Annotated in this window: 49 protein-coding genes, 1 tRNA gene and 5 pseudogenes; 30 read left to right on the top strand and 25 right to left on the bottom strand. The window is 64.0% G+C overall.

The window, feature by feature from the left end; translation table 11 throughout:
* Positions 1-113: 113 nt before the first annotated feature.
* Complete coding sequence (locus PE067_RS11500) at positions 114-551, top strand: helix-turn-helix domain-containing protein (RefSeq protein ID WP_276189490.1); 438 nt, start codon at positions 114-116, stop codon at positions 549-551.
* Between the two features lie 38 nt (positions 552-589).
* Here PE067_RS11500 and PE067_RS11495 read toward each other — a convergent pair.
* Both PE067_RS11495 and PE067_RS11490 read right to left on the bottom strand, forming a co-directional pair.
* A pseudogene (locus tag PE067_RS11495) lies at positions 590-1,435 on the bottom strand (IS110 family transposase); the annotation flags it as partial.
* Positions 1,436-1,535: 100 nt separating this feature from the next.
* Positions 1,536-1,634 (bottom strand): annotated as a pseudogene (locus tag PE067_RS11490) (transposase); the annotation flags it as partial.
* 195 nt (positions 1,635-1,829) lie between these two features.
* Here PE067_RS11490 and PE067_RS11485 point away from each other — a divergent pair.
* The 4 genes from PE067_RS11485 to PE067_RS11470 all read left to right on the top strand — a co-directional run bounded on the left by PE067_RS11485 (position 1,830) and on the right by PE067_RS11470 (position 5,800).
* On the top strand, positions 1,830-2,792 hold the full coding sequence (locus tag PE067_RS11485) for a tripartite tricarboxylate transporter substrate-binding protein (protein WP_276189489.1): 963 nt from the start codon (positions 1,830-1,832) through the stop codon (positions 2,790-2,792).
* A 54-nt stretch (positions 2,793-2,846) separates the two neighbouring features.
* Positions 2,847-3,317, top strand: a complete 471-nt coding sequence (locus PE067_RS11480; RefSeq protein ID WP_276189488.1) for a tripartite tricarboxylate transporter TctB family protein — start codon at positions 2,847-2,849, stop codon at positions 3,315-3,317.
* A gap of 9 nt (positions 3,318-3,326) precedes the next feature.
* Positions 3,327-4,826 (top strand): tripartite tricarboxylate transporter permease, encoded by a 1,500-nt coding sequence (locus PE067_RS11475; protein ID WP_276189487.1) that lies wholly within the window; start codon positions 3,327-3,329, stop codon positions 4,824-4,826.
* A 101-nt stretch (positions 4,827-4,927) separates the two neighbouring features.
* A complete protein-coding gene (locus PE067_RS11470) occupies positions 4,928-5,800 on the top strand; it encodes a GntR family transcriptional regulator (RefSeq protein ID WP_276189486.1) in 873 nt (290 codons plus the stop codon).
* A gap of 15 nt (positions 5,801-5,815) precedes the next feature.
* Here PE067_RS11470 and acnA (PE067_RS11465) read toward each other — a convergent pair whose 3' ends face one another.
* Positions 5,816-8,437 (bottom strand): aconitate hydratase AcnA, encoded by a 2,622-nt coding sequence (gene acnA / locus PE067_RS11465; RefSeq protein WP_276189485.1) that lies wholly within the window; start codon positions 8,435-8,437, stop codon positions 5,816-5,818.
* Positions 8,438-8,452: 15 nt separating this feature from the next.
* Positions 8,453-9,790, bottom strand: coding sequence for an MFS transporter (locus PE067_RS11460; RefSeq protein WP_276189484.1), 1,338 nt, complete (start codon positions 9,788-9,790; stop codon positions 8,453-8,455).
* Between the two features lie 143 nt (positions 9,791-9,933).
* On the opposite strand from PE067_RS11460, the gene PE067_RS11455 reads away from it, so the two are divergent.
* Entirely contained in the window at positions 9,934-10,980 is a 1,047-nt protein-coding gene (locus PE067_RS11455) for a beta-propeller fold lactonase family protein (protein ID WP_276189483.1), read from the top strand.
* 121 nt (positions 10,981-11,101) lie between these two features.
* Here the strand turns inward: PE067_RS11455 and PE067_RS11450 are convergent, their stop codons facing one another.
* Together PE067_RS11450 and PE067_RS11445 are read right to left on the bottom strand one after the other, a co-directional pair.
* A complete protein-coding gene (locus tag PE067_RS11450; protein ID WP_276189482.1) occupies positions 11,102-12,247 on the bottom strand; it encodes a PrpF domain-containing protein in 1,146 nt (381 codons plus the stop codon).
* A gap of 62 nt (positions 12,248-12,309) precedes the next feature.
* Positions 12,310-13,200, bottom strand: coding sequence for a GntR family transcriptional regulator (locus PE067_RS11445; protein WP_276189481.1), 891 nt, complete (start codon positions 13,198-13,200; stop codon positions 12,310-12,312).
* A 141-nt stretch (positions 13,201-13,341) separates the two neighbouring features.
* Here PE067_RS11445 and PE067_RS11440 point away from each other — a divergent pair, with 141 nt between their 5' ends.
* The 6 genes from PE067_RS11440 to PE067_RS11415 all read left to right on the top strand — a co-directional run bounded on the left by PE067_RS11440 (position 13,342) and on the right by PE067_RS11415 (position 21,848).
* Positions 13,342-14,403, top strand: coding sequence for an extracellular solute-binding protein (locus PE067_RS11440; protein ID WP_276189480.1), 1,062 nt, complete (start codon positions 13,342-13,344; stop codon positions 14,401-14,403).
* 4 nt (positions 14,404-14,407) lie between these two features.
* Positions 14,408-16,075, top strand: a complete 1,668-nt coding sequence (locus PE067_RS11435; protein WP_276189479.1) for an iron ABC transporter permease — start codon at positions 14,408-14,410, stop codon at positions 16,073-16,075.
* Complete coding sequence (locus tag PE067_RS11430; protein WP_276189478.1) at positions 16,068-17,123, top strand: ABC transporter ATP-binding protein; 1,056 nt, start codon at positions 16,068-16,070, stop codon at positions 17,121-17,123. The genes PE067_RS11435 and PE067_RS11430 overlap by 8 nt, the downstream gene beginning before the upstream one ends.
* Positions 17,111-19,747 (top strand): aconitate hydratase AcnA, encoded by a 2,637-nt coding sequence (gene acnA / locus PE067_RS11425; protein ID WP_276189477.1) that lies wholly within the window; start codon positions 17,111-17,113, stop codon positions 19,745-19,747. The genes PE067_RS11430 and acnA (PE067_RS11425) overlap by 13 nt, the downstream gene beginning before the upstream one ends.
* A gap of 24 nt (positions 19,748-19,771) precedes the next feature.
* Complete coding sequence (locus PE067_RS11420) at positions 19,772-20,509, top strand: transporter substrate-binding domain-containing protein (RefSeq protein WP_276189476.1); 738 nt, start codon at positions 19,772-19,774, stop codon at positions 20,507-20,509.
* A 121-nt stretch (positions 20,510-20,630) separates the two neighbouring features.
* Entirely contained in the window at positions 20,631-21,848 is a 1,218-nt protein-coding gene (locus PE067_RS11415; protein ID WP_276189475.1) for a PrpF domain-containing protein, read from the top strand.
* 15 nt (positions 21,849-21,863) lie between these two features.
* On the opposite strand, the gene PE067_RS11410 is transcribed toward PE067_RS11415, so the two are convergent.
* Positions 21,864-22,781, bottom strand: a complete 918-nt coding sequence (locus tag PE067_RS11410; protein ID WP_276189474.1) for a GntR family transcriptional regulator — start codon at positions 22,779-22,781, stop codon at positions 21,864-21,866.
* A gap of 205 nt (positions 22,782-22,986) precedes the next feature.
* Between PE067_RS11410 and PE067_RS11405 the strand changes: the two genes are divergently transcribed.
* The 12 genes and pseudogenes from PE067_RS11405 (at position 22,987) to PE067_RS11350 (ending at position 34,389) form a co-directional block, all read left to right on the top strand.
* Positions 22,987-24,045 carry an isocitrate/isopropylmalate dehydrogenase family protein gene (locus tag PE067_RS11405; protein WP_276189473.1) on the top strand — a complete coding sequence of 353 codons (1,059 nt, stop codon included), beginning with the start codon at positions 22,987-22,989 and terminating at the stop codon, positions 24,043-24,045.
* Between the two features lie 44 nt (positions 24,046-24,089).
* Positions 24,090-25,061, top strand: coding sequence for a tripartite tricarboxylate transporter substrate-binding protein (locus tag PE067_RS11400; RefSeq protein WP_276189472.1), 972 nt, complete (start codon positions 24,090-24,092; stop codon positions 25,059-25,061).
* Positions 25,062-25,084: 23 nt separating this feature from the next.
* Positions 25,085-25,582: a tripartite tricarboxylate transporter TctB family protein gene (locus PE067_RS11395; RefSeq protein ID WP_276189471.1), complete on the top strand. Its 498-nt coding sequence runs from the start codon at positions 25,085-25,087 to the stop codon at positions 25,580-25,582.
* A 13-nt stretch (positions 25,583-25,595) separates the two neighbouring features.
* A complete protein-coding gene (locus tag PE067_RS11390) occupies positions 25,596-27,080 on the top strand; it encodes a tripartite tricarboxylate transporter permease (protein ID WP_276189470.1) in 1,485 nt (494 codons plus the stop codon).
* The gene (locus tag PE067_RS11385) at positions 27,077-28,138 is read left to right on the top strand and encodes an Ldh family oxidoreductase (RefSeq protein WP_276189469.1); all 1,062 of its coding nucleotides are present in this window, start codon (positions 27,077-27,079) and stop codon (positions 28,136-28,138) included. Before PE067_RS11390 ends, PE067_RS11385 begins: the two co-directional genes overlap by 4 nt.
* Positions 28,135-28,881, top strand: a pseudogene (locus PE067_RS11380) (TIM barrel protein). The gene PE067_RS11385 and the pseudogene PE067_RS11380 overlap by 4 nt, the downstream one beginning before the upstream one ends.
* Before the next feature lie 43 nt (positions 28,882-28,924).
* The gene (locus tag PE067_RS11375; protein ID WP_276189468.1) at positions 28,925-30,301 is read left to right on the top strand and encodes an NAD-dependent succinate-semialdehyde dehydrogenase; all 1,377 of its coding nucleotides are present in this window, start codon (positions 28,925-28,927) and stop codon (positions 30,299-30,301) included.
* 8 nt (positions 30,302-30,309) lie between these two features.
* A complete protein-coding gene (locus PE067_RS11370; RefSeq protein WP_276189467.1) occupies positions 30,310-30,717 on the top strand; it encodes a cupin domain-containing protein in 408 nt (135 codons plus the stop codon).
* 56 nt (positions 30,718-30,773) lie between these two features.
* Entirely contained in the window at positions 30,774-31,073 is a 300-nt protein-coding gene (locus PE067_RS11365; protein ID WP_276189466.1) for an antibiotic biosynthesis monooxygenase, read from the top strand.
* 7 nt (positions 31,074-31,080) lie between these two features.
* A pseudogene (locus PE067_RS11360) lies at positions 31,081-32,150 on the top strand (AbrB family transcriptional regulator).
* Entirely contained in the window at positions 32,147-33,013 is an 867-nt protein-coding gene (locus PE067_RS11355) for an amidohydrolase family protein (protein ID WP_276189465.1), read from the top strand. Before PE067_RS11360 ends, PE067_RS11355 begins: the two are co-directional and overlap by 4 nt.
* A gap of 38 nt (positions 33,014-33,051) precedes the next feature.
* A complete protein-coding gene (locus tag PE067_RS11350; protein WP_276189464.1) occupies positions 33,052-34,389 on the top strand; it encodes a 2-hydroxycarboxylate transporter family protein in 1,338 nt (445 codons plus the stop codon).
* 684 nt (positions 34,390-35,073) lie between these two features.
* Here PE067_RS11350 and PE067_RS11345 read toward each other — a convergent pair.
* From PE067_RS11345 to PE067_RS11305, 9 genes and pseudogenes are all read right to left on the bottom strand, one after another.
* On the bottom strand, positions 35,074-35,214 hold the full coding sequence (locus PE067_RS11345; protein WP_276189463.1) for a hypothetical protein: 141 nt from the start codon (positions 35,212-35,214) through the stop codon (positions 35,074-35,076).
* Positions 35,215-35,216: 2 nt separating this feature from the next.
* Positions 35,217-35,369, bottom strand: a pseudogene (locus PE067_RS11340) (IS256 family transposase); the annotation flags it as partial.
* Between the two features lie 364 nt (positions 35,370-35,733).
* On the bottom strand, positions 35,734-36,672 hold the full coding sequence (locus tag PE067_RS11335) for a hypothetical protein (RefSeq protein WP_276189462.1): 939 nt from the start codon (positions 36,670-36,672) through the stop codon (positions 35,734-35,736).
* Positions 36,669-36,872: a hypothetical protein gene (locus PE067_RS11330; protein WP_276189461.1), complete on the bottom strand. Its 204-nt coding sequence runs from the start codon at positions 36,870-36,872 to the stop codon at positions 36,669-36,671. Before PE067_RS11330 ends, PE067_RS11335 begins: the two co-directional genes overlap by 4 nt.
* Entirely contained in the window at positions 36,865-37,272 is a 408-nt protein-coding gene (locus PE067_RS11325; protein WP_276189460.1) for a hypothetical protein, read from the bottom strand. The genes PE067_RS11330 and PE067_RS11325 overlap by 8 nt, the downstream gene beginning before the upstream one ends.
* A 1-nt stretch (position 37,273) precedes the next feature.
* Positions 37,274-38,092: a phosphoesterase gene (locus PE067_RS11320; RefSeq protein WP_276189459.1), complete on the bottom strand. Its 819-nt coding sequence runs from the start codon at positions 38,090-38,092 to the stop codon at positions 37,274-37,276.
* A 1-nt stretch (position 38,093) separates the two neighbouring features.
* On the bottom strand, positions 38,094-38,567 hold the full coding sequence (locus PE067_RS11315) for a DUF6634 family protein (protein ID WP_346429682.1): 474 nt from the start codon (positions 38,565-38,567) through the stop codon (positions 38,094-38,096).
* Positions 38,568-38,657: 90 nt separating this feature from the next.
* Positions 38,658-39,692: an AAA family ATPase gene (locus PE067_RS11310; protein WP_276189457.1), complete on the bottom strand. Its 1,035-nt coding sequence runs from the start codon at positions 39,690-39,692 to the stop codon at positions 38,658-38,660.
* Between the two features lie 151 nt (positions 39,693-39,843).
* Positions 39,844-40,758 carry a metallophosphoesterase gene (locus tag PE067_RS11305; protein ID WP_276189456.1) on the bottom strand — a complete coding sequence of 305 codons (915 nt, stop codon included), beginning with the start codon at positions 40,756-40,758 and terminating at the stop codon, positions 39,844-39,846.
* A 1,182-nt stretch (positions 40,759-41,940) separates the two neighbouring features.
* On the opposite strand from PE067_RS11305, the gene PE067_RS11300 reads away from it, so the two are divergent.
* Complete coding sequence (locus tag PE067_RS11300) at positions 41,941-43,779, top strand: TniQ family protein (RefSeq protein ID WP_276189455.1); 1,839 nt, start codon at positions 41,941-41,943, stop codon at positions 43,777-43,779.
* 114 nt (positions 43,780-43,893) lie between these two features.
* On the opposite strand, the gene PE067_RS11295 is transcribed toward PE067_RS11300, so the two are convergent.
* A tRNA-Arg gene (locus tag PE067_RS11295) sits at positions 43,894-43,970 on the bottom strand.
* 97 nt (positions 43,971-44,067) lie between these two features.
* Here PE067_RS11295 and PE067_RS11290 point away from each other — a divergent pair.
* Entirely contained in the window at positions 44,068-45,087 is a 1,020-nt protein-coding gene (locus PE067_RS11290) for a LacI family DNA-binding transcriptional regulator (protein ID WP_276189454.1), read from the top strand.
* Between the two features lie 177 nt (positions 45,088-45,264).
* Here PE067_RS11290 and map read toward each other — a convergent pair whose 3' ends face one another.
* On the bottom strand, positions 45,265-46,068 hold the full coding sequence (gene map / locus PE067_RS11285; RefSeq protein WP_276189453.1) for a type I methionyl aminopeptidase: 804 nt from the start codon (positions 46,066-46,068) through the stop codon (positions 45,265-45,267).
* Positions 46,069-46,177: 109 nt separating this feature from the next.
* Here map and PE067_RS11280 point away from each other — a divergent pair, with 109 nt between their 5' ends.
* Positions 46,178-46,918 (top strand): molybdopterin-binding protein, encoded by a 741-nt coding sequence (locus PE067_RS11280; RefSeq protein WP_276189452.1) that lies wholly within the window; start codon positions 46,178-46,180, stop codon positions 46,916-46,918.
* Between the two features lie 52 nt (positions 46,919-46,970).
* On the opposite strand, the gene PE067_RS11275 is transcribed toward PE067_RS11280, so the two are convergent.
* The gene (locus PE067_RS11275; RefSeq protein ID WP_276189451.1) at positions 46,971-47,441 is read right to left on the bottom strand and encodes a hypothetical protein; all 471 of its coding nucleotides are present in this window, start codon (positions 47,439-47,441) and stop codon (positions 46,971-46,973) included.
* Between PE067_RS11275 and PE067_RS11270 the strand changes: the two genes are divergently transcribed.
* A complete protein-coding gene (locus PE067_RS11270; RefSeq protein ID WP_276189450.1) occupies positions 47,435-47,635 on the top strand; it encodes a GNAT family N-acetyltransferase in 201 nt (66 codons plus the stop codon). The two genes, PE067_RS11275 and PE067_RS11270, sit on opposite strands and share 7 nt — an antisense overlap.
* Positions 47,636-47,638: 3 nt before the next feature.
* Here the strand turns inward: PE067_RS11270 and PE067_RS11265 are convergent, their stop codons facing one another.
* The 4 genes from PE067_RS11265 to cls all read right to left on the bottom strand — a co-directional run bounded on the left by PE067_RS11265 (position 47,639) and on the right by cls (position 50,628).
* Positions 47,639-48,028: a hypothetical protein gene (locus tag PE067_RS11265; protein ID WP_276189449.1), complete on the bottom strand. Its 390-nt coding sequence runs from the start codon at positions 48,026-48,028 to the stop codon at positions 47,639-47,641.
* 14 nt (positions 48,029-48,042) lie between these two features.
* Entirely contained in the window at positions 48,043-48,828 is a 786-nt protein-coding gene (locus PE067_RS11260) for a DUF6478 family protein (protein ID WP_276189448.1), read from the bottom strand.
* A gap of 113 nt (positions 48,829-48,941) precedes the next feature.
* Positions 48,942-49,280, bottom strand: coding sequence for a 4a-hydroxytetrahydrobiopterin dehydratase (locus tag PE067_RS11255; RefSeq protein WP_276189447.1), 339 nt, complete (start codon positions 49,278-49,280; stop codon positions 48,942-48,944).
* Between the two features lie 10 nt (positions 49,281-49,290).
* Positions 49,291-50,628: a cardiolipin synthase gene (cls, locus tag PE067_RS11250; RefSeq protein WP_276189446.1), complete on the bottom strand. Its 1,338-nt coding sequence runs from the start codon at positions 50,626-50,628 to the stop codon at positions 49,291-49,293.
* 182 nt (positions 50,629-50,810) lie between these two features.
* On the opposite strand from cls, the gene accD reads away from it, so the two are divergent.
* Together accD and PE067_RS11240 are read left to right on the top strand one after the other, a co-directional pair.
* The gene (gene accD / locus PE067_RS11245; RefSeq protein ID WP_276189445.1) at positions 50,811-51,746 is read left to right on the top strand and encodes an acetyl-CoA carboxylase, carboxyltransferase subunit beta; all 936 of its coding nucleotides are present in this window, start codon (positions 50,811-50,813) and stop codon (positions 51,744-51,746) included.
* Between the two features lie 4 nt (positions 51,747-51,750).
* A complete protein-coding gene (locus PE067_RS11240; protein WP_276189444.1) occupies positions 51,751-53,019 on the top strand; it encodes a bifunctional folylpolyglutamate synthase/dihydrofolate synthase in 1,269 nt (422 codons plus the stop codon).
* Positions 53,020-53,142: 123 nt separating this feature from the next.
* Here the strand turns inward: PE067_RS11240 and PE067_RS11235 are convergent, their stop codons facing one another.
* On the bottom strand, positions 53,143-55,596 hold the full coding sequence (locus PE067_RS11235; protein ID WP_276189443.1) for a TonB-dependent siderophore receptor: 2,454 nt from the start codon (positions 55,594-55,596) through the stop codon (positions 53,143-53,145).
* A gap of 89 nt (positions 55,597-55,685) precedes the next feature.
* Positions 55,686-56,423, bottom strand: coding sequence for a FecR domain-containing protein (locus tag PE067_RS11230; protein WP_276189442.1), 738 nt, complete (start codon positions 56,421-56,423; stop codon positions 55,686-55,688).
* Positions 56,424-56,486 lie beyond the last annotated feature (63 nt).

Here is a 56,486-nt window from a genome sequence, read left to right as displayed (position 1 = left end):
GTCCGATTTGCTCTGTCTGAAGGCTGTGATTCCGCCTGCTTCACGGTTCTGTCATCTTGTCTGAAACGCTGTGAAAAGGCACTCTACGAATTCAAGTTAACTTTAGGTCAAGCATGAAGTTTCTCGATATTGGGGAGGTTTCCGAAAGCTCGGGGATACGCCCCTCGGCCCTGCGCTATTACGAGGAAATCGGCTTGATTTCGTCGATCTCCCGGCATGGGCTGCGGCGGCAATTTCCACCAGAGGTGCTGTTGCAGCTCAAGCTCGTCGCAATGGGAAAGGCGGCAGGCTTCTCACTGGAAGATATTTCCAGAATGTTCGGTCAAAACGGAGCGCCGAACCTGCCGCGTGCCGTGCTGCATGAAAAAGCGGACGATCTCGACCGGCAGATTCGGCAGCTGATGGCGTTACGCGACACCTTGCGCCATGTTGCCGATTGTCCGGCCCCGTCGCACATGGAATGCCCGACCTTCAGGCGGCTTGTGGACGTTGCCGGAAAACGCGGCAGCATACGAGGCAGGAGAGGCAGAGCGAAAAGTAGACATTTATAGTGTCGTCTCGCCCATCGCGAACCCCACTATTGCGGCTTACCAGCGCGGGTGATGCCACCGCGCCGTATCGTCTTGCCAGTCGAGTATTCGCTCGGCACGAGCCCGAGATAGGCCATCAGCTTCACCGGTGTCTTGAACCGCCGCACATCGCCGATCTCGGCCATGAAGGTCACGGCGCTGATCAGCGCGACGCCCCGCAGCGCTTGAGGCGCGCTCACAGCTGGTGCCAAGGTCCAGTCCGGCACCAAAGCCTCGATGTGCTCCGTGAGCCGCTCAGCCGCTCCGAGGCATTGCGTTCCGCCAGGAGCATTTCCTGCAACGCAATCTGGTGCGCGGGATGGTCGAATGTCAGGGTCTGCAGCCAGCGCCGATATCGCATCGTCCAAGGCTTGGAGCGATGATAGATCCGCCCGTGACGCAGCACGAAGGCCGAGACGAGCTGGCGCTTGTGGCGCTGGTCCTCTGCGGCGCTTTCCCGGGCCCGGACCAGATCGCGCATCGCCTCATGTGTCTCGTCGGGGAGCCAAACGGGGGGCAATTCTCCGGCACGCAGAAGGCGCGCGAGGCGCGTGGCATCAAGTCGATCTGTCTTGACCCGCTCTCCCGCCCTGACTGGGATCAGGGACGGCGCAACCACGCAGCAGGCGCAGCCGGCGGCGCGTATCTGGCGGTAAAGACCGTAGCCCGTCGGCCCAGCCTCATAGCAGGCCGAGACGTCACCGCGTCCGGAAAGCTTCTTCAGCAGTTTGTCGATGCTGGCGGGTGTGTTCTCGAATGTGCCCAGACTCAGCACCTCATCCCCGCGCTCCACCCGCAATTGCAACCGCGAGCTTGTCTTTTGACACATCAATTCCAACGTAGATCGTTCCATGGGTGTTCCGCATGTCTTTCTCCATCGCAAACGGACGACACCTGCCGCCCCGCGATCAGAATACAGGCTGATCCGCTTGGGCCGGGCCGGTGAAAAAGACATGCGGTCTTACGCTTCTTCAGCTTGGCGTTCTCGTCTTTGAGCGCCTTCAGCCGCTTCGCTTCCGACACCGTCATGCTACCGAATTTGGCCCTCCAGTTGTAGAAGGTGGCGCCGTGTCATCTGTGCGGTTCCTGCTTGTGAGCCTTGCGCCGGATTTCGGTATCAGTGCGTCGTCGAGCGACAGGGCAGAGATGTGGTGAACAACGCCTCTGCGAGCTGTGCCAGAAAACTTAATATTGCTGTATGTAATTATTTAATGCAATATGACGGAATGCCCCTGACAGGGTGATTCTTGGGAGGAAATCATGAACAAATTTGTCTCCGGGCTGGGCGCAGCCTGGCTGGCGGCGCTTGTCGCCGCCGCTCCGGCCAGTGCGCAGGATCTGGAACTGGCCATCACGGCACCGGCCGGTGCAGGCGGAGGATGGGACTCCGCCGCACGTTCGCTGCAAGAGGTGATGATGGCGACCGGGAACGCGAAAAGCGTCCAGGTCATCAACGTCCCCGGCGCCGGCGGCACGGTGGGGCTGGCGCAATTCGTGCAGGGCGCGGATGGCAAGAGTGACCAACTGCTGGTGGGCGGTATCACCATGGTTGGCGCGATCATCACCAATGACGCGCCCTATGACCTGACGAATGTCACCCCGATTGCACGGCTGACGGGCGATCCGCTGGTGGTCGCGGTTCCGGCATCGTCACCCTATCAAACCATGGCCGATCTGGTCGCGGGCATCCAGAAGGATGTCGAACACACGATCTGGGCCGGTGGCTCGGCCGGTGGCGCTGACCACATTCTGGCTGCGCTGGTGACCCAGGCGGCGGGGGTCGATCCTGCCAAGGTGAACTATGTCGCTTATTCCGGCGGTGGTGAATCCCTTGCGGCGATGCTGGGTGGTCAGGTTACGGCAGGCGTTTCGGGCTATGGCGAGTGGCAGGGACAGATCAGATCCGGCGATCTTCGCGCTTTGGCGATTTCATATCCGGAGCCGATCGAGGGTATCGCCGCACAACCGCTCAAGGCGCAGGGCTATGACATTGAGCTGGTCAACTGGCGCGGCGTCTTTGCCGGACCGAATGTCTCTGACGATGCAAAGGCAAAGCTTGAAGAGGCTGTAGCCAAGACCGTTGCCTCGCCTGAATGGAAAGAGCTGATCAACGCGCGCGGCTGGTCCGACTATTATGCGCCGTCGGCTGAGTTCACCGACTTCATCGCCTCGGAAACCGACCGGGTCGGATCGATCCTGAAATCCATCGGGCTTGCCGACTAAGCGCCTTGCGGGAGGGGGCGCACCTCTCCCGCCTGTCCAGCCAAGGGGAAATCCATGACCTCGACGCAAGATGCCGGGCTGCACCGGCCTACGCTGATCATCGGCCTGGCGCTTTTCGCGCTGGCAATGATCACCTTTCACGACGCCTGGAACATGAAGATTCGCGCAAGCTACGGCATGGGGGCCGATGCCGCGTCCTATTTCGTGGCCGGGTTCCTGGGGCTTCTGGCGATCGGGCACCTGATCGCAGCCTTCCGCCCACAGCCGGAGGCAGATGCCGCGGACTGGGCAGGGGTCATCTGGGTCAGTCTGGGCCTCGCAGGACTGACCCTGTCAGTCTGGCTTGGCGGCGGCTTTATCCTCGGTTCCACGCTGCTTTTCGTGCTGACGGCGCGGGCGTTCGGCCGTAAGGCGATACTGACCGACCTGCTGATCGGATTGGCTCTGGGGTTGGGGATATTCCTGCTTTTCAACAAGCTGCTGACGCTGGCGCTGCCGGCGGGGCCGCTGGAACGTCTGTTCTAGGAGGGCGCGATGGACTCGATCCTTTACCTGCTGGGCGGCTTTGCCACTGCGCTCGAACCAATGAACCTTACCTTTGCGGCTATTGGCGTGATGCTGGGCACGGCGGTCGGCGTGCTGCCGGGCATCGGTCCGGCACTGACCGTCGCGCTGCTGCTGCCGATCACCTTCAAGCTGGATCCCGGCGGCTCATTGATCATGTTCGCGGGGATTTACTACGGCGGCATGTATGGCGGCTCGACCACCGCGATCCTGCTCAATACGCCGGGGGAAAGCGCTTCGGTGGTGACCGCGCTGGAAGGAAATCAGATGGCCAAGCGCGGCCGCGGTGGTCCGGCGCTGGCCACTGCCGCCATCGGCTCATTCGTAGCGGCGCTGATTGCGACGGCCGGGCTGGCCTTCTTTGCCCCGATCCTGGTGAAGCTGGCAGTCAAATTCGGCCCCTGGGATTATTTCGGGCTGATGCTGATTGCCTTCATCACCGTTTCGGCCACCTTCGGCTCTTCGCCCTTGCGCGGTTTGACCAGTCTGGGCATCGGCCTGTGGCTTGGTCTGGTCGGCATTGATCAGCTGACCGGGCAGACGCGACTGGCTTTTGGTGTCCCGAATCTGATGGACGGAATCGAGGTTACCACGCTGGCGGTTGGCCTGTTTGCGTTGGGTGAGGCCCTGTTCGTCGTCTCGCGCCACGCCTTTTCCGATGACGCGCCGATGGCGATCAAGGGCTCGATCTGGATGAGTCGCGAGGACTGGAGCCGCTCGTGGCGGCCTTGGCTGCGCGGCACCGCCGTAGGCTTTCCGATCGGTGCGCTGCCTGCTGGCGGCGCCGAGATCCCGACCTTTCTCTCTTACACAATGGAGCGGAAGCTGGCGAAGCGGCCCGAGGAGTTCGGTCATGGTGCTATCGAAGGCGTTGCTGGCCCCGAGGCGGCAAACAATGCCAGCGCGGCCGGCACGCTGGTGCCGCTGCTGACATTGGGCCTGCCGACCTCGGCTACGGCGGCCGTCATGCTGGCAGGGTTTCAGCAATACAACCTGCAACCCGGTCCGCTTCTTTTTGTGCAGCATCCGGCGCTGGTCTGGGGCCTCGTTGCGTCCCTGTTCATCGCCAATGTCATGCTGTTGGTGCTGAACCTGCCCATGGTCGGGCTTTGGGTGAAACTGCTGAAGATCCCGCTGCCTTGGCTTTACGGGGGTATCCTGGTCTTTGCCTCGATGGGAACGATCGCGGCCAATCCCTCGGTGGTCGAACTGCTGATGCTTGTGGGCTTTGGCTTTCTGGGCTTTGTCATGCGGCGCTATGACTATCCGGTCGCCCCGGCGGTGGTGGGTCTGATCCTTGGGCCGATGGCGGACAGCCAGTTGCGCCGCGCCTTGCAGATGAGCCTTGGCGACCCGATGATCCTGTTGCAGCACCCCGGATCGGCAACCATGATCGGGATCGCAGTTCTGGCCCTGATTGCGCCCTTCCTCTTCAAGGGACTGTCCAGGTTTCGCCAGGACGAGGACTGAGGTCCTATATGCAAGAACCGGGGCGCGGCCGGAAAGCGGCCGCGCCTCTTGCGTGATCGGGATTGCAACAGGATATATCGTCTATAAGCCCGGAGAAGATCATGGCCCGCAGCAGTCTTTCGCCCCAGATGGTGACGCAAATTCTGGATCACATGCGTGTGCAGAACATGCGTGAAGGCCACCACCTGCCGGCGCAGGGTCTGGCCGACACCTTTCGCGTGTCGCGCGCGCCCATCGTCAGCGCCCTGAAGAAGCTTGAGGAAATGGGCGTCGTCCGCTCCGAGGCGAACCGGGGGTATTTCCTGCTGCGTGATGCCGCCAACCTGCCGCAGGCCGATGGCGAAAGCGGCTCCGAGGATGCGGTCTATTTCCAGATCGCAGAGGACAGGCTGTCGGGGAAGCTGCCCGACCGGATGTCCGAAAATGAACTGATGCGGCTATACAATCTGCCTCGTGGGCGGCTCGTAAAGATCCTGCACCTGATCGCGGATGAGGGCTGGATCGACCGGCTGCCGGGCAACGGCTGGGAATTTCGTGAAACCCTGACCTCGCGCAAGGCCTATGCCGACGCTTATCAATTCCGCGCCGCGATAGAGATGCAAGCGCTGCTGTTGCCTAGTTTCAGCATTGATCGCGAGGCTTTTGCCGCCGCCCGCGCGCATCAGCAGGCGCTGCTGAAAAGCTTTGAAAGCGAAAGCCGCAGCAGCATTTTCGGCACCAATGTAGAATTCCACGAAATGCTGATGACCTGTGCCAACAACGACTTCTTCCTGGATGCGGTGCGGCGGGTGAACCGGGTGCGGCGGCTGATGGAATACCGCATCACCAACGATCGTTCGCGCCTGCCGCAGCAATGCCGAGAGCATCTCGAAATTCTGGACCTGATCGAAGCGCGCGACATGCAGGCGGCGGCGACCTTCTTGTATCGTCATGTCCGCGAGGCAGGAAACCTCAAGGCCGCGCTGATCAAATAGCGCGACCCCGTATCCTTATACTCTCGCCCTTTGATGTCCGCCCGCTTCCAGCGCATCGCGCAGGATCATCGGCAGGATGCCTCCGGCGCGCAGGATCCCGACCTCGGCATTGGTTTCTATGGCCGCTGTCGCCGCGAATTCCACCACCGCGCCATTGGCCCGGCGGATCGTCACCGGCACGGCGCAGCGGGGGTGGATCGTCTCGGGCGCGGCATGCATCTCAACCACATCGCCGGGCGCCAGCGCCAGTTCCATGGGGCCGAAACCCTCTGGCAAGCGCAAGGGCAGCACGCCCATTCCGATCAGGTTCCAACGGTGGATTCGCTCGAAACTCAGCGCCAGCACTGCCCGCACGCCCAAAAGGGCGACACCCTTCGCGGCCCAGTCGCGCGACGAGCCCATCCCGTAACGCTCGCCCGCGATCAGCACGACCGGGGTTCCCTCGGTTGCGTAACGCTGGGCCGCGGACCACAAAGACATCACCTGACCGGAAAGCGCGTGGACGGTCGCGCCGGGCGGAATGTCGGTGCCCAGCAGATTGCGCACGTTCTTGTTGGTGAACAGGCCACGGATCATCGCCTCCCAATTGCCGCGGCGCGAGGAAAACACGTTCAGATCGCCCGGATCCTCGCCGTTCTCGATCAGATAGCGTCCGGCATCGCCCTTGGCAGGGATGGCCCCTGCGGGCGAGATGTGATCGGTGGTCACGTCGTCGCCCACGACCATGATGGGATGCGCTGCGAAATTGCCCAGCAACGTGCCCTTGCCGAAACCTGCAAAGGGCGGGCGGCGGATATAAGTCGAGGCGGGATTCCAAGGAAACAGCGTGGTCGACGGCGCGTCGAGATCACGCCAGGCCCGGCTTGCTTCGGCGGCGTCATAGGCCGGAGCAAAATCCTCGACGCGGGCTGCCTTGGCTAATGCGGTGTCGACCTCAGTCGCCGAGGGCCAGAGCATCGCCAGCGTCACCGGCCGGCCATTCGCATCTTGTCCGATGGGGTCGACCATCAGGTCAATCTCAACTGTTCCGGCCAGCGCAAAGGCGACCACCAAAGGCGGAGACGCCAGGAACCCGGCCTCGAGCTGCGGATGCACGCGACCCGGAAAGTTGCGGTTGCCCGACAGCACCGCGACCGGCAGAATGTCGCGATCCGCCATGGCCCGCTGCACATCCTCGGTCAGCGGACCCGAGTTACCGATGCAGGTGGTGCAGCCGTAGCCGACGATTCCAAAGCCCACCGCCTCGAGATCTTCCAGCAGCCCGGCGCGGCGCAGATAGCGCTCCGCTGTTGGCGATCCCGGCGCCAGCGAGGTCTTGCACCAGGCAGGGGGGCGCAGGCCGAATTGGCGCGCCTTGCGGGCCAGCAGCCCGGCCGCGACCAGCAGCCGTGGGTCCGAAGTATTGGTGCAACTGGTGATCGCCGCGATTGCGACGGCGCCATCATTCGGCCCGCCCTCGACCGGGGTGGCGGATTTTACCATGCCGGCGACCGCCGCGCGGGTGGCGCTGACCGCGATGCGATCCTGCGGGCGTCGGGGGCCTGCCAAACTGGGTTCTACCGCGCCAAGGTCGATGTGGAGCAGTGACGTATAGCGCGGGGTCGCCTGGGGGTCGAACCATAGGCCGGCGCGACGCATATAGGTCTCGACAAGGGCGATGTGCGGCTCGGCCCGTCCGGTCCGGCGCAAGTAGTCGAGCGATTGGCGATCAACCGGAAAATAACCGCTGTTGCCGCCGAATTCGGGGGTCATGTTCGCCACGACAGCACGGTCGCCCGCTGTCAGAGTCGAAACGCCGGGGCCCAGGAATTCGACGAATTTATCCTGAAGGTCGATCTGGCGCAGCACATGCGTGATATGCAGGGCAAGATCGGTGGACAGCACGCCGTCGCGCAACCGCCCAGTCAGGCGCACGCCAACCACGTCGGGAATACGCAGCGTGACGGGCATGCCAAAGAACACGCTTTCGGCCTCAAGCCCGCCGACACCCCACGCCAGAACGCCGATGCCGTTGATCATGGGCGTGTGGCTGTCGGTGCCGATCAGCGTGTCGGGCGCCGCCCAGACCCGCCCGCCGCGTGGCAGGGTCGTGGCTACGGTCGCCAGGCGCTCGAGGTTCAGCGTATGCATGATACCGGTGCCGGGTGGATGCACGCTGAAACGATCCAGCGTGTTGGTCGCCCATTTCATGAAGCTGTAGCGTTCGGCATTGCGCTCATATTCGCGCGCCATGTTCACCCCCCGCGCGGCCGAGGTGCCAAAGGCATCAACCGCGACCGAATGGTCGGTCGAGACATCGACCGGCACCACGGGGTTCAGTTGCGCCGGATCGCCGCCCGCCTCGGCCAGAGCCGAACGCATGGCGGCAATATCCACCAACGCCGGACCGCAGGTCGTGTCGTGCATCAGGACGCGGTTGGGCAGAAAGGGGATCTCGATCTCGCTGCGACCCTCGGTCAACCAGCCCAGGATTGCGGCCTGTGCGGCATGGGCGTCCTCGCCCGCAGTGCGCAGCACGTTTTCCAGCAGGATGCGTTGGATCCAGGGCAAACGCCCCAAATCCGCTCCGGCCGCAGTCGGCAGGTCGATGAAGTCATAGCAGACAGCGTCGTGTTCGAACTGGCTGATGGGGATCATGGCCATGCCTTCTTCTCAAGTCTTGCTGCCTGCGGCCATGTCGAACTGTCCGCTCGGATCACGTCCGGCGTCCGGCTTGTTCGACAGGCGCATCAGCCAGGTCATCAGGAAAGCCACGAATAGTAGCCCGGCCAGCACAAGAAGCCCGCCCAGAGGGCTGCCGGTCGTGGTCTTGGCCCAGCCCATGGCATAGGGTCCGACAAAGCCGCCCAGGTTGCCGATCGAGTTGATTGCAGCGATTGACACCGCCGCCGTGGCTCGCGACAGGAACAGGCTGGGCAGCGACCAGAACGGCGATTTGAAAGCATAGATCCCGGCCAGCGCCACTGAGATCAGCATCACCGCCACCGCAGGATTGGCCGTCAGCCCGGTCGAGGCCAGCGCGATTCCTCCGACCAGCAGCGGCAGCGCCGTGTGCATCTTGCGTTCGCCGGTGCGGTCGGAATGCCAGGACCATGCCACCATGGCAACCGTCGCCACCGCATAGGGGATCATCGCGATCAGGCCGATCTGGAAATGGCTGAGGCTTGCGCTAAAGCCCTGAATGATCTGCGGCATCCACAAGCCGATACCAAGGTTGCCGATCTGATAGATGAAATAAATCGCCGACAGGAACAGCACCTTGGGGTTGGATATCGCCTGCCACAGGCCCAGATGCTTGACGTCCTTGCGGTTTGCCTCATCCGCGGCGAGTTCGGCCACCAGCCAGTCGCGCTGTTCCCGCGTCAGCCATTTCGCCTTTTCGGGTCGGTCGGTCATGTAGAAGATGTTGAAGACGCCGAATGCCAGTGCGGGAAATCCTTCAAGGATCAGCATCCAGCGCCAGCCCGACAGGCCGAACCCGCTGACATTGTCCATGATCCAGGTGCTCAACGGCGCGCCCAGCAGATAGGATACCGGAATGGCCGCCGTAAACAGCGCCACTGTGGTCGCCTGTTCCTTCGCGCGGAACCAGTAGGTAAGATAGATGATGATGCCCGGAAAGAAGCCGGCCTCTGCCACGCCCAGCAGGAAACGCAGGATGTAAAGCTGCGTTGCGTTCTGGACGAAACCCGTCGCCAGTGCGATGGCGCCCCAGGTGATCAGGATGCGCGAAATCCAGATGCGCGAGCCGTATTTCTGCAGCATCACGTTGCTGGGCACCTCGAACAGGAAGTAGCCGATGAAGAAGATGCCACCGGCAAAGCCGAAGGCCTCGGCAGTCAGCGCCAGTTCCTTGTTCATCTCGAGCGCGGCATAGCCGATGTTCGCGCGGTCCAGATACGAGATGACGTAAAGCACGAATGTATACGGGATGATGCGCCAGAAGACCTTGCGCATCGTGGTCTTCTCAAGTGAGTTCGCAGTGGTCATGGCTACCCCTCCCAGTGGCATGACGACTCGGGCGGTCCGAGTATTTGCTGCTGAATTACATCATGTCATTATAAAATGCAATTGTTCTGACGTGGAAACTGATCTATTGTCCGTTCGTGCCAGAACGGATGCCGAGGAAACTCATGACCACCATCGCCTATGTCGGGTCACGCACCACTCAGGCGCGCAAGGCGCGCGGAAAGGGACTGTCCGTGTTTCGCATCGAGGGGACGCGATGGCAGCAACTTCAGATGCTTGAGATGGAGAACCCTTCGTTCCTCGCTTTCGATCACGCGCGGCAGAACCTCTACACCGTTCACGGCGACCTCGACCGGGTCAGCGCCTTCCGCATTGACCCGGCCACCGGCTGTCTTGCGGCGCTGAACCAGCAAGTCACGATGGGGCGCAATCCGGTGCATCTGTCGTTCGATCCTGCCGACCGCTTTCTTGTCGTGGCCAATCACGTTACTTCCTCGCTGGCCGTGCTTCCGCGAGAAAGGGATGGGCGGCTGGGCCCGATCGAGAATCTGACCCAGATCACTGGCGAGATCGGCCCGCACCGGGTCGAGCAGCCCTTCCCCAAGCCGCATCAGGTCGAATTCGACCCCTCCGGACACTGGATCGTGGTGCCAGACAAGGGCATCGACAAGCTGCTGGTCTACCGGCTCGAGGGTGGGCAGTTGGTGCAGGTTTCGGCCTGTCCCTGCCGCGAAGGCGCGGGGCCGCGCCACGTCGCCTTTCATCCCGATGGGCGGCGGGTCTATGTCGTGAATGAGCTTGATTCTACCGTGGCCGCCTGTCGCTTTGATCCGCAGAACGGTGCGATTGCGCCCTTCCAGATCCTGTCGGCACTGCCTGAGGATTTCACCGGCAACAGCCGCGGCGCTGAAATCGCGGTTTCCGACGATGGGCAGTGGCTGCACGCCTCGAACCGGGGCAGCGACAGCATTGCGAGCTTTCCGATCAGGCCGGATGGCAGGCTTGGCGCACCCTGCCATCGCAAGACCGGAGGGCGCACGCCAAGGTTCTTTGCGCTGTTCGGTGACAGGCTTTTCGCCGCCAATGAAGATGATGACAACATCACCATGATGCCGGCCGTCCCGGGCGAGTTGCCGGAAGGGCAGGTCGAGGTGGTGGCACGGGTCGGGAGCCCGGTTTGCATCCTGTTTCATGAGATCACCGATGCCTAAGGGGTGTCCGCGTTCCTCGGGTCCGGTGCCTAGGTCTGCAACGGCAAAGCTGAAACAAGGCTCCGCACAGCCCGCGTGCGATCATCCACAAGCTTCGAAGCCTGTGTCAAAGACCATTTCATTACTCACCCACATCCGCGAAAACGGTTCCTCGGAACAGCCTTCGCGCCGTCCGGTAAAAGCCGCCTGAGACCGGAACCCTATCCGGACCGGAACCTTCGATGACCGCGGCAGCGGTCAGGATTCCAGACGGCATTCCGATGCGCACCATAGACCCGGCGTTATTCCGAGCAACCTCATGCGCGATCGAGCCCTCGAAACGGGAGGCAATGGCAATACAAAGCGTTGCCGTGAGCGGCAGTGCCTGATGCGGTTGTCCGCTCGAGATCACACGGGCAGCGAAATCCATGTCATTGGACCTGATTTGGTCGCCGCCGGTAGACTCAAAGTCTGCGGGCGAAGACAGAAGCGCCACGAAGGGCACATGCCGCTTGCGCTTTGCCTCCTCTTCGTCCGCGGCAACGCCCATTCTGATGGATGCAGCCACGCGGATCTCGTCCAGCAAGGCGAGAAGGTCGGGTCGGGCGTCGAGCTCGGTAGGTGTCTCAATCCCGGCCAACCCGAAGTCGGATGCCCTGAGGATGCAGCAGGCATTGGCCGCATCGAACAGGGACGCCTCGAACCTGCGACCGTCCTTCAGCGTAAGCACGTCCAGGACCGCTCCGGTCGGCAGGAAGGTTCCGGTCGTGGCCCCACCGGGGTTGATAAAGTCCAGACGGATCGGGGCGCCCCGCCCGCTGACGCCCGGAATCTCCAGATCCCCGTCATAGCGGCTCTTACCATCGCGCAGCGGAAATGTCGCGTGGATGACCTTGCCGGTGTTCGTGTTGTGGATCCGCACGTGCGCTTTATCGCCCTGCACCCTGACAAGCCCCTCGTCGACCGCGAACGGGCCGACTGCCGAGAGCATGTTGCCGCAATTGCCCGACATATCCAGTCGCCGCTCGCGGACCTGCACTTGCACGAATGTGTAGTCCACATCCGCATCCCGATGGGTCGATCGGCCAATGACACAGACTTTGGAAAGCGAAGAAACGCCGCCGCCCATGCCATTGAGCTGACGGCCGTAGAGGTCTGGGCTGCCCATGGCAGAGCAGAGGATGTCGACCCACTCCTCCTTGTCCAAGGGCATGTTCTCTGCCCGAATCATGAGCGCCTTGCTAGTTCCGCCCCTCATGAAGGTGGAAGGGATTTCGAACAGTTTCATGTTCCTCACCTGCGATTCTGCTTTGGGCCCAGCTTGGCCTTATGACCGGCGGAAAATCCAGATCAGAATCCGGTTTTTTTCCTTGAAACTAGACCAAGATGCAATCGTAGCGCATCCGCAGCCTCGGTCCGCCGGTTCTCCAGCAGGAGGTCGAGAATCTGGACATGCTCGTGGCAGAAGGCGACCGTTGCGGTTCGCTCGACCTTCGACCCCAGCTCCATCAGGCGTCGCAGCCTGTTGATCCGCTTAACTGAATCTATGATGAAACTGTTGTTGGAGCACTCTAGGATCGTCTCGTGAAGGCGACTGTTGATTTCGAATAGATCCGCGGCAGTCGCACGATGGACATCCCCCGCTATGAGGGCCTGCTGTTGCTCCCGGCACGCAAGCAATGCTGCTTCGTTCAGGACAAAAGTCGGCTCCAGGATTGCGGCCGGCTCGTTCAGCAAGCGGAATCGAAAGCTCTGCCGGTAAGCATCCTCCGAAGTCAGCATCGGCAGGAATTCCCAGCCATTTCCGGGCAAGCGTTCGATCCAGCCCTCGCTCGCGATCCTTGAAAGAATCTTCAAAACATTGGCACGGCTCAGCCCATACCTCCGCATCAACTCGCTTTCTGACATCCGGCCCGCGATGCGCCCCTCCATGCGATCGGATGCAATCTGCAGGTAGGTGGCATCCTCCTCGCCACCCTCAGCTCTCATTTCTTCGCGCCTTTCCGGTGCCTCGATGACGTAGCCCTCACCTGCGGTGTAGGTGAGCAGGCCAGCCTCGGCGAGAGTTTTCAGGGCGCCACGGATAGGAGACTCGGAAACCCGCAACTCCTCTGCGAGCAGTCGCTCGGGAAGGTGCATTCCCTTCTTCCATCCGCGGACGCGGATGAGATCGGCTATGTTCTGTGCAAGTTCACTTGGTAGCCTGGCCACTTCTTTCACCCCTGTTCCGAAGATGAACATCCTTGGTTGCGACTGCTTCGTCAAGTTATGGTATTTTTATTTGCAATAATACCAAAAATAGCTAGGTTCAAATAGCTCCGCATGATTCGGAGTCGGGGCGCAGGCAATGGATCTGCCGCCACCGTTCGAGGGAGGAATACAATGAAGAATACGATACTCGCAGCGTCTTTGACGTTGCTCGCCGCAGGCTTGCCTCTTGTCGCATTCGGGCAGGAGCAGGCTATTCTCGACGCGGCGAAGGTCGAGGGTCGCGTGAGCGTCTACAGCGCGCTTGATGCCGCGCTCGCGCAGCGGCTGGTGACGGACTTCCAGGAACTACACCCCGAAATCAAAGTCGACTATGTAGATCAGTCCACCACCGAAATCTACAACCGCGCCATCAGCGAGGCCGCGGCCGGGAGCGGGACGGCTGACATCCTGCTCAGCTCTTCCATGGACCTCCAATACAAGCTGATGTCCGACGGGGTCGTGTCCGACTTCACGCTGCCTGATACCACCGCACTACAGCCATGGTCACATGCGCCGAGCGCGGTATACGGCTTCACGCAGGAGCCACTCGTCATCGTCTATAACAAACGTCTCGTTCCAGAGGCCGATGTGCCAGCCAACCGAAAGGAACTGATCGAACTCCTTGCGAAACCCGAATACCTCGACAAGGTGGCGACCATCGATCCAGAGCGGATCGGAACTGGGTTCATGTTCTTCACCCTGGACGAGCGCGCGGATCCGGACAACTTCTGGACCCTCGCCGATGCGCTGGGAAAAGCTCGGGTCAAGCTTTACACCTCCACCGGCGCGATGCTGGAGAAGGTCACCTCGGGCGAGCACCTCATCGCCTACAACATCATCGGTTCCTACGCGGCCGAGCGTGCGAAAGCCGACAGCGCGATCGGCGTCGTCTATCCGGATGACTACATCAACGCGATCTCGCGATTGGCCATGATCCCGAAGACCGCGCCGCATCCCAATGCCGGACAGGTCTTCCTCGAGTATCTGGTTTCGGAGCGGGCACAGCAGATCCTGCTGGCGTCTTCCTTCGGCACCGTGCGCACCGACCTTTCACCGGCAACCGTCGTGCCGGAGGACAAGGCCGCTCTGGTGCGTCCCACGACCGTGGACGACAGCCTTCTGCACTATCTCGACCAGTCGACCCGGCTGCAGTTCATCCGTCGCTGGCAGCAGGCCATGAAGGGCGGGAACTAAGCCAATGAGCAAGACCGTCAGCACGATGGTGATTGCGCTTCTCGCGCTTGCCATCCTCTATCCGATCGGGCTGGTTGTTTATCAGAGCTTTCTGGACAATCCGTTTTTCCAGCCGAACGTCCAGTGGTCGACCTTCGGATACGAGTTCGTGTTCTCGGACCCGGACTTTTGGACCGCCGTCTGGAATTCGGTCCAGATCGCGGTCGGCATGACCCTGATCGCGGTCCCCGTTGGCGGTCTGCTCGCTTTCGTTATGACCCGCACAGATGTTCCCTTCCGCCGCTTGGTGGAGGGGTTCATCCTCACACCGCTGTTCATTTCCCCGATGATCCTTGCCTTCGGCTATGTGGTCTCGGCGGGTCCTGTCGGGATTTTCAGCGTCTGGTTCGAATCCATCTTCGGATTCGTGCCGTGGTATCTCTATTCCAAGACCACCTTCATCGTAATCGCGGGCCTGACCCACGTTCCCCATGCCTATATCTACGCTTCGGCGGCCCTTCAGAACCTGGGTTCGGACGTTGAAGAGGCTGCCCGGATCTCGGGTGCCGGCCCCGCGCGCGTCGCACTGACGGTTAGCCTGCCGATGATCCTGCCCAGCCTGCTCTTCGCGGCTGTGCTGATTTTCTTCATGGGCTTCGAGATGTTTGGCCTTGCTCTCATCCTGGGTGACCCGGAAGGGATCACGGTCATCGCGACTTATCTCTACAAGCTGACGAACATTCTTGGCACTCCCTCCTATCAGCTCATGGCGGCCGTGGTGGTGTTCATGTTGGCGGTGACGCTGCCGCTGGTCTGGATCCAGCGCAAGATGCTGCGCTCGGCAAACAAATACATCTCGGTCAAGGGAAAGGCGGCCGCACAGCGCCCCCTGAAACTGGGTCCCTGGCGCTGGGTCGCTTTTGCACTGATCCTCTTGTGGATGTTCGTCACCGTGATCGTGCCCGTTGCGGGGCTCATCCTGCGGTCCGTGCTTTCCACATGGGGGCAAGGTGTCAGCATTTTCGAGGTGATGACTCTGGATCACTTCCGCCAATTGTTCCAGTTCCCGCAGATCACGCGCTCGATGGTGAATACGCTGCTGATGGCGACTCTGGGCGGTGCTGCGGCGGTGGCTGTCTACACCCTTCTGGCGCTGGCGGTCGGGCGGAAGACGGAAGGTGCCGCGAAGTTCGTGGACTACATCGTGATGCTCCCGCGCGCCATGCCGGGGCTGATCGCGGGTCTGGCGATCTTCTGGGTATTCCTGTTCACCCCAATCCTAGGCGACATGCGTCAGACGCTGGTCAGTGTCTGGACCGCCTACACCCTAGTGTGGCTCGCCTATGGTCTTCGCCTGATCACGACCTCCTTCATGCAGATTTCACCTGACCTGCAGGAGGCTGCCCGTGTCGCCGGCGCCTCCGCCGGACGGGTAAGCCGCGACATTACCCTGCCGCTGGCAAGGGCCGGGATCATTGGCAGCTGGCTGCTGATCTTCATCGCCTTCACGCGGGAATATTCGACCGGCGTCTATCTGCTCTCTCCCGGCTCCGAGACGATCGGCGCGCTGCTCGTCAGCCTCTGGGCCGGTGGCAACATTAATGCGGTGACCGCGCTTGCGACCGTGAACCTTGGATTTATCATCGTCGGACTGGCGATGCTCTGGAAGTTTGGAGATCGCCGGAATGGCTAAGCTCAGTGTATCAAATCTCCGCCTCGCTTATGGCGACAATGAAATCCTCAAAGGCCTCTCTCTGGAGACGCGTGAGGGCGATGTAGTTGCCCTGCTCGGACAGTCGGGCTGCGGAAAGACCACGCTTCTACGCTCCATCGCAGGGCTAGAAACCCCGTCTGCGGGCAAAATCCAGGTCGGCGACAAGGTGATCTTCGACGCAGATCACAAGATCGCGCTCGCGCCTGAGAAACGAGGGCTTGGACTGGTGTTCCAATCCTATGCGCTCTGGCCGCACCGGACTGTTTTCGAGAATGTCGCTTACGGTATCCGTTTGAAGAAAGTCTTAGCGGAGGAGGTCAAAAGCCGTGTCCGCGCCGCGATGGAAGGGATCGGCATCGCCCATCTGGGCGACCGACATCCGCACCAGCTGTCCGGTGGGCAACAGCAACGTGTCGCCCTAGCGCGAGCGATGGTCTACGATCCGCCGATCATCCTGCTGGACGAGCCTCTGTCGAACCTTGACGCCAAGCTGCGCGAAGAGGCACGCATCTGGATCAGGTCGCTGATCAAGCAGACCGGAAGAACCGCCGTCTTCGTCACCCATGACCAGGAGGAGGCGATGGCCGTCGCCGATCAGGTCGTGCTGCTTGACCAGGGGCGGATGATCCAGAGCGGCACCCCGGAAGAGCTTTACGGGAACCCCAACTCGCTGTTCGCCGCAACTTTCATGGGTTCGAACAACCAGTTCGAGGGCAAGCTGATCGAGGTGAGAGGCGATCGGACGATGGTCCAGGTCGGCGACTCTCGGATCTGGGCGCTGAACAAATCGGACAAGACGGTGGGTGAGACCACAACGGTCGTCAGCCGTGTCGAGGTTGCAGAGACATCCGAGACTCCAGGCGAGAACAGTTTGTCTGCCACTCTGCTAACCAAATCCTACCTCGGATCACGTTGGGAATACATCTACGACTGCTCAGGTCATCAGGTTCGCGTTACCTCGCGCAAGCCATTGCCCCACCAGTCGTGCTTCATCACCTGGCCGGCGGATGGTGCATGGGCGTTCTGAGTTTGCAGCCTCTGGCCGGACAGGAAGTCCGCGGCCTGAAATATCTACCCCTGGAGCAGTTGGAGAGCGAATTCCCCGGCATCCGCAGGCTTCCGTATTCGCTGCGTATCCTGTTGGAATCCGCGGCGCGGGGGCATCTAAACGACAAGCTGGGCCGCGAGCATCTCGAGCGTCTGGCGGGCTGGCGGCCCCATGCGGACCGGGACGTGGAAGTCTCCTTCTTCGTCAACCGCATCCTGGTGCCGGATTCCACCGGCATCCCGCTTCTGGCCGATCTTGCGGCAATGCGCAGCGCGGCGGCACGGCAGGGTCGCAATCCGAAGGCGATCGAACCTGGCATTCGTGTAGATCTTGTGGTCGACCATTCCGTCCAGATCGACGTCCACGGGCGGCCTGATGCGCTCGCCCTCAACACCGAGCTGGAATTCGAGCGCAATCAGGAACGGTTCCGCTTCATCAAATGGTCGGATGCCGCCTTCGACAAGCTGCGGGTCGTGCCCCCCGGGAATGGCATCTGCCATCAAATCAACCTTGAACAACTGGCCGGTGTCGCCTGGGTGACCGATGGGGTGGCCCATCCGGACACGCTCCTCGGCTGTGACAGCCACACCACCATGGTCAACGGCATGGGGGTGATCGGCTGGGGCGTCGGCGGCATCGAGGCCGAGTCGGCCATGCTTGGCCAACCGGTCACCATGCTCTTGCCCGATGTCATCGGAGTCCACCTGCACGGGATCCTGCCCGTCGGCGTGACTACGACTGATCTCGTGCTGACGGTGACAGAGCGCCTGAGAAAGGTCGGCGTGGTCGGCAAATTCGTCGAGTTCTTCGGAAAGGGTGCGGTCAGGCTCAGCGTTCCGGAACGGGCGACACTTGCCAACATGGCGCCGGAATACGGAGCAACCATCGGGTTCTTCCCGGTGGATGAGCGGACGCTCGACTACCTTCGCGATACCGGTCGGGGCGAAGGTTCGGTGGCGCTGGTGCGGGACTATTATCATGCCCAGGGCATGTTCGGGGTTCCGGGTCCGGGGCAGATTGATTTCAGTCAGGTCGTCGAGATAGACTTGGCCGGGATCGTGCCCAGCATCGCAGGCCCCCGCCGACCGCAGGACCGGATCGCGTTGAGCGAGGCTGGTCGGCACTTCCGGCAGCTGCTGGCCGCACCTGTCTCGGAGGGGGGCTATGGCCGTGACGTCGGAACGGCGGCGCAAAACAATGACGGCGACGTCGTGCTTGCCGCGATCACGTCCTGCACAAATACGTCCAACCCGCAGGTGATGATTGCTGCCGGGCTGCTTGCGCGGAACGCTTTGCGTGTCGGTCTGCAGGTGGATCCGAAGATCAAGACCTCGTTCTCGCCGGGGTCGCGCTCCGTCGCTGCCTATATGGAAAACCTCGGACTTCTCGCCCCTCTTGCAGCTCTGGGGTTTGAGGTCGCGGCTTTCGGGTGCGGCACTTGCATCGGGAATTCCGGTCCGCTCGACCCGGAGCTTGAACGGCAGTTGGCTGAGAGCGGCGCGGTGGTTGCGGCGGTTCTGTCCGGCAACCGGAACTTCGAGGCGCGGATCCATCCAGCCATCAAGGCGAATTTCCTGGCGAGCCCACCGCTGGTCGTCGCCTATGCGATTGCCGGATCGGTTGGTCGCAACCTCGAGACCGAACCGCTTCAGGGCGATGTCCTGCTGGCGGACATCTGGCCGGATGCCAAGGAAATTGCGGATCTGACCGCCATCGCGGCGCGAATGGGGGCAGCGGCTGGCACTGATGATCGGTCACGTTGGGACCGGATCGAGATCACGGAATCTGCCGTCTATGACTGGGCACCGTCCACCTACATCAAGGAACCGCCCTTCTTTCCGCCCGGCAAACCGGCTTCGGCTCTGACCGAAATCACGGGCGCGCGTGCCCTGCTTATCCTAGGTGACAGCGTCACCACGGATCACATCAGTCCTGGCGGAGCCATCAAACCCACCTCGGACGCGGGGAAATGGCTGATTGATGCCGGCATAGCTAAGTCGGATTTCAATACCTTCGCCGCGCGGCGCGGGAACCATGAGATCATGATGCGTGGCACATTCGGCAATGTGCGTCTGCGTAACCGCATGGCTCCGGGAACCGAAGGCGGTTTCACTTGCCATCAGCCCTCGGGCGAGACGATGTCGGTCTTCGATGCGGCCATGCGCTATCGCGAAGAGCGCGTCCCGGTCGTCGTCTTCGCGGGCCGCGAATATGGGACGGGCAGCTCGCGGGACTGGGCAGCCAAGGGCCCGGCGCTTCTGGGCGTTAGGGCGATCGTCGCGCAAAGCTTCGAGCGAATCCATCGCAGCAACCTTGTGGGATTGGGCATCCTTCCGCTGCGTTTCGATCCACAGGACAGCTCGGACTCCCTGGGCCTCGCGGGGACCGAAACCTTCGATCTGCTGTTCCCTAATGAATTTTCCATCGGCGGCCGCGCGCTCTTGCGGATCGCCCGGACGGATGGAAGGTCTCAGGAGATCGGCCTGCGGCTTTGCGTCGAGACCGTGACCGAGATGGAATATCTCGCCAATGGGGGCATCATGCCCCAGGTGCTTTCGATGACGCTTGAGGCGGACGCTTCCCTCAACCCTTCCTCCACATAGCCACCGGCCAGATCGAGTTTCACAATGACACAACCACCTTTACCACCTGTCGCGATCACCGATTACGCGCCCTCCGGCACGCTGCGCATCGCGATCAATCACGGCAACCGGGTCCTAGCCGACAGGGGGGATGCTGGCAGACCGATCGGCATCTCGGTAGATCTGGCCCGCGCCCTAGCCGCAGAGCTTGGAACGGAACCCGTCTTCGTCGAATTCGATCGCGCCGGAGACGTCTCGGCCTCGGCCGAGGCGGACGTCTGGGATGTCTGCTTTCTGGCGGTTGACCCGGATCGTGCCCGAACGATCAGTTTCACCCCGCCCTATATCCGGATCGAAGGCTGCTATCTCGCAGGCAGAGGCTCCGATGCCGGTTCCGCGGATGAGGTGATCAGCCGGAAATTGACGGTAGGTTCGGTGGAAGGCAGCGCCTATGCCCTGCATCTGGCCCGGCGCCCGGGGTCCGAGCAACTGGTTACCTTCGGCTCGATGCAAGAGGCCGTCGCAGCCTTCGACGCCGGCCGGGTCGACGCGCTGGCCGGAATCCGCAAGGCAATGGAGGAGATCGCGGCCCCGCGTGCGGGGGCCCGCGTCCTGCAGCCCCCCTTCATGGAGATCCTGCAGGCCATGGGTATCCCGGCAGGTCGTCCCGCCGCCCACCGTCATCTGTGCGCATTCTTGGATCAGATGGTCAGAGCGGGCGAAACGCGGTGGATTCTCGAGAAGCATGGCGTGGATGGTGGTGCCGCAATCCTGCCGACCTAGCGAAATCGTCTCCTGCCGATGAGCACAAGCCAAGTCATGCCCTAGCCGGCTTTTCGTGGAGGGCCCATCCGGCGCTTGTAAGGAAATTCCGTGAGATGCAGAACGGAAGGGAAATTTGCGAATGAGTATGAAGGATATAGACGATAGCCTCGCCATCGTGGTTCGGAACGATGTTGTAGAATTTCCACTACATCACATGCGTGGCGGGACATCCACAGGCATCGTGATCTGGGAACCGCTGGCCCCCGAGAAGCAGGAGGATCGCGAAGAGCTTCTCCGCCACCTCATGGGCGTTCCGCTGACCGGAAGCACCCAGGGCAACCGCCAGACCACCGGCCTCGGCCGTGGTGCGGCGACTAGCAACAAGGCGTTCTTCGTGCGGGTCGAGGAGCGGGCCGGGAAGACATGCCTTGTCAGCACATTGGCCCAGCTTGCCGCAGATCACAGCTCGATCGACTGGAGCGTGAACTGCGGGAACATGTCCTCCGCCTTGCCGCTATGGGCATTTGACGTCGGCATTCTGAAATTGGATGCCGAAGATCCCGAGATCGAGATCATCAATACCAATACCGGTGTCCGCACGACAGGTCGCCTTAAGTATCGTCCTGGGGAGGGTCTGATCCCCGCCGAGATACCGGGCGTGCTGGGCGCCCATCCCGGCGTTGATCTGTTCATGCACGAGCCGATCGGAGCCAAGAGTGGACAGCTTCTCCCAACTGGCAATGTGCGGGATGTATTCAACGATATCTCCGCGTCCTGTGTTGATGTTGCCGTCCCCATGGTCATCATCAGAGCGGCAGATCTTGGGAAGACCGGCTACGAGACCATCGCCGAGTTGACCTCGGACAGGGCCTTGGTGGAGGTGCTGCGGAAGGTGTGGGTTGAAGCCGGGCAACGGATGAAATTGCGTAATCGCAACGGCGAACTCATGACGGAGGCAGAGCTTGCGCGCAGCGAGACGATCCCAAAAGTGTGCATGATTGCGCCCCCACTGGGCGCCGACGCTCATATTGCGGTCCGGTATTTCACACCGCAGACTCCCCATGCGTCGATGGCGGTTTCCGGCGGATGTTGCCTTGCCGCCGCCACCCTTATCGAGGGAAGCATCGCGAGAGAAGTTGCGCGGCAGGCACCCGCCGTCACAGCGGACGAGCGGGAGTTTGCGATCTCGATTGAGAATCCGGCCGGCATTCTCGAAACGACTATTGTCGCCAAGGGTAGGGGCGCGGATCTCGCAATCTCGACGGCGGCCTATCGTCGGAGCGCCCAAGTCCTGCTTTCCGGCCGGGCCCCCCTTTACGCCGCATCGGGCAACCTGCGCAGGGCGCTGTCGACCTGAAGACCGGCGATGCGGTCATTCTGGATAACTTGTCATCTCATCACAGATCCGTGCTTCAATCGCCCTAGCACGACTTTTCAGCGGTCCTAGGGCCTCCAGATGCCTGCGCATGAACTCGGACGCGTCTTTGTTTCGGCTACTCAGCACCAGATGCAGCAGTTCGATATGTTCGATGCAGCGTTCCCGAGCGACATCTCGATCCAGCATCTGACGATAATCAATCAATCGGCGCAAACGATCGACGCGCTTCAGGGCGTCGATGAAGAATATGTTCTGGCTGCACTCGATGACCGATTCGTGCATGCCGCTGTTCAGCTCGAACAGTTTCGCATCAGGCACGGTCCAGATCCCGCCCTCGACAAGCCAACGCTGTTCGGCCAGTCGGCTTTCCAGAACTGGTCGGTTCAGCTGGAAGCGCGGCTCCAGAAGGGCCGCCGGCTCGATCAACTGCCGAAAACGATAGCTGTCGCGATAGGATTCGAGCGAGGTTAGAACCGGCAAAAATTCCCAGCCATGTCCGGGCAGGCGCTCGATCCATCCTTCTTGTGACATACGCCGCAACAGTTTCGTCAGGCGGCCTTTGGTCAGATCATATCGGCGGTGCAGTTCATTCTCGGTAATCCGTTCGGGTAGTCGTCCCGATACACGGTCATCGGCAATGCGCAGGTAAATTTTTTCGTCCTCGTCGATCTGCTCGACAGGCACGGTGAACTCCTCAGCCGCCGCCGTATCGACCAGCCGGTAACCACTGCGGTCGCCGGAGATCAGAACACCCGCTTCCTCCAGTTGTTTCAGCGCCACCCTGACCGGTGAGCGCGAGACGCGGAACTGCTCGGCGAGCTTCCGTTCGGTCAGGCGATCGCCGGGTTTGAGCCCGTCGGCGCTGATATGGGCTGCGATCTGGCTGGCAAGGGAGTTGGCGAGCGTGGTCATCAAGGTTCCGGCTGATTTTTCTAAGAGATGGCATAGTTGGATCTCTTTGCCAAGTTGGTGGAACTTTAGCATTGCAAAATACCGAATCATTCGCTAACTGGTATTTACAAGCGTTAAAAGACCACACGAGGGGGTCGAACCGGAAAGCATCGCCGTTTCTCGATCGACGTCCGGGTTCTTCCGTCCAAAAATAAGGATGAGCAACTTGCGCCTTCTGGTTCTTCCCGGAGACGGGATCGGCCCTGAGATCACCGAAGCGACCCTGCGCGTGCTGGATACCGCCCACCGCCGCTTTGGCCTGCACCTGCAAATCGAACAGGCCGACATCGGCCTGAAATCTCTGGTCGAGCAGGGCACGACATTGCCTGACGCGGTGATGAAACGCATCCCCGAAGTGGATGGTGTCATCCTTGGGCCGGTGTCCCACTATGACTATCCCACCCGCGACAAGGGAGGCATCAACCCATCGGGCGAGTTGCGGGTGAAGTTCGAACTGTTCGCGAATGTGCGCCCCTGCAAATCGCGCCCCGACCTGACTGTGCTGCGCAAGCCGATGGACCTGATCATCGTGCGCGAGAATACCGAAGGCTTCTATTCCGACCGCAACATGTTTTCCGGCACCGGCGAGTTCATGCCCGACCCGGACATGGCGCTGTCGGTCAGAAAAATCACGGCGCGGGCTTCGCGCAATGTCGCCAAAGCCGCGTTCGAGCTGGCCCGCGCCCGGCGCAAGAAGGTGACAGCGGTCCACAAGGCCAATGTCGTCAAGCTGTCGGACGGGCTGTTCCTGCGTGAGGTTCGTAAGGTCGCGGCAGATTATCCTGATGTGCAGTTGGAAGAGCTGATCGTGGACGCAACCGCCGCGCTGCTGATCCGCAAACCGGACGCCTTCGACGTGATCGTCACCACCAACATGTTTGGTGACATCCTGTCGGACGAGGCTTCGGAACTGTGCGGCAGCCTTGGCTTGGGCGGCTCGATCAATCAAGGCGCTGACGTCTGCGTTGCGCAGGCCCAGCACGGTTCGGCGCCCGACATCCAGGGCCAGGGCAAGGCCAACCCGACCTCGCTGATCCTGTCCGCTGCGATGCTGCTGGATCATCTGGGCCGCCAGAATGGCGAGGCGAAGCTGATCGACGCTGCTCGCGCCATCGAGGCCGCCATCGAGTCGACGCTGGACCACCCCGAGCGCCGCACCGCCGACCTAGGCGGTCCGCTGGGCACCGAAGCCTTCACCGACGCGGTTTGCGCCGCGCTGGCCTGATTTTCAACGATGGTCCGGGAGGGACCAACAAGGGAGGAATGACCATGACCACGATTACCCGCCGCGCCTTTGCGGTTCTGATGGCCGGCGCGATCTCGCTGGCCGCCATCCCGGCCGCGCAGGCCGAGGAGATGCTGCCGTCGCTGGAATTGCTGGCGCCGTCCAGCCCGTGCTCGGGCTATGACCAGCTGGCTCGTGCCGTGCAGGGCGTATTGCAGGCACGCGGCACGATTCCGGCCGTCGAAGTCACCAACGTCGCCGGGGGTGGCGGCACGGTTGGGTTGTCGCAATTTGTGACCTCGCGGCCGCGCAAGACTTCGGCCCTGATCGTAGGCTTTGCCTTGGTCGGCGGAGTCTTGACCACGCAATCTGCCGTGACGCTGGAAAACGTGACTCCGGTCGCCCGGCTGATGGGCGACGTGGATGCGATCGTCGTGCCGGCTAATTCGGACATCCAGACACTGGACGACCTGATCGCCAAGCTGAAGGAAGCGCCGGGCGACGTGTCTTGGGCGGGCGGCTCGATCGGCGGCGTGGACCACGTAACCGCAGGTTTGTTTGCCAAGACGGTGGGTGTCGATCCGACCGCGATCAACTATGTCGTCCATGCGGGCGGCGGCGAAGTTCTGGCCTCGGTTCTGGGCGGGCACGCGACGGTAGGCATCTCGGGCTATGAGGAATTCCGTGCCCAGGTCGAGGCGGGTGATCTGCGGGCGTTGGCGGTATCCGGTGCCGAGCGGATCGAAGGGGTGGACGTGCCGACCTTCACGGAAGCTGGTGTCGATCTGGTGGTGCAGAACTGGCGGGGTATCGTCGCCAACCCCAAAGCGAAGGAAGCCGACATCGAGGCGCTGAACGCCGCAATCGCCGACATGGCGACCTCGCCGGAATGGGCGGATGCGCTAAAAACCCGCGGCTGGATCGACAGCTATCAGCCCGCAGAGGAGTTCGGCACCTTCCTGAACGACGAGACCACCCGCATCGGCCAGGCCCTGAAAGACGCGGGCGTTCTTTGACCACGGCAGCGGAGGGCCTTACCATGAAACGGTTGCTTCGACCGCACAACGCCGAGTTGATCCCCGGCCTGTTTTGCCTGGGCTTGGGCGGCTACATGCTTCTTGACGTGTGGTCGAAGCCTGCCATCGCCACCAAGGCCGCTGTTGGTCCGGGCCTGTTCCCGACCATCATCGGTGCCGGGCTGGCGGTGATCGGCGTGAAGCTCTGCCACGAGGCTTGGCTTCGGCGGGGTCAGGACGAGCCCTTCCGCGAACTCGACCTTCGCGCCGCCTTTCAGGGCGCCATCGCCTTCTTAGTCATGATCCTGACCCTGGAATGGCTGGGCTGGGTGATCGCCGGCAGCATGATGTATGCGACGGTTGCCCATGCCTTCGGCGAGCGGAGGATCCTCCGCTCGCTGCTTCTGGGTCTGGCTCTCACGGTCCTGACCTGGCTGCTGTTCGACCGCGTTCTCGACCTGGCGCTGCCGGTCGGCACGGTGGTCGAGCAGGTGTTGACCCATTTCGGCCACGAAATCTGAGGGGCGCTGGATCATGGAAACGATGAATGCTCTTTTGCACGGCTTCTCGGTCGCCACCACCATCGGCAATCTCGGCTGGTGCTTTCTCGGCGTCGTCCTGGGCACGGCCATCGGCGTGCTGCCCGGAATCGGGCCCGCCCTGACCGTCGCGCTGCTGCTGCCCGTCACCTACGGGATGGAACCGGCCTCGGCCTTCATCATGTTCGCCGGGATTTACTACGGCGCGATGTATGGCGGCTCGACCACGTCAATCCTGCTCAATACGCCGGGCGAAAGCGCGTCGATCGTAACGGCTCTGGATGGCCATGCGATGGCTCGGAAAGGCAGAGGTGCGCAGGCACTCGCAACGGCTGCCATCGGCTCCTTCGTCGCGGGCACCATTGCCACCGCCGCGCTGACCTTCGTGGCACCGCTGATGGTCAAGCTGGCGCTGCTGTTTGGCCCGGCGGATTATTTTGCGCTGATGGTGCTGGCGCTGACGACAGTGACCGCTGTGCTGGGCAACAGTCTGTCGCGCGGGCTGGCCAGCCTGCTGTTCGGCCTAGCTCTGGGCCTGGTCGGCATCGACCTGCAAACCGGCCAGGCGCGGTTCACGCTGGGCATCCCGGAACTGCTGGACGGTATCGACGTGGTTGTGGTCGCCGTGGGCCTGTTCGCCGTGGGCGAGACGCTCTATACGCTGGCCCGCCACCGCTACGAGAACGAGGAAATTTACGCGCTCAATGGCTCAAAATGGATGAGCCGAGAGGACTGGCGCCGGTCCTGGAAACCTTGGCTGCGCGGCACGGCTCTTGGCTTTCCCATCGGCGCGCTGCCGGCGGGTGGCTCGGAAATCCCCACCTTTCTGTCCTACCTGACTGAGAAACGGCTGTCGAAGCACCCCGAGGAATTCGGCAACGGCGCCATCGAGGCCGTCGCCGGTCCCGAGGCCGCGAACAATGCCTCGGCTGCAGGCGTGCTTGCACCGCTGCTGGCACTTGGCCTGCCGACTTCGGCCACGGCGGCGATCATGCTGGCAGCGTTCCAGCAATACGGCATCCAGCCGGGGCCGACGTTGTTCGACAAGGAACCCGAACTGGTCTGGGGCCTGATCGCCAGCCTCTACATCGGCAACCTGATGCTGCTGGTCCTGAACCTGCCGCTGGCCGGCGTCTGGGTGAAAATCCTCGCCGTGCCGAGGCCGTGGCTTTACGCCGGCATCCTGCTGTTCGCCACAATGGGTGCCTATACGCTGAACAACAACATCACCGATGTGGTGTTGCTCTGGATCATCGGCATCATCGGCTTTGGGATGCGCTGCTATGACATCCCCATCGCGCCCTGCATCGTCGGCCTGATCCTTGGCCCGCTGGCCGAGCAGCAGTTCCGCCGTGCGCTGACGATCAGCCAGGGCGATGCCACCGTGTTCTTCACTCAGCCCCTGTCGTTGTCCCTGCTGATCGTCGCGGCCCTTCTGGTCGTCCTTCCCATGATCCTGCGCCAAAGGAGCAAGCCATGACGCAGTATTTCTCCGCCGAGGCGCTGACGGATTACGCCCGCGCCGTGTTCATCGCCGCTGGCCTGCGGGATGAGGATGCGGCGCTGGTCGCCGGCGATCTGGTCAAGGCCAACCTGCGCGGTGTTGACAGCCACGGCGTCAGCCGCATCCCGATGTATCTGGAGCGGCTGCGGCGCGGCCTTGTCAACCCGCGCCCGGCGATCCGCGTCGGCAAGGTCGCCGGGGCGGTCGCCCATGTGGATGGCGACAACGGCATGGGCTTTCTCGCCTCGGACATCGCCATGAACGCGGCCTGCGATCTGGCCGGCGAAATGGGGATCGGCCTGGCCGGAGTGCATCGCTCGACTCATTTCGGCATGGGTGCCTGCTATGCGCTACGCGCGATCGAGCGGGGCTATATCTCGCTGATCTTCACCAATTCCTCGCCGGCGATCCCGATGTGGGGCGGCCGAACCACCTTTCTGGGAGCCAGCCCCATCGCGGCGGGGATTCCGGGCGGCAAGCATCCGCCCTATGTCATGGACATGGCGATGACCGTGATCGCGCGCGGCAAGATCCGATTGGCGGCGATGAAGGGCGACCCGATCCCCGAGGGGCTGGCGCTGGATATCGACGGCAACCCGACCACCGACGCCGCCAAGGCTTTCGAGGGCGTCTGCCTGCCCTTCGGCGGCGTCAAGGGGTCTGTTCTGGGCACGCTGATGGACCTGCTGGCGGGGCTGTTCACCGGAGCGAATTTCGGCGGCGACGTGAAATCGCTCTATTTCGATCACTCCGAGCCGCAGAACGTCGGTCATCTGTTCTTTGCCATCAAGCCGGACCTGTTCATGTCGCTGTCCGATTTCGGCGCGCGCATGGATACGTTTTACAATCGCATCAAAGAGTTGCCCCGCGCACCCGGCGCTGACGAGATCATGCTGCCCGGAGAACCCGAGGAACGTCGCGAAGCGCAACGGCGACGGGACGGCATCCCGGTGACCGATAATGTGATCGCTGACCTGACCGCCGAGGGTGCGGGCGTCGGTGTCACCTTCCCGCAGCCGCTGGTCGCCGCATGAACCGGCTCTCCGCTCATATTGGCTATCTCTATACCGAATTGCCGCTGGCTGACCGGTTGGCCGCTGCGGCCCGTGATGGCTTCACCGCTGTCGAGCATCCCGGCCCCTACGACATTCCGGCAGCAGAGATGCGCCGTCGGCTCGACGATCTGGGCCTGAGCTTCTCGCAGATCACCTCGGGTATGGGGCGCGAGGGCGAAAAGGGTCTCGCCTGTCTGGCAGGTCGAGAGGCTGAATTCCGCGTGGGCTTCGACCGGGCGCTGGATTACGCGCAGGCCATCGGCTGCCCCTATGTCCACCCGATGGCGGGCGTGGTTGAAGGCGGCTGGCTGGATGCGGGCGAGGTTTATCGCGCCAATCTCGGTTGGGCGCTGGAGCGCTGCGAAGGCAGCGGCGTGCGTCTGCTGGTCGAGGCGATCACCATCCCCGGCTATTACATGGGCACGCTAACGGCGGCCGCGGAATTGCAGGATGCTTTTGCCGGTCGTCTCGATCTGCTCTTCGACAGCTATCACGCCGCCGTTCTGGGCGAGGATCCGGCGGCTTAGGTTGCGGCCCATGCCACCCGCATCGGCCATGTCCATATCGCCGATCATCCCGGGCGGCACGAGCCCGGCACCGGCACCGTGGATTTTGCCGTGCTACTTTCGGCGCTGGCCGGTGCCGGTTACCGCGGTGCCATCGGCTTTGAATACATCCCCAGCACCACCACGACAGAAAGCGCGCGCTTTCTGTCCCGCTGAAGCGCTCCCTCCTCGCTTCCAGCCCCTTATCAGGAGCCACCGCATGAGCACGATCACTTCCGTCAACCCCACCACCGGCCAGCCGATCCAGAGCTACGATTTGCAAGATGCCGCCGCGGTCGATGCCGCACTGGAGGCGGCGGCGAAGGCGCAGCGCGCATGGCGTCTTGTCCCGGTGGCCGAACGCGTCACCCTGCTGACCCGCATGGCGCAGGTGCTGCGGGCGGACAAGGCGCGCTATGCCGAGATGATCACCCGCGAGATGGGTAAGCCCATCGTGGAAGCCGAGGCCGAAATCGAGAAATGCGCCTATAACTGCGATTTCTACGCCGAGCACGCGCCGCTCTATCTGGCGGATGAACCGGTGCCCTCGAACGCCACCGAAAGCGTGGTCGAATTCGACCCGCTTGGCGTGGTGCTAGCGATCATGCCCTGGAACTATCCGTTCTGGCAGTATTTCCGCTTTGCCGCCCCGGCACTGGCCGCCGGCAATGGCGCGATCCTGAAACACGCCAACAACGTGCCGGAATGCGCGCTGGCGGTGCAGGAGGTGATGGAGAAGGCTGGCGCGCCCAAGGGCCTGACCGCGACGCTGCTGATCGACAATTCGCAGGTGGCGGGCATTATCGCCGACGACCGCATCGCCGCTGTGACGCTGACCGGATCGACCGAAGTCGGCGCCATCGTTGCCGCGCAGGCGGGCAAGGCGCTGAAAAAGCAGGTGCTGGAGCTCGGCGGCTCGGACCCGTTCATCGTGCTGGCCGATGCGGATCTGGAAGCCGCCGCCGAAACGGCGGTGAAGGCGCGCTATATCAATGTCGGGCAAAGCTGCGTCAACGCCAAGCGCTTCATCGTCGAGGAAAGCGTCGCCGACCGCTTCGTCGAACTGTTCGTGCAGAAGGCGGCTGAACTGAAGATCGGCGACCCGAGGGGGCGTGATACCAATATCGGTCCCATGGCGCGCGGCAACCTGCTGGCGAGCCTGCACGATCAGGTTCAGCGCTCGGTCGCCGAGGGCGCCGTGCTGAAGCTGGGCGGTGTGCCGGTCGAAGGTGACGGCTTCTATTATCCGCCCACCGTGTTGGACCATGTGAAGCCCGGCATGGTTGCCTTTGTCGAGGAAACCTTCGGCCCGGTCGCCGCTATCATCCGCGCCAAAGATGCCGACAACGCCATCGCCATGGCCAATGACAGCGAATACGGCCTTGGCTGCGCACTGTGGTCCGGCGACGTGACCCGCGCCCGCGATCTGGCGCGCCGCATCGACGCCGGCGCGGTCTTCATCAACGGCATGACCGCCTCGGACCCGCGCTATCCTTTCGGCGGCATCAAGCGCTCGGGCTATGGGCGCGAACTGGGCGTCTACGGCATCCGCGAATTCGTCAATATCAAGACCGTCTGGACCGGTCCCGCAAAGTGAGGTGCATCATGGCCGAACCCGCCATCCTTCGTCCGTCCGAACTGAAGACCAACGACCGTGGCGGCGGCGCACGGACGACGCCGCTGGTGACGCGCCGCTGCGGCTCGACCAGCATGATCAACGGCATCACCGCCTTCGACCCCGGCGCCGCTATCGGGCTGCACATGCATAATTGCGAAGAAAGCGTGATGGTGATCGAGGGCGAGGCGGTGGTCGAGATCGACGGCTCCCGCCACCACCTCGGCACTTTTGATACCACCTGGGTGCCTGCGAATGTGCCGCATCGCTTTCTGAACGAGACGGACAAGCCGATGCGGATCTTCTGGACCTATGCGACCGTGGACGCGACCCGCACCATGATCGCCACCGGCGAGACGCGCAGCATCGACGCCGAACATGGCCATGCCAAGGCGTGAATCCCAGCGCGGGCCGTAAAGGCCTGCGCCATCCCCTGAAAACAGGAGTTAAGGCCATGTCGTCGCATGTCCTCGAGGTTGCGGAAATTTCCGTGACCGACCCCGTCATGTTCGAAAAGGCCGTTGCGGCCGCCCAACCGTATTTTCTTGCTGCGGAGGGCTGTCTGGGTCTTGCACTGCGCCGCGTCGTCGAGACTCCCGGCACATATCGTCTGCTGGTAACATGGCGGCGACTGGAAGATCACACGGTCACCTTCCGGGCGTCGGAAGGCTTCCAGAAATGGCGCGAGCTGGCCTCGCCCTTCTTCGCGAAGCCGCCGCTCGTCACCCATTCCACAGAAGTGGCACTGGGCTGAGACCGCAATGGCCACCATTCGGACCCTCACCGGCCGGAAAGCGTTGACTATCCTGCTGGGCGTGGCCGGAACGGCTGCGTTCCAGCTTTTGGGTCTGCCGCTGCCCTTCCTCTTCGGGCCGATGACGGCCTGCCTGTTCGCCGCGCTGCTGCGTGCGCCGTTGAGCGGCCCTGGACAAATCGCGGTCGCGGCCCGCACGGTGCTTGGCGTTGCTATTGGCGCGTCGGTAACCCCCGAAGTCATCCAGCGATTGCCCTCGATGCTCGCCTCGGTTGCGATCGTGCCGGTCTATATCTTGGTCATTGGTCTGGTCGGCGTGCCGTTCTTTCGCCGAATCTGCGGATTCGATCCGGTCACAGCCTTCTATGCGGCAATGCCGGGCGGCGCGGCCGACATGACGATCTTCGGCCAAGAGGCCGGCGCAAATGTCCGGCAGCTGTCGCTGGTGCATGTTACACGGCTGATGGTGATCATGGTGCTGGCACCGTTCCTGCTGGTCCATCTGTATGGGGTCAGCTTGGGCAATCCGGTCGGCCCGCCCATGATTGATCTGCCTCTTTTCGAACTGGCGCTGATGCTGAGCGCGGCGATCCTGGGTTGGAGGGGGCAGAACGCGCCGGGCTTTTCGGCGCAGCCATCCTTGGCCCGTTGATCGTCGCGGCAATCCTGTCGCTGACCGGCGTCCTGCATCTGCGCCCCCCGCGGGAGGCAATGTGGGCGGCGCAATTCTTCATCGGCGTGGGTATCGGGGTCAGCTATGTGGGTGTCACCTTGCGCGAGTTGCGCGACACCGTGGCCGGCGGCACGGCCTTCGTGCTGATCCTTGCCGCGCTGGCCGCCATCGTGACCGAGACCGTGACGCTGACCGGCATCGCCCCGCCGGTCGAGGGTTTTCTGTCCTTCGCTCCCGGCGGACAGGCCGAGATGTCGATGCTGGCCATCATCGCCGGCGCCGATCTTGGTTTTGTCGTCATCCATCACCTGATCCGCATCCTTGTCGTGATCCTTGGTGCGCCACTCGTCGCCCGCTGGTTCATGGGCTTTTCGGGCCGGCACAATAAAGGAAATCAACCATGAGCCTTGATACCCCCGGCGCTTGCGACAGCCATGTCCATGTCTTTCTGCCGGAACAGTTTGCCTATGACCCGCAACGGTCCTATACGCCCGGTCCAGCGAACTGCGGTGCGCTGAATCGGCATATGGGCCTATTGGGGCTTCAGCGCTGTGTCATCGTCCAGCCCAGTGTCTATGGCACGGACAATGCCTGCCTGCTGGCGGGGCTGAAGACGATGGGACCAGCCGCGCGCGGGGTTGCCGTGGTCGATCCCGCGACCGTTACCGATGCGCAGCTGCAGGATCTGCAAGCGGCCGGAGTCCGGGCGCTGCGGGTGAATTTCGAAGCGGGCGGCGGTTCTCCCGCAGACAAGCCCGCCGCAATTGCCGCCATGGCATCGCGTCTGCGTGGCACCGACCTTGCGATCCAGCTGTATGTCGATATCCAGACTGCTGCGACTGCCGTTCGCCTGCCCGCCATGCAGGATGTTGTGCTGATCCTTGACCATTATGCAGGATTCAAGGTGGGCACCGATCTAGCCTCTGCCGACTTCCAGTCTATCCTTGACGCGTTGCGCGGCGGCAATATCTGGGTCAAGCTTTCAGCTCCATATCGCACCGGCTGCTCTTCGCCCGACTATTCCGAACTGCAGCCTGTAGCCGAGGCGATGATCGAAGCTGCGCCGCAGCGTATGGTCTGGGCTTCGGACTGGCCGCATACAGGTGGCGGCAAGGACCGGGGCGGCCACAATCATCCTCAGATTGAGCCGTTCCGCCAGATCGACAGTGCCGTCGATCTCGAACGTCTTCGCAGTTGGGTGGCGGATCCGGCGGGCTTTGCCGCCATCATCTCGGACAATCCCGCGCGATTGTTCGATTTTTCCTGAATTTCAGTAATCCATGACAAGGGGGAGGTGTCATCTCCATGACCTCTACAGAACTGCCGGGGGCTGCCGTCCCCAAGATCGAAACCGATCGCAAGAGCCTTTGGGCACGGCTGATGGACTATGATCTGGGGATCATTCCCTTGCCGATCTATGTGCTTTTGCTGATCGTGCTGGTAAGCTTCACATATATGGGCAAGATCAAGGGCGACATTGCCTTTGTCATCGGGATCATGGCCGCCTTCGCCTTCACGTTGGGCGAGATCGGCAAGCGGCTTCCGGTGGTGCGTAATATCGGCGGCGCTGCGGTCGTCGTGACCTTCGTGCCCTCCTATCTGGCCTGGCGCGGCTGGATTCCCGAACAAATGACCTCGGTGGTCGAGACCTTCTTCAAATCCACCGGCGTGCTTTACATCTTCATAGCGGCAGTCATCGTCGGATCGATCCTCAGCATGGAGCGGACAACGCTGATCAAGGGCTTCATGAAGATTTTCGTGCCGCTTGCCGTCGGCTCGGTCTGCGCGGCGGCGGTAGGAACGCTTGTCGGAACCTTGCTGGGACTGGGCACCTGGGACACGTTCTTCTTCGTTGTCGCGCCGATCATGGCAGGAGGCGTGGGGGAGGGCGCGATCCCGCTTTCGGTCGGCTATCACGGCATCACCGGCATGGATCAGGGTGAAGTTCTGGCGCGGGTCATGCCCGCAATTCTGGTCGGCAACCTGACCGCGATCATTTGCGCCGGGGCACTCAGTTCGTTGGCCCGGCGCAGGCCGGATCTGACCGGCAACGGCAAGCTGCAGCCGGGCGGCCACGATGACCTATTGGCTGGGACCGAGATGAAGACTGATGGTAATGTCCAGAACATCGCCGCGGCGGGCATGATCGCAGTAACGCTGTATCTGACCGGCGCCTTGGCGCAGCAGTTGTTCGCGTTTCCTGCGCCTGTCGTGATGTTGGCGCTGGCGGTGGCGATGAAGCTGTTCCACGGTATCACCCCGCGTCTGCAATCGGGTTCCTATACCGTTTACAAGTTCTGTCTGACCGCCATCGCCTATCCAATGCTGTTCGCCTTCGGGATCGTGCTGACGCCGTGGGAAAAGCTGATCGAAGGCTTTGCGCCCGCGAACCTGATCACCATTGTGGTGACGGTGGTGACGATGACCGCCTCGGGCTATTTCACGGCGCGTCTGGTGAACCTGTATCCGATCGAAGCGGCGATCGTCAGCAGCACCCATAGCGGCATGGGCGGGGCAGGCGACATTGCCATTCTTTCGGCTTCGAACCGGATGATGCTGATGCCGTTTGCCCAGATCGCCACGCGGATCGGCGGCGGAATTACGGTTGCCTTGGCGCTGATCCTGATGGCGATGCTCGCCTAATCTTTGCCGGTGGCGTGGGCGACATGCCGCCGGTGCTACAGCGGGTTCGGGATCGGCGTAAGCCGAATCCGCAGTGAATTCCGATCTGGGTCGCTGGGATGCTCCAGTTGAAAAGTGTGCCGCTGAACAGCAAGGGCTATAAGATCCCGGATCATGGCGGAACGGCAGGTGTTATAGGCCGAAAGTTGAGTATTCTATTCAATCCGGTCTGAACAACCTTTCAGGTGGTGATCGTGGCAGCGATGCCCAGTGGTGCTGGCCCGAGAAACTTGATGAGCGGATCAAGAGGATCGGCTGCTGGCATCTGGTATTTCCGGCAGATGCGGTCGATATCCAGATCTGGGCCGGAATGGGCGCCAGGTTCGTGCTGGACCAGATAGCGGGCACGCCTGAGGGGTGCGGCATCTATTATTTCAAGGACGATCGAGCTTGAGCATGGTTGACACCGATCAACACTTCACATTTCACGATGAAGCAAATGTCGTCGTTTCAGTCAACGCGCAGAAAATGATGGCCAGCCTTTCTCGAAGCCGACCCCATCGTGAAATGGGCGGCATCCTAATTGGGCACTATTCGGAAGATCGAAACAGCGCCCGGATTGAGGCTATCAGTGATGAGCCGCCGGACTCTCGGCGGTCACGTCCGTCAAGGTGGTGTAAATTCCGGGATGGCCTGAGGTCATGATCAGGCGGCCTTTGTGGTGATGTTGCGGATGGGGTCGATCTCTTCCTTGTCGATCTGGGCGAAGGCTTCGACCATCATGTAGCGGCTGGCTGTCTGCCATTCGTCGTTTTGCTCGAAGAGCACGGCGCCGATCAGGCGCATGTCCGTTCACCGCTGCGCTCGTGCCGACCAGCGCCGATCAGGCCGTCGACATCGCTTTCCATGATCAACTGCAGGACGGCCTCGGCAATGCCGCGTAGAAAATCGCCCTGATCATGCTTTGCCAAAAGCTCGGGCAGGTCCATGGGCAGGTCCATGGTGGGTTTGGTTATCGGGGTCTCCGTAAGATCCGTGGTTGAAGTGTCGAAACTCCACCTCGATGGCCACCCCGGATTACACCGGCAGCGCCGATGAAATTACACCACGTCCTCGGACGCTACCCTCTCGGCCCGGTCGCACTTGGTTTGAGCGGGGAGAGTTGGGGCTTGCCAAGCTTTTGGAGCGGGCTTGGCTGGAAGGGCGCTACTACGTTGGAGAATGGCGCTCCGACCCGGAAGGTCGCATAGCACAGATCGCTGATGTGCAAACGACCAATCCTGATAATCATCGGAGGATGCTTGGCGACGCGCCCCGAATTTACAGCGACGCTCGGTTCCAGCACTAAGGCTGCTGAGATGGTCATCACTGATTGAGGGGTAAGCCTTTCCCCGAAAACTCCGGCCGGTCCGGGTATAGCCGCGTGACGACGGCCCTGCGCATCGGGATTGCGAGGCGGTCGTGGAAGATCTCCATCGCCCGTTTCCGCGCGGGCGGGGAGAGCCAGCCATCCGGCAGCCGCCAACTCGAGAAAAATAGCCAGTCCAGATCATGGATGCGCAGGAAAACCAGCCCCTGACGCACGGATTTCCGGGTCAGCCGCTGACAGATCACCCGGTTCGCGCCAAGTTCGGCACACAACTCCTCCTGATATGCCTCGCGCCGGATCAACCCCTCGGTCACGTCCGCCTCGGTGATACTCACCAGCCGATCCAGCTCGCGGCGGATGTCCGCTGGCATCTCGTTGACGGCCCGGTCCACCGCGGCGCCGAAGCGCAGATCGGTTGTGATGTCGAGGCCCCACTCCTGCGGCTCCTTGCGCCAGAGCACCAGTTCTGCAGCTTCGGCCCACTGGCCGAATTCGACCAGGCCAAGCGCGCGCAGCACCGGCAGCACCTCCGGCGCGGCATGGGCGCCGCCAAGCCCATGCGCGGCCATGATGTTCGGCGGCGGCATGATTTCGCCCTCGCGTCGACCCCACCACGCCGCGGCTGCGGGGGATCTGCGGCCGTCAGGCAATCTGTAAGAAAGCAGCCCGCATTGACTGGCGAGGCTGAGGACGGTGACGCAGATATCGTCCCACCGGGGCAGGACCTCCGGCAGCCGGGGATGGGTCAGCGGCCTTGCGCCGCGCCCGGTTTCCTCGGCCTGGCCGAGGGCGATCAGCGCCTCGCAAGCGAACTGGTAAGCGGTGGCGCACATATGGTCCCATTCCTCGCCGCGAGGATCGAGGACCGGAAGGTTGTCCTTGATGAAGCGGATCACCGGGCTGGTCCAGACCGGCGGGTTTTGATCATTGCTCATTTCTGGTCCTCCTCGTCTGGGGGAACGTCCGGAACGATATGATTCAGGATATAAAGGGCGGCCTCGGGATCGCCCCTCTGGGCGCGGCGGTGCATCATCTCCAGCTCCGCCCTGGCCCTGGCGGCTTCCGGAAGGCCATTCAGATTGACCATCCCACGCATCGTGATTCCGGGCTTACCATCCTTGTCAAAGTCACCCATGACGCTCAGGCTCGATATATCGCCCGAATGCAGCGAGGATTGCTGCGTCCTCTTTCCCGAACTGGTCGGCGGGCGCGCAGCCGAAATCGACATGGGAGCGGGTCAGCCAGTAGCAGAGTCGAAGGTTGCTGATGCGGGTCGGCCTGAGCCTCAGGATGTCACGGACGACATCAAAGATACGGCCGTTCGCGGTATCGAACTGGAACAGCGGCGACATGATCCTGCCGTTCTGAGCCAGAGTTATGACGGCACCATCGCGGGCCATGGTCTGGATGACGCCTTCCGGGTCAGCCGTTTCGACGTGCAACAGCGCGCAGGCCTGCGACGCATCGATCAGGTTGATGCTGGCGCGGAGGCGGTGCTCGACGCTGGCTTTGTGGGAGGAATCTCTCAGTGGCATTCTATTTCCCCCTGGGAACGGCCCGGTTCCGCATCTCGTCAAAGGTAAACCCGACGGGCAGCGCGACCTCCCCGACCGAAAGATAGCCGCCGATGCATTCCGGGCAGACATGCCGGCCCTCCGGCAGCCATTCACGAATCCGGTCCCCTATGGCGACGATCACCTCGCCGGTCCGGGCAATGACGATACGGCCATCCCGCACCGCCGCATGCCCGAAGACAAGCGCCGGATCCAGGATCGCGCCGCAGCCCGCGCAAAGTTCCGTCGGCCAGGCGCGGCCCGGTTCGACCTGATCCCAGTGTGCATTGACCGGGAGCCTGGCTGCCCGGGCCTCGATCTCCGGCAGCGTGACCGGCCGGAAATCCCAGACGTCGACGCCGACGTTCACGGAATTACGCGACCCTCGCCAGTTCTGATGCACATGACCGAACAGTTGCAAACCTTGATGCCGCGCACCGGGCCAGGTGATCATCGGATAGTGGCAGAGAAACAGCCGCCTCTTATTGATGACGATATCGGCGGTCTCACTTACGCTATCCCACGGCAGATCGCAGACCCAGTTTTCATCGTGATTGCCGCGGATCAGGTGCCGACGGCCCGGCAACGCATGGAAGATGCCCCGCACCTCGCGCCGTTGGGCGTCGGTGGATCGTCCCGCGGTGAAATCCCCCAGGATCCACAGATCATCATCGGGCCCAACCCGGGCCCGGCACTCGGCCAGCAGGCGGGCATTCATCGCGGCTACGTCCGGGAACGGACGGCTGCAGAAGCCGATGATCCGGTCATGGCTGTAATGCGGATCGGCGGTGAACCAATGCATGTCACTCCTCCCGTCCGGAGGCGGCCCGGTCCGCCGCGTCGATCTCGCGCACCCGCGTGATATATTCGGCCAACAGCTGCGCCAGAAGCGCGGGATCGTCCACGTTCATGAATCCGGGAAGGGTAAAGTTGATGGAACCGGCAAGCTTCGCCTTTCCGTTCATGGATTCAGCCAATTCTGCCTCAAGGGCGTCAATGGACCGGCCCAGCCGATACCAGCGCGATGCGGTTCGTGCCCAGCCGGCCTCGGGATCGATGGCGATCAGCTGCGAGGTGGTGATGCTTGCATGGCCAAGAAGCGGATGGTCAGCCACTTCGCCCCAAAGCATCACATGCCCGCCGGGCGAAATCGCCGCTTTCCAGTCGGACAGGACCGGCGCCAGCGCGAGGTCTGCCTCGGACGGGCCTGCCTCTGCGGCGGCAATGGCGCGCAGCACCTTGTCGAACCAGGCACGGTCATTGGGTGAGAGTTTCATGGATATTCTCCGTTTCGATGGCATGAAGAGGGCGGCTGCGGCGATGCCGCAGGCGCGTTGGATTCAGGGAAGTGTGGAAAGGCTGCCGGCTCAGTGGAGCACTGGCCCCTGTTCCAGATCGGCGGCGCGCCCAAGCATGCGGGCGGCGACCCGTAGACTGGGCTGATGCCGCCGCAGCGAGGGATGGGAAAGGATCTCGCAGATCGCCTCGATGGAACTGGCGGACAGGTTGCGCTTTGTGCCCTCGCGGAGCACAAAACCCGTCAGCTCTGCCAGGGTCAGATGACGCAGCCGGATCGGCGGACAGCGGCTGAGCAGCGGTTCCGGCAGCCGCCGGTGATCGTTGGAGGTCAGAACCCAGATCACCCAGCTCATGTCGAACTTGACCTGGTAATAGGGACAGCTCCAGCACCTTGCGGTCAGCGGCTCCAGCAGTGGCAGAAGCGCCTCGGCCAGCCCGAAGGCGTGGCCGTTCATCGAGACCACGGTGCCGGCCTTTTCGACCTCGTCGACCACCATGACCGGATTGGCGATACGGCTTTGCAGGATGGTTTCGATCAAGCGGCCGGGATGGGAGCCGCCCCAGCCACGTTGCGAGCCGACAATGCCAAAGCTGGCATTCTCACCGGTGGCCTCGATCACGGCGGTCGGCACAGTAAGCAGATCGCCGATCCGCCGGGCCCAATGGCTTTTGCCAATCCCGGGAGGTCCATCGAGCAGAAGCGGGGGCATCCGAAACCCCGGCCAGCCTTCGCGCACGGACCGGCGCATCGCGTGCCAGATCACCTCGGTGGCCGCGGCCATCCAGGGCATATCCTCATGCAAGGCCGCGGCAATCTCATCTGCACGGTGCTCGCTGGAGATCTGGATCAGCCGCGCGCCGTCTTTCAGCACCTCAAGCCGCTCACGATCATCGCGCTTCAGATGCTCCAGACCGGAGGCCGCCTTGCGGCGCTCGAGGATCCGTTTGACCCGACGCTTGATGCGGGCATCGTCGTTATCGCTGAACCTGATGATCCCCATCGAATCCACGTCCGGGATTTCGCCTGGCGTGTCGGCCTCGTCGGGCGGGGCCAGAAGGCCCGGGGGCATCCTCTTGCAGCGCAGCTTGCGCAGATGCCGCATCAAGCGGGTTTCGAGTTCAATGCGATCCTCTTTTGGATCGAAGAAGCGGGCCTATATGAAAGGGATGGTGGACATGGGAATACTCCGGGCATGAGGGGGCCGTCGGCCGAGGGAGACCCGGCCGGGGAAGATGGGTTGGGGAGAATGGCGATCAGGCGCTAGGGAAGATCAGGCCGCGCAGCAGAGGTTCGGCCTCACCGCCCTCGGGCACCTCGTCGGGATAGCCGAGCGAGACGTTGACGATCGGCGCGCCGCGGATGCGGACCGAGAGCGGCCGGTGCGTGTGACCGAAGAACCAGTAGTCGGGCCGGTGCGCCTCGATCCAGCCATCAAAATCCGAAGCGAAGGCCGGGCTGATGCTGGAGATCGGACCGGAGGCCGCCAAGCACGGGGCGTGATGGGTGACGACAATGGTTTGTCCGTGCCAGGGTCTGGCAATCTCCCGCGTCAACCAGTCGAGGTGATCGCGGTGAATCGCGACGGTGTCCTCGGGCATGATGAGATCCCCATCCTCCCGGCGGATCCGACCGTAATCCGGCATCGCCATTGCCGCGCGGTCCATCGCCGCCTCCGGATCGCCCAGCAGGGCGAAATCCGTCCAGAGCGTGCAGCACAGGATGCGGCAGGTGCCGAAGGTCAGAGCCCGCTTCTGGGCAAGGCCCACCCCGGCCTCCGCTGTGATCCGGGCCAGAACGTCATCGTCGAGCGTGGCGCCATAATAGTCGTGGTTGCCCGGGATCACCCAGATCCGCGCGGGCGAGACCAGCCGCGCGATCCGGGCCAACGCCCAGGGCCAGTTCCGCTGCGGATCATTGGCCAGATCGCCGGCGATGATCAGCGCGTCGAGGTCACGCAGGACCGGCAGGATGCCGGCAAATGGATCGCGCCCCGCGCGAGCCCAGAGGTCGAGATGCAGGTCGGCGGTGATCAGGATGGTCATTGACCGCGCCCCTGCGGTGAGACTGGGGTTGGGCGTCCCCAGCCAGGTGGGAGCGAGACCGGCCTTGGCCGACGGGGTGATGGTGAGCGGATCGACAACCTGGTTGTGCGAATGTTCGGACAGCATGGATATACCCTTTGAAAACAGGCATGATGGATCGGAGCCGTGGCACGACATGCCAGGCGCTGTGCGGGTGCCCTCGTGCAGAGCCCCTGCCAGTTCGTCGGCGCGATATTCGTTGGGGATCGACACCAGTTGGCCCCGTCTTTCAGCATCTCGAGTCGTGCCGATCATCGGATTTGAGGTGCGCGATGCCGGACACGGCCTTGCGACGTTCTGGAGTAAGCTTGACCCGCCGCCCGCCGACCGCCGACCGATGCAGACCTCATCATTGGCGGCGAATCCAATGATCCCCAGCACAGGCTCCGGTCTGTGTTGTCGATGCCATCCAACACGTCGTCGGGCGGCGCCATAAGGCTGGGCGGAAGCTTTCTGCAGCGCAGCAGGCGCAAATGCCGTTTGAGGCGGGATTCGAGTTCGAAGCGGCTTTCGCTCTGATCAAGGAAACGGGCCTCGATGAAAGGGATGGTGGGCATGGGATTTACTCCAGGCATGAAAGGGCCGTCGGCCGAGGACGTTCGACCGGGAGAGAATATCGAGAGAGGCAGCGCCTGCTTATGGAGCCAGGCTTGGTTGCCAATGAGGCTTGCGGCGTCATTCACTCTGTAAAGGCCATCTATTCTCGCCGTTCGCTGCGCGCGTAGACGAACGGAAGCGTCGATCCGAAGTGGCCACAGGCGAGCGCTCAGCGAAGCGCCGCATGTTGTTCAGAACGGTATCTTCGTCATCGGCAATCCTCTATCGGCACCGATCGCGGATGCATCGGTGGGTCGGAAATGGCGCATTCATCGGCCGCAAGGATGTAACCGCGGCATGGCCGGTGAAGCAGAACAGATCGTCGGGATCGCAGGCAGGTGCATTCAGCAAGCCCGCGCCGTAGTCGGCGGACAACAGGATTCGAGCGTGTCCACCCCATTACGATAACCCGAGAAAATGCCGATCGCAATGATTAATCGTAATTAACATATTGATGTAAAACAATAAAATTCTGAGTTTGCGAACTCTTGGGCGCGAGGGACATAATCGCCAGCCCTGCTTGGGGTTTGCGCCGGCACACCCCCCTGCGCAAATGAAATCGGTTTTCTTTTTTCGCATTTGCAGTGATGGCATCAGCCTGAGGGCGCGAGCACCTCTGCCCTTTCGTGCTCATTTGGGTCATACTGCCGCCTGATAAGGATCCGCCCAGCCATGACACAACCTCGGCCTGCCGAACGTGAGACCTTGCCGTCCTACCTGTCGCGACTGGCGGCCTCGAAGGGTGTCGCAACTCCGGAATTCGCATACGATCTCAAAGGAAGCTTCAACCGCTTCCTGAACTGCGATCCTGAAATGATTGAAGCATTGTCCGTCTGGGCGCGACTTACGCCTCACGACACAGGAGAGCTTTTGTCCTGGACGGGCGTCCGCGCAGGAAATGTTCGGTTGGACTATCGTGGCGACACGGTCATCTCGCGCGCGCTGCGCAATCCGATTGTCCGCGGCTGTCCTACTTGCCTGCGCGAGGATGCCACCCGAGCCCCGTCCGAGCCGACCAGCGCCATGGTCATGCGGGGCGACTGGCAACTTCGCGAGGTCTCGATATGTCTACGCCACCACATGCTGCTTGTGCCCTTATGGACTGAGGATCGACCCGAGGGCCGGTTTGACATGCAGTTTCAGCTGAGCCTGATTTTGGATCGGATCATGTCGGGTCAGCTTGACGGGGCAGGCGTCGAACCCTCCAGCTTCGATCTATGGTTGGATGATCGTCTTTCTAGGCGACCAGATCAAACATGGCTTGCCCCGCACAGCACCTCCGCAACCGCAGCGTTTTGTCGGATGTTCGGAGCGGGGCTGATCCCGGAAAAAGAGAATCCCATTGCCCATCAGCACGCGGCATGCGCGGCCGGTTATGATGTCGTCAAGCAAGGGCCGGACGCGATCAAGGCCAGGCTGACCAAGATGTCCTTCGAAGGCGACGGCGTGGCCGATGGCGTCCGACAGGTTTACCATCGAATGCTTACGTCGCTGGGCTCCCATCTCCGTGACGAACCAGCCTTCGATGTGTTTCGGGAAATACTGCGGGACGCGGTTCTTGACCTCTGGCCCTTGGGCGCCGGAGAAAGTGTCTTTGGCCACGTCCTACCCGAGCGGCGTATTCATTCGGTCGTCACGGCCGCAAGCGAGTTGAGCATAAATCCTGGCCGTTTGCGACCTTTGCTGGTCGAGGCAGGGGCCATCGCCGCCGATGATCACCGCCCCCATGCCCGTGTGATATTCGATGCCCGCAGATTTGTGCCGCTGCTGGCGAGCATCTCGGAGTTCGTTCCGGATGGGGCGATGCGCAAAACGCTTGGGGCGACTGAAACCGAGATGATGGCGCTGGAGCAGGCCGGAATCCTGATCCCCCGCACAGCCCTGACGGTTGCACGGTTGCGCTGGCATCCGAAGGATGCAGAGGCGCTGATTGATGAGCTGAAAGGCTACGCGCTGCCCTGCGATCCTACTGATGCGAAGGGATGGGTCACCATTCAGGTTGCTCAGGCCCGCACTGGCGTCAGCGTCAAACGAATATTTTCTGGTCTGCGTGATGGGGCCCTTCGTCTGTGGCAGCAATCTCCGACCGCGGGTTATCATGGGTTTCGGGTCGACCTTGCTGATATTGTTGCCATGGATGACGCATCATCTGCGCAATCTGACCATACTTTATCTTTGTCCGAATTCGGTCGTGGGATCGGCATACGCGATGCTGCGCAGCTTCTGGCCTTGGTCGAAGCCGGTGATCTGCTCGCGCAAGAAATCATCCACCCTGTCACACGGCGGCGAATGTGGACCGTGTCGGAATCATCTATTGCCGCGTTCCGCGCCCGCTTTCTGAACCTGACCATGATCGAACAAGAGTTCGGGCTGCAGCGAAATGTCTCGCGCAGCATCCTGAAGCAGAGGGCGATTCAGCCGCATCTGGCCGGCAAAGGAAATTTTGGCACCCTTTATCTTCGGGTCGAGGTGGAGCGAGCACTCCAGAGTGCGGGTCATAAAAAGACCTGATTCTGCCAACAAATCCACAAATGCGTCCCTCTGCCAGAAGAATCTTCTTGACAGGGGGTGGGCAAAACTACCCCCGGAATGGGCAAACTTTTGCCCCATCGACACTTTGGCGAATGGTGACCCCGACAGGATTTGAACCTGTAACCTGCCCCTTAGGAGGGGGCTGCTCTATCCAGTTGAGCCACGGGGCCATCGAAGCCTCTTTTGCCCGCAGATCGCGGAAATGGCAAGGTTGCCGTCACGCGCTGGACGCGATAACGGTAACATGATTGCGTTCCGGTAGTTGCCATGAATACGAAAAGACCCCGCCGCCCGCTGACCCTGCGTGACGTCTCGGAAGCCTCGGGCGTGTCCGAAATGACGGTCAGCCGCGTGCTGCGCAACCGGGGCGATGTCTCGGCCGCGACGCGCGAAAAGGTGCTGACCGCCGCCCGCACCCTGGGCTATGTCCCCAACAAGATCGCCGGCGGGCTGGCCAGCCAGCGCGTGAACCTGGTCGCGGTGGTGATCCCCTCGCTGTCGAACATGGTGTTTCCCGACGTGCTGGGCGGGATCTCGGCCGAACTCGACGATACCGGGCTGCAGCCGGTGGTGGGGGTGACAAACTACAGCCCCTCGCGCGAGGATTCGGTGCTGTATGACATGCTGAGCTGGCGGCCCTCGGGGGTGATCCTCGCCGGGCTCGAGCACAGCAAGGCGGCGCGGGCGATGCTCGACAATGCCGGCCTGCCGGTGGTCGAGATCATGGATATCGACGGCGACCCGATCGACACCGCGGTCGGCATCAGCCATCGCCGCGCCGGGGCCGAGATGGCCGAAGAGATCCTGGCAGCGGGCTATCGCCGCATCGGCTTCATCGGCACCCATATGCCCGAGGATCACCGCGCCCGCAAACGCCTGGCCGGCTTTGAGGCCCGGCTGGCCGAGGACGGCCTGCACCTGGCGGCGCGGGAATATTACCAGGGCGGCTCGTCGCTGCACAAGGGCCGCGAGCTGACCGAGCGCATCCTGACACGCGAGCCGGATCTGGATTTCCTCTATTTCTCGAATGACATGATCGGGGCCGGCGGGCTTTTGTGGTGCATCGAAAAGGGCTATGACATCCCCGGAAAGCTGGGGCTTGCCGGCTTCAACGGTGTCGAGCTGTTGGACGGGCTGCCGATGCGGCTGACCACCACCGACGCCCGGCGCATCGACATTGGCCGGCGCGCGGCGCGCATCGTCGCGGGCAAGGAGCCGGCGCCGGAAAACGGCGTCGTCGCGCTGGCCCCGACCATCATGCCGGGCGAGACCATCCGCAAACCGTAAGCGCACCGCCCGCGCGCCGCCTTGCCGGGGTATTTGGAAAACGGTGAAAGCAGGCAGAGGTCCGGCGCCCGCGCGATGGGCTGCGCCTTCACTGTTTCACAAATACCCATGCGACCGCGACGCTTGCGCGGCCCTATGGGTATTTTCGGAGCAAAGAAGCCCGGACCGCTGCGCCCCTCAGTCGAGGCTGGGGAAGAACTTGTCGTCCGGGGACAGGGTAAAGATCTCGGCGCCGTCGGCGGTGACGCCGATCGAATGCTCGAACTGGGCCGAGAGCGACTTGTCGCGGGTGACGGCGGTCCAGTCGTCGGCGAGGATCTTGGTTTCCGGGCGGCCCAGGTTCACCATCGGCTCGATGGTGAAGAACATGCCCTCTTCCAGCACCAGCCCTTTGCCAGGGCGGCCGAAGTGCAGCACGTTCGGCGGCGCGTGGAAGGTGCGGCCAAGGCCGTGGCCGCAGAAATCGCGCACCACCGACATGCGGTTCGCCTCGACATAAGACTGGATCGCCCAGCCGATGTCGCCGAAGGTGGCGCCGGGGCGGACCGCCTCGATGCCCTTCATCAGGCTGTCATGGGTGACCTGGATCAGCCGCTTGGATTTCACGCTGGGCTTGCCCGCCACATACATGCGCGAGCTGTCGCCATACCAGCCGTCCAGGATCACCGTCACGTCGATATTGAGGATGTCGCCCTCGGCCAGGATCTTGTCGCCGGGGATGCCGTGGCAGACGACATGGTTCACGCTGATGCAGCTGGCGTGCTGATAGCCGCGATAGCCGATGGTGGCGCTGACCGTGCCAAGCTCGGTCACGCGGTTGCGGATGAAATCGTCCAGCGCCCCGGTGGTGGCGCCGGGCTGGACCAGCGGCCCGACCTCGTCGAGGATCTGCGCCGCGATCCGGCCGGCCGCGCGCATTCCGGCGAAATCCCCGGCGTCGTGGATGCGGATTCCCTCGCGGGTCTGGCGTGCGTCGTTCATGGCGTCCTCGTGTTCTTGCCCCCCACAGATAGTCCGATGCCGCCACTTGTTCCAGCCCCGTGCGCGGACCTATACAGGGGCCGACAGCCGAAACCGCGAGGAGCGCGAGATGCAGTCCGACAATCCCACCGCCGCCATCCTGGTCATCGGGGACGAGATCCTGTCCGGCCGCACCCGCGAGGGCAATGCCCATTACCTGTCGCAGGTGCTCAACAGCATCGGCGTCGACCTGCGCGAGGTGCGGATCGTCGGCGATGACCACGACCAGATCGTGGCCTCGATCCGGGCGCTGGACAAGGCGCTGGGCGGGGCACCGGACATGCTCTTTACCAGTGGCGGCATCGGGCCGACGCATGACGACATCACCGCCGATGCCGTCGCCGATGCCTTTGGCGTCGGCATCGAGATCAACGAAGAGGCGCGCCGCGTCATGGTCGAGCGCTGGGAGGCGCGCGGCGTCGAGGTCACCGGCAACCGGCTGCGCATGGCCCGCATCCCGCTGGGCGCCGAGCTGATCCCGAACGCGCATTCCGCGGCGCCGGGGTTCCACATCGGCAATACCCGGGTCATGGCCGGCGTCCCCGAGGTGTTCCGCGCCATGGTCGAGGCCATTGCCGACCGGCTGCCGACCGGCCGGCCCTCGGTCAGCGAGGCGCTTGAGGTGCTGCGGCCGGAATCCGACGTGGCCGACGGGCTGCGCGAAGTGGCCGAGCGCTTTCCCGACCTGTCGCTGGGCTCCTATCCGTTCCAGCGCGGCCAGCGCTACGGCACCAACCTGGTGATCCGCGGCCTGGACGGCAAGCGCGTCACCGATGCGATGACCGCGCTGCGCGAGATACTGGCGCTGTGATTGCCGATCCCGAGATCGCCCGCGTCTTCGAGACCAGCTGGCCCGCCGCCGACTATGCCGAGGCCGGCGGCTTTCGCGTCGGGCGCGGCCAGGGCGGCGGCGGCCGGGTCAGCTCGGCCCGGGCGCTGGGGCCGGGCTGGGACGGCGGCGCCATCGCCGAGATCGCCGCGATCCAGCGCGGCTGGGACGAGATGCCGATGTTTCGCGTCGCCGACGGCGATGCGGCGCTGGCGCAGGCGCTGGCGGGCGCGGGGTTCCGCCACGGCAGCCCGACCGCGGTCATGGCCGCCGATTGCGCCCTGCTGGCCGCGGCGGCGCGGCCGCGGCTGAGTTCCTTTGACATCTGGCCGCCGCTGGCGATCCAGGCCGATATCTGGTCGGCCGGCCATATCTCGGACAGCCGGCAGGCGGCGATGCGGCGCGTCACCCTGCCGCGCACCGCGCTGCTGGGCCGTGTGCAGGACCGCGCGGCGGGGGCGGCCTTTGTCGCCGCCGACGGGCGGGTGGCGATGATCCATGCCATCGAGGTGGTGCCGGCGCTGCGCCGCCAGTGGCGTCGCCGGCTGGCTGATCGGGCGGGCGGCGGAATGGGCGCAGGCGCAGGGCGCGACCCGGCTGGCGCTGGCGGTCAGCCGCGCCAATACCGACGCGCGGGCGCTCTATGACCGGCTGGGGTTCGCGGAACTGGGCGGCTATGGCTATTGGAGCCGGGACTGAGCCCTAGGCCGGCATCGCGGCGGCAAGCCGGCGCAGCTCTTTCTTGACCAGCTCCAGCTCGGCCCGCATCAGGGTCAGCTCGGCGCGCAGGTCGTCGTCCAGCAATTCGCCGGCCATCAGCGTCAGGCTGCCCAGCCGCTGCGCCCCGGGCTGCGGGGGCTCGCCCTCGGCGCCGCGGTCCTCGACCAGCAGGAAGGTCTGCACCCCGTCCGACAGCCGCTCGGGCGGGATGGCGGCGGCGACGCGCCAGCCGCCGCCCGGCTCTTCGGTGGCATGGGCCTCGGCCAGGCGGTTGCCCATATGGACCAGCACCAGCCGGCCCGGCGCCGCATCGCGGCGCAGCACGCCCTGCCAGATGCCGCTGCGCAGGCCCAGGGATCTGAAATCGCTCATCTTGCTTCCTTGCATCACAGTTCCGCCCGCAGGTGGCGCGACAGGAACAGTTCGCGGATCTGCACCCCGTTCATGCGCGGCGCCTCGAAGATCAGGTCGAGCCAGATCTTTTCCAGCCGCTTCTCGTTCATCTGGGTATAGGCCAGGTCGAATTCGGTGATCTGGTGGCCGGGCTGGCCGGACTGGAAGTCGTGCAGCTGCTGGGTCATTTCCTCGATGTTCGGGCCATGGCCGATATTGAGCCGCGCATAGACGTTGATCGCCCGCTCGGCGAGGATGCCGGTTTCCAGCCGCAGCACATGGCTGCGCGTCAGCCCCGACAGCGCGCTGGTCGGCAGGTCGATCGACAGCGACAGGAAGCTGCCGGAAAAGCCGAACACCTCGAGCCTGATGCCGAAGGGCGACAGGTCGGTGGCGGCGGAATTGCCGATCTGCGCCAGGATCAGCGCCCGCTCGGCGCAATCGTGCCACAGCGCCGCACCCTCGCCCAGCATGCCGCCCGGCTCGGGGCCGGCGACGCCGCGGGGCGAGATCTGCGCCGCCATGAAGGCGGGGCGCCAGCGCCAGTCGGTGCCGCCCGGCAGGTGCAGCGCATCCAGCGCCGCGCGCGAGCGGGCGGCGCGCCGGTCGGCCCGGATCAGGAAGCGGTCGAGGCTGGCGCGCAGCCCCAGCGCCTCGTCGCGCAGCTGGCGCAGCCGGCCCGTCCCCAGCGCCTCGGCCTGGTCGGCCAGCGCCTTCCACTGCCGCAGCGCCCCGGCGCGGGTTTTCCGTTCGATCCATTTGCGAGGACGCATCGCCATGCCGTATCGCCTGCCCCTGTTGCCGTCTTGCGCCCGCTGGCCGCCGCATCTGGATAGGGCGGGACCGCGGCGGGGGCAAGGCCGGGCGCGCCAAACCCGCCCCGCTGCGCGGGTCAGCCGGCCGCCGCGTCCAGTCGCGCCGCCATCACCAGGTCGTTCATGGTCACCCCGCCCGCCGAATGGGTCGAGAAGCTGACGCTGGCAAAGCCCCAGCCAAAGGCGATGTCGGGATGGTGGTTGGCGGCCTCGGCCTGCCAGGCGGCAAGATTGGCCAGCTGCGCCGCCGCCTTGAACGACTTGAAGCGCCATTCGCGCCGGATCGCCCGCCCGTCGGGGCTGAGCACCCAGTCGGGCAGGGCGGCCAGCGCGGCGCGCAGCTCGGCCTCGGGCAGGGCCGGGGCGCCGTCGACGATCCTGCCTTGGCCCAGGTCTGTCGGGGTGGGTCCGGTCATGATGTCCTCCTCACAGGATCGGCGCGGCCAGCGCCAGCAGGTTGTTGCGCAGCCGCCGCGACAGCGACCAGCCGCGGATCTCGTCCAGCGTGATCGGTGTCGACCGCGCGATATAGCTCTGCTGGCGCGCGTCCAGCCTGGCCGTCACCTCGGCGCCGACCAGCAGCATGTTCATCTCATAGTTCAGCTGGAAGCTGCGGCGGTCCATATTGGCGCTGCCGATCATCGCCATCTCGCCATCGGCGGTGATGACCTTGGCATGGACCAGCCCGTCCCGGAACCGCATCAGTTTTACCCCGGCCGAGACCAGCCCGTAATAGAAGCCCTCGGAGGTGGCCTGCACCACCAGCGAGTCGTTGCGCGCCGGCAGGATCATCGTCACGTCCACCCCGCGCCGCGCCGCGGTGCGGATCGCCGAATCGAGCGAGGCGTCGGGGACGTAATAGGGCGTGGTGATGACCAGCCGCTGGCGCGCGGCATAGATCATCGTCGCCATGCAGTCCGACAGCGAGCCTCGGCGGTCGTCCGGCCCGGTCGCCACCACCTGGCCGATGACCCCCGGCGCCAGGACCGGCGGCACCATGCGCAGCATGTCGCCCAGGTCCTCGCCGGTATAGCTCATCCAGTCCTGCAGAAAGACCGCCTGCATCTGCCGCACCACCGGCCCCTCGAAGCGCAGGAACACGTCGATCCAGGGCGCGAATCGCGGCTTGACGGCAAAGGCCTTGTCCGAGCAGTTGCGGCTGCCGGTAAAGCCCAGCAGGTGGTCGATGACCACGATCTTGCGGTGGTTGCGCAGGTCCATGCGCTGGAACAGCGCGCCAAGCAGCGGCAGGCCCATCGGCAGCGCCTCGACGCATTCGCAGCCGGCGCGCCGCATCGCCGCCCAGGTCTCGGAGCGGCCGAAGCCGCGCGAGCCGAAGGCGTCGATCACCGCGCGCACCTTGACGCCGCGCCCGGCGGCGCGGATTGCCGCCTCGGCCACCGCCCGGCCCGAGGCATCGTCGAGCCAGATATAGAACAGCATGTGCAGATGTTCGCGCGCGTCGTCGATGGCCGCGACCAGGTCGGCGATGGCGCTGTCGTCCTCGGCCAGCAGGGTGGCGCGGTTGCCGGCCACGGCGCCAAAGCCGGTGGTGGCGCGATTCGCCGCGATCACCGGCGCGGCCAGCTCGGGCAGGCGGCGCACCGCCTCGGGGCTGGGCGTCCACAGGCCCGAGAGCCGGGCGCGGACGCTGGCCATGGTCTCGACCTCGGCGCCGCGCATGCGGATCTCGCCGAACAGCACATAGGCGATGATGCCGACCAGCGGCACCAGCTCGATCACCAGGATCCAGGACAGCCGCACCGTCGGCCTCAAGCCGGGGGCGCAGCAGCACCCGCACCGACACCGCCAGCGCGACTGCATAATGAAGAAAAACGGCGAACTGCGTCCACATGACGCGCATGAAACCCCGGGTCGCGCGGAATTGCAATTCCGCCCGGTTTTGCCTAAGTCACCCCCAGACCGCAGCACCAAGGGGGCCGCCGATGAACTGGATCACCAATTATGTGCGTCCGCGCATCAATTCGCTGTTCTCGCGCCGCGAAGTGCCCGAGAATCTTTGGACCAAATGCCCGGAATGCGGCACCATGCTGTTTCACCGCGAGCTGGCCGACAACCTGAACGTCTGCAGCAATTGCGACCACCACTTGGCGATCAGCCCGCGCGCCCGCTTTGCGGCGCTGTTCGACGGCGGCGTCTTCAACGAGGTCAAGGTCCCCGAGCCGATCGCCGACCCGCTGCAGTTCCGCGACCAGAAGAAATACCCCGAGCGCATGAAGGCCGCGCAGAAATCCACCGCCGAGAAAGAGGCGATGCTGGTCGCCGAGGGCGAGATGGGCCGCACCCCGATCGTCGCCGCCGCGCAGGACTTTTCCTTCATGGGCGGCTCGATGGGCATGTATGTCGGCAATGCCATCATCGCCGCCGCCGAACGCGCGGTAAAGCTGAAGCGGCCCTCGGTGCTGTTCTCGGCCGCCGGCGGGGCGCGGATGCAAGAGGGCATCCTGTCCCTGATGCAGATGCCGCGCACCACCGTCGCGGTCGAGATGCTGAAAGAGGCGCGGCTGCCCTATATCGTGGTGCTGACCCATCCGACGACCGGCGGCGTCACGGCGAGCTACGCCATGCTGGGCGACATCCAGATCGCCGAGCCGAACGCGCTGATCTGCTTTGCCGGGCCGCGGGTGATCGAGCAGACCATCCGCGAAAAGCTGCCCGAGGGTTTCCAGCGCGCCGAATACCTGCTGGAACACGGCATGCTGGACCGGGTCACGCATCGCAAGAAGCTGCGCGAAGAGCTGGTCTCGATCCTGCGCATGCTCGGCGGCCTGCCGGCGCCGGTGGCGGGCGACCTGCCCGCGCCGGGCAGCATCGCCACCGCCCGTGCCGACCGGCCCGCCGCCGACGCCACCCCGGCCTGAACGCATGAGCGGGTCCGACGCCATCCTCGCGCGGCTGATGCAGCTGCACCCCAAGGTCATCGACCTGTCGCTGGACCGGATGCAGCGCACCTCGGCGGCGCTGGGCAACCCCGAGCGCCGGATCCCGCCCGCGATCCACATCGCCGGCACCAATGGCAAGGGCTCGACCCAGGCGATGATCCGGGCCGGGCTGGAATCGGCCGGGCTGCGGGTCCACGCCTATACCTCGCCGCATCTGGCGCAGTTCCACGAGCGCATCCGCCTGGCCGGCGAGCTGATCGCCGAGGCCGATCTGGCCGCCGCGCTGGAAGAATGCGAGGCCGCGAACGCCGGCGCGCCGATCACCTTCTTCGAGATCACCACGGCGGCGGCCTTCCTCGCCTTCTCGCGCACGCCTGCCGACTATACGCTGCTGGAGGTGGGTCTTGGCGGCCGGCTGGACGCGACCAATGTGATCGACAGCCCGGCCCTGACCGTGATCACGCCGATCAGCATCGACTACACCCAATATCTGGGCGACACGCTGGAGCTGATCGCCGCCGAAAAGGCCGGCATCCTGAAACGCCGGGTGCCCTGCGTGGTCGCGCCGCAAGAGCCTGCCGCCCGCGCGGTGATCGAGGCCAGGGCCGAGCGGCTGTTCGCGCCGCTGCGCATCGCCCGCCAGGACTGGGACAGCCGGCGCGAGGGCGACGCGCTGATCTATCAGGACGACCACGGGCTGATGGACTCGCCGCTGCCGGTGCTGCCGGGACCGCACCAGATCCAGAACGCCGGCACCGCCATCGCGGCGCTGCGCGAGCTGGGCTTTGGCCGCATCGAGGCCCGCGCCGCGGTGACCGAGGCCGAATGGCCGGCCCGCATGCAGCGCCTCGCCCGCGGCCTGCTGGTCGAGGCGGCCGGGGCCTGCGAATTGTGGCTGGACGGCGGCCACAACCTGGCCGGCGGCGAGGCGGTGGCGGCGACGCTTGCGGCCATGGCCAGGAAGCCCACGCATCTGGTCTGCGGCATGCTGAACACCAAGGATGTCGCGGGCTACATGCGCCCGCTGTCCGGCGTCGCGCAAAGCCTGACCGCGGTGGCGATCCCGGGCGAGCCGAACACCCTGCCGGCCGAGGAAACCGCCGCGGCGGCGCAAGCCGTCGGCCTGCCCGCCGGCACCGCCCCCGACGCGCTGGCGGCGGTGCGCGCCCTGGCCGCCGCGCATCCCGGCGCCCGGATCCTGGTCTGCGGCTCGCTCTATCTCGCGGGGCAGGTGCTGCGCGAGAACGGTTGAGGCGGAAGGGGGGCGTTGCCCCTCGGCCTGCGGCCTTCCCCCGGGGTATTTTCGGAACAAAGAAGGGCGCGGGTTGGCGGTGGGGGCGGCGCAGCGAGGCTGGCGCCGCGCCTTCGGTGCGGGTCAGAAGGATTTCGTCAGCGCCAGCGAGACGGTGCGCGGTTGGCCGAAGAACATGTTGGGCCAACCCATGTCCACGCCCGTCAGGTAGCTGCGGTCCAGAAGGTTGTCGACATTGACCTGCACTGCCGTCTGGTCGTCCAGGTCATAGCGGCCCATCAGGTCCAGCACCGCATAGCCGCCCTGGGCTGCCCGGTAGCGCGTCCCGTCGACCGAGGTGCTGTCATACTGGATGCCGCTTTGCGCGCGCAGCGCGCCGCCCAGCGTCAGCCCCTGCAAGCTGCCGCCGAACGCATAGCTGGCGTTCAGCTTGGCCAGGTGGCGCGGCGCGGAATAGGGGTTGTAGCGCTGACCCCGGCTTGGTCCCGCGTCATAGGCCGAATCGGCATAGGTATAGCCCAGCGTCAGGTTCCAGCCTGCCGCGGGCGAGCCGCTGACCTCGACATCCACGCCCCGCGTCCTGACCGTCTCGGCGGCGCTGTAGCAGCCATCGGCGGGCCGGACGCATTGGCTGGAATCGGCGACGCGCTGCGGCAGCCCGTCCAGTGTGGTGTCAAACAGTGCGACCGACGCCAGCATGCCGCCGTCTTGCAGGCTGGCCTTGGCGCCGATCTCGGTGTTGGTGCCGGTCGCGGGGTCCAGTTGCCGGCCGGTGGCGTCGCGCTCGGACAGCGGGCGGAAGACGCCGGTGTGGCTGGCATAGAGGGTCCAGTCCGGGGTCAGGTCATAGACCAGCCCCAGATAGGGGATGCGCTCGGCATGGACCGCAAAGCTGCTGCTCGATGGCGCGCCCAGGGTCGGATTGCCCCATGACTGGCGCGTGTCATACCAGGCCAGCCGTCCGCCCGCGACCAGATGCAGCGCAGGGTTCAGCTCGAACCGACCCGAGGCGAACAAGCCGCGCTGCGTGGTGCGGGTGTCCGCCTGCCAGGTCACCGGGCCGCCAAGATCGGGGCGACCGTCGGCCCAGGTGAAGGGCCGCGACGGATCGGCGATGTCCAGCGCGTAATCGCCCGAGCCCTTCTGCTGGTATTTCACCCGCCGCCAGTCGGCGCCGAAGGCAAGCTGGTGGCTGCGGCCAAAGGCTTCGACCTCGCCCTGAAGCACGGCCTTGGCGATGGCGCTTTTCTCGAACTGGCGGGCCAGATAGCCGTGGTGGACAAGCTGGTCGGGCGTGCTCCAGGTGGCATAGCCCGCGATGCGGTCGCCGTCGGCATCCGCGAGCCGCCCGGTCAGCTTCAGCGTCCAGCCGTTCTGGAAGCCATGCGTCAGGTCGGCATAGGCCACCGTTTCCTGCCGGCTCAGCGATTCCCACGCCGCCGCCGGGTTGTCGCGCGGGCCGAAGCCATAGCGGCTGCCGTCCGGCGCCAGCCAGAAGCCGCCCCGTGCATAGCCGTCGATCAGGTCGTCCTGATAGCTGAGCCCAAGGCCCAGCGTGGTGTCGGGGCCAAGGTCGATGTCCAGCGCGCCATAGACCAGCCCGGTCTTGTGGCCCTGCGCCTCGCGCCAGGTGTCGCCCGCCACGCCGTAAGCCAGCAGCCGCCCGCGCAGGCTGCCGTCGCCGTTCAGCGGCCGCGAGGCGTCCAGCGTCAGGCTGGCCCTGCCATAGTCGCTGGCCGCAGCCTCGATGCTGGTGCGGGGCGTATCGAGTGGACGCTTGCGCACCAGGTTGACAGAGGCCGATGGCTCGCCCGCGCCGTCCATCAGCCCGGTCGCGCCGCGCACCACCTCGACCCGGTCATAGATCACCATGTCGTCGGGGCTGTTTTCCTGGCTTTCCGCTTCCAGCGTCGCGCCGTCGTACTGGATGTTCGAGACCTTGCTGCCGCGCGCATAGAAATTCCAGCGCGCATCGCCGTAAAGCGTGACCGCGTTCACGCCCGGCGTCTGGTTGATGGTATCCTTGAGGTTCAGCGCGCCGCTGTCCCTGATCTGCTGGTTCGTGGCGACGCTCAGCGATTGCGGGGTTTCGCGCGGGGTCAGCGCCAGGCCGGTGGCGGTGGCGGTGGGCGCGTCGAAGCCGTAAAGCCCGCTGCCCTCGGTCTGGCCGTTGCCGGCCTGCAGGGTCACCTGGTCCAGCACCACGGTGCCGGTCGGGGCGCTGCCCGGCGAGGCCGCGGCGGCCGGCGCCCAGATCCTGACCTCGGCGGCGCCGGCAAAGGCGTAGCGCAGCCCGGTGCCCGCCAGCGCCTGCGCCACCGCCTGCGCCGGGGCCAGCGTGCCCTGCACCCCGGCGCTGCGCCGGCCGGCGGTCAGGCTGCTGTCATAGGCGAAATGCAGCCCGGCCTGCCGGCCCACCGCCAGCAGCACGGTTTCCAGCGGGCCCGCCGGCACGTTCAGCGCCGCCGTCCGCGTCGTGCCCGCCTGCGCCCAGGCCGGTGCGGCCATGGCCGGAGCCAGCAGCGGCCCGGCCAGTGCCGCGCCCAGCAGCAGGATTTTCTTCCGTCGTCCCGTCATATGCTTGTCCCTTGTCCCGACGGGGCTTGCCGCCCCCTGGACAGGAAGAGTGCCGGCGCGGCTGCCTCCTGACGTCGGCGGCGAAATTTTTATCGCAGCACCACCAGGCCGGGCAGGCGGGTCAGGCGCAGGCCCATGCTGGCGGCCAGCAGCTCCAGCGCGTGATCGGCATCCGTCACGTCGAACAGGCCCGAGACCGGCCGCCGCCCGGCCTGCCGGTCCAGCAGCAGCACCCGGCCGGGATGATAGCGCGCCAGCTCGCGCACCACCTGCGCCAAGGGCCGCCCCGAGACCACCATCTGCCCCTCGCGCCAGGCCAGGGCGTCGGGATCGGCGGGCGCCTCATGCAGCCCGTCCGGCCCCAGCGCCGCGCTGTCGCCGGCCTGCAGCAGCAGCGCGCCCTGGGGCGTGCGGGCCTCGACCCGGCCCCGGGTCACGGTGACGCCCTCGGCGCTGGTGGCATAGCGGGTGCCAAGCGCGCGGGCGGTGATCGGGCCGGCGGTGACGGTAAAGGGATGCGCCGGATCGGGGCGCACCTCGGCAAAGACCGTGCCGCGCAGCACATGCACATTGCGCCGGCCGCCATCGAAATCCAGCGCCACCGCGCTGCCGCTGTCGAGGTCCAGCCGGCTGCCGTCGGGCAGCGCCAGGTGCAGGATCTGGCCGGTGGGGGCGATGGCATCGGCGCGCAGGTGCAGCCACAGGCGCGGCCCGGCCAGCACCAGCCCGGCGCAGAGCAGCAGCGCCGCCGCCTTGGCGGCGCGGCGCGCGGCGCGGCGGCTCGGGGATGGCGGCCATGCGCGACCACAGATCCTGGAACGCGGCATAGGCGCGCTGGTGGTCGGGATCGGCGGCGCACCAGCGCGCGCAGGCCGCCCGGTCAGCCGGGG

Origin of the sequence: Paracoccus sp. DMF-8, from assembly GCF_029309835.1 — a bacterium.
Taxonomy (GTDB): domain Bacteria; phylum Pseudomonadota; class Alphaproteobacteria; order Rhodobacterales; family Rhodobacteraceae; genus Paracoccus.
The sequence above is the reverse complement of the archived record's forward strand: the minus strand, read 5'-3'. Positions and strand labels throughout refer to the sequence as shown.

What these genes read in the sequence shown, in the direction of transcription:
- PE067_RS11350 (WP_276189464.1), top strand. Translation starts at nt 33,052, where the DNA reads ATGACCTCTACAGAACTGCCGGGGGCTGCCGTCCCCAAGATCGAAACC.
- PE067_RS11290 (WP_276189454.1), top strand. Translation starts at nt 44,068, where the DNA reads ATGAATACGAAAAGACCCCGCCGCCCGCTGACCCTGCGTGACGTCTCG.
- PE067_RS11280 (WP_276189452.1), top strand. Translation starts at nt 46,178, where the DNA reads ATGCAGTCCGACAATCCCACCGCCGCCATCCTGGTCATCGGGGACGAG.
- PE067_RS11355 (WP_276189465.1), top strand. Translation starts at nt 32,147, where the DNA reads ATGAGCCTTGATACCCCCGGCGCTTGCGACAGCCATGTCCATGTCTTT.
- PE067_RS11310 (WP_276189457.1), bottom strand. Translation starts at nt 39,692, where the DNA reads ATGCGGCATCTGCGCAAGCTGCGCTGCAAGAGGATGCCCCCGGGCCTT.
- PE067_RS11315 (WP_346429682.1), bottom strand. Translation starts at nt 38,567, where the DNA reads ATGAAACTCTCACCCAATGACCGTGCCTGGTTCGACAAGGTGCTGCGC.
- PE067_RS11450 (WP_276189482.1), bottom strand. Translation starts at nt 12,247, where the DNA reads ATGAAACTGTTCGAAATCCCTTCCACCTTCATGAGGGGCGGAACTAGC.
- PE067_RS11480 (WP_276189488.1), top strand. Translation starts at nt 2,847, where the DNA reads ATGACCTCGACGCAAGATGCCGGGCTGCACCGGCCTACGCTGATCATC.
- PE067_RS11345 (WP_276189463.1), bottom strand. Translation starts at nt 35,214, where the DNA reads ATGCGCCTGATCGGCGCCGTGCTCTTCGAGCAAAACGACGAATGGCAG.
- acnA (WP_276189477.1), top strand. Translation starts at nt 17,111, where the DNA reads ATGGGCGTTCTGAGTTTGCAGCCTCTGGCCGGACAGGAAGTCCGCGGC.
- PE067_RS11325 (WP_276189460.1), bottom strand. Translation starts at nt 37,272, where the DNA reads ATGCCACTGAGAGATTCCTCCCACAAAGCCAGCGTCGAGCACCGCCTC.
- PE067_RS11440 (WP_276189480.1), top strand. Translation starts at nt 13,342, where the DNA reads ATGAAGAATACGATACTCGCAGCGTCTTTGACGTTGCTCGCCGCAGGC.
- PE067_RS11460 (WP_276189484.1), bottom strand. Translation starts at nt 9,790, where the DNA reads ATGACCACTGCGAACTCACTTGAGAAGACCACGATGCGCAAGGTCTTC.
- PE067_RS11300 (WP_276189455.1), top strand. Translation starts at nt 41,941, where the DNA reads ATGACACAACCTCGGCCTGCCGAACGTGAGACCTTGCCGTCCTACCTG.
- PE067_RS11275 (WP_276189451.1), bottom strand. Translation starts at nt 47,441, where the DNA reads ATGGCATGGATCATCGCCACCCGCCCGTCGGCGGCGACAAAGGCCGCC.
- PE067_RS11265 (WP_276189449.1), bottom strand. Translation starts at nt 48,028, where the DNA reads ATGAGCGATTTCAGATCCCTGGGCCTGCGCAGCGGCATCTGGCAGGGC.
- PE067_RS11375 (WP_276189468.1), top strand. Translation starts at nt 28,925, where the DNA reads ATGAGCACGATCACTTCCGTCAACCCCACCACCGGCCAGCCGATCCAG.
- PE067_RS11370 (WP_276189467.1), top strand. Translation starts at nt 30,310, where the DNA reads ATGGCCGAACCCGCCATCCTTCGTCCGTCCGAACTGAAGACCAACGAC.
- PE067_RS11400 (WP_276189472.1), top strand. Translation starts at nt 24,090, where the DNA reads ATGACCACGATTACCCGCCGCGCCTTTGCGGTTCTGATGGCCGGCGCG.
- PE067_RS11320 (WP_276189459.1), bottom strand. Translation starts at nt 38,092, where the DNA reads ATGCATTGGTTCACCGCCGATCCGCATTACAGCCATGACCGGATCATC.
- PE067_RS11415 (WP_276189475.1), top strand. Translation starts at nt 20,631, where the DNA reads ATGAGTATGAAGGATATAGACGATAGCCTCGCCATCGTGGTTCGGAAC.
- PE067_RS11500 (WP_276189490.1), top strand. Translation starts at nt 114, where the DNA reads ATGAAGTTTCTCGATATTGGGGAGGTTTCCGAAAGCTCGGGGATACGC.
- PE067_RS11240 (WP_276189444.1), top strand. Translation starts at nt 51,751, where the DNA reads ATGAGCGGGTCCGACGCCATCCTCGCGCGGCTGATGCAGCTGCACCCC.
- PE067_RS11335 (WP_276189462.1), bottom strand. Translation starts at nt 36,672, where the DNA reads ATGAGCAATGATCAAAACCCGCCGGTCTGGACCAGCCCGGTGATCCGC.
- PE067_RS11305 (WP_276189456.1), bottom strand. Translation starts at nt 40,758, where the DNA reads ATGCTGTCCGAACATTCGCACAACCAGGTTGTCGATCCGCTCACCATC.
- PE067_RS11435 (WP_276189479.1), top strand. Translation starts at nt 14,408, where the DNA reads ATGAGCAAGACCGTCAGCACGATGGTGATTGCGCTTCTCGCGCTTGCC.
- PE067_RS11445 (WP_276189481.1), bottom strand. Translation starts at nt 13,200, where the DNA reads ATGTTCATCTTCGGAACAGGGGTGAAAGAAGTGGCCAGGCTACCAAGT.
- PE067_RS11235 (WP_276189443.1), bottom strand. Translation starts at nt 55,596, where the DNA reads ATGACGGGACGACGGAAGAAAATCCTGCTGCTGGGCGCGGCACTGGCC.
- PE067_RS11455 (WP_276189483.1), top strand. Translation starts at nt 9,934, where the DNA reads ATGACCACCATCGCCTATGTCGGGTCACGCACCACTCAGGCGCGCAAG.
- PE067_RS11475 (WP_276189487.1), top strand. Translation starts at nt 3,327, where the DNA reads ATGGACTCGATCCTTTACCTGCTGGGCGGCTTTGCCACTGCGCTCGAA.
- PE067_RS11485 (WP_276189489.1), top strand. Translation starts at nt 1,830, where the DNA reads ATGAACAAATTTGTCTCCGGGCTGGGCGCAGCCTGGCTGGCGGCGCTT.
- acnA (WP_276189485.1), bottom strand. Translation starts at nt 8,437, where the DNA reads ATGATCCCCATCAGCCAGTTCGAACACGACGCTGTCTGCTATGACTTC.
- PE067_RS11230 (WP_276189442.1), bottom strand. Translation starts at nt 56,423, where the DNA reads ATGCCGCGTTCCAGGATCTGTGGTCGCGCATGGCCGCCATCCCCGAGC.
- PE067_RS11410 (WP_276189474.1), bottom strand. Translation starts at nt 22,781, where the DNA reads ATGACCACGCTCGCCAACTCCCTTGCCAGCCAGATCGCAGCCCATATC.
- PE067_RS11365 (WP_276189466.1), top strand. Translation starts at nt 30,774, where the DNA reads ATGTCGTCGCATGTCCTCGAGGTTGCGGAAATTTCCGTGACCGACCCC.
- PE067_RS11255 (WP_276189447.1), bottom strand. Translation starts at nt 49,280, where the DNA reads ATGACCGGACCCACCCCGACAGACCTGGGCCAAGGCAGGATCGTCGAC.
- PE067_RS11395 (WP_276189471.1), top strand. Translation starts at nt 25,085, where the DNA reads ATGAAACGGTTGCTTCGACCGCACAACGCCGAGTTGATCCCCGGCCTG.
- PE067_RS11330 (WP_276189461.1), bottom strand. Translation starts at nt 36,872, where the DNA reads ATGGGTGACTTTGACAAGGATGGTAAGCCCGGAATCACGATGCGTGGG.
- PE067_RS11430 (WP_276189478.1), top strand. Translation starts at nt 16,068, where the DNA reads ATGGCTAAGCTCAGTGTATCAAATCTCCGCCTCGCTTATGGCGACAAT.
- PE067_RS11420 (WP_276189476.1), top strand. Translation starts at nt 19,772, where the DNA reads ATGACACAACCACCTTTACCACCTGTCGCGATCACCGATTACGCGCCC.
- PE067_RS11270 (WP_276189450.1), top strand. Translation starts at nt 47,435, where the DNA reads ATGCCATCGAGGTGGTGCCGGCGCTGCGCCGCCAGTGGCGTCGCCGGC.
- PE067_RS11470 (WP_276189486.1), top strand. Translation starts at nt 4,928, where the DNA reads ATGGCCCGCAGCAGTCTTTCGCCCCAGATGGTGACGCAAATTCTGGAT.
- PE067_RS11260 (WP_276189448.1), bottom strand. Translation starts at nt 48,828, where the DNA reads ATGGCGATGCGTCCTCGCAAATGGATCGAACGGAAAACCCGCGCCGGG.
- map (WP_276189453.1), bottom strand. Translation starts at nt 46,068, where the DNA reads ATGAACGACGCACGCCAGACCCGCGAGGGAATCCGCATCCACGACGCC.
- PE067_RS11390 (WP_276189470.1), top strand. Translation starts at nt 25,596, where the DNA reads ATGGAAACGATGAATGCTCTTTTGCACGGCTTCTCGGTCGCCACCACC.
- PE067_RS11385 (WP_276189469.1), top strand. Translation starts at nt 27,077, where the DNA reads ATGACGCAGTATTTCTCCGCCGAGGCGCTGACGGATTACGCCCGCGCC.
- accD (WP_276189445.1), top strand. Translation starts at nt 50,811, where the DNA reads ATGAACTGGATCACCAATTATGTGCGTCCGCGCATCAATTCGCTGTTC.